Source organism: Neisseria elongata subsp. elongata (assembly GCF_900113545.1).
Classification (GTDB): Bacteria; Pseudomonadota; Gammaproteobacteria; order Burkholderiales; family Neisseriaceae; genus Neisseria; species Neisseria elongata.
Window position 1 is genome coordinate 1 of sequence record NZ_FOPS01000011.1, and the last position, 54,027, is coordinate 54,027.

64 protein-coding genes, 2 tRNA genes and 2 pseudogenes are annotated in these 54,027 nt (G+C 52.8%); 21 read left to right on the forward strand and 47 right to left on the reverse strand.

Annotated features, from left to right (window positions below):
* The 15 genes from BM261_RS09750 to BM261_RS09825 form a co-directional block, all read right to left on the reverse strand.
* On the reverse strand, positions 1-779 hold a 779-nt coding region (locus tag BM261_RS09750), incomplete at its 3' end, for a phage head morphogenesis protein (protein ID WP_074897921.1).
* 277 nt (positions 780-1,056) lie between these two features.
* Positions 1,057-2,559 (reverse strand): terminase large subunit domain-containing protein, encoded by a 1,503-nt coding sequence (locus tag BM261_RS09760; RefSeq protein WP_205277215.1) that lies wholly within the window; start codon positions 2,557-2,559, stop codon positions 1,057-1,059.
* A gap of 123 nt (positions 2,560-2,682) precedes the next feature.
* Positions 2,683-3,222, reverse strand: coding sequence for a DUF3486 family protein (locus BM261_RS09765; protein WP_074897805.1), 540 nt, complete (start codon positions 3,220-3,222; stop codon positions 2,683-2,685).
* 2 nt (positions 3,223-3,224) lie between these two features.
* Positions 3,225-3,542, reverse strand: coding sequence for a hypothetical protein (locus BM261_RS09770; RefSeq protein WP_049322364.1), 318 nt, complete (start codon positions 3,540-3,542; stop codon positions 3,225-3,227).
* Entirely contained in the window at positions 3,539-3,859 is a 321-nt protein-coding gene (locus tag BM261_RS09775) for a hypothetical protein (protein WP_013448349.1), read from the reverse strand. Before BM261_RS09775 ends, BM261_RS09770 begins: the two co-directional genes overlap by 4 nt.
* On the reverse strand, positions 3,859-4,068 hold the full coding sequence (locus tag BM261_RS09780; RefSeq protein ID WP_074897807.1) for a TraR/DksA family transcriptional regulator: 210 nt from the start codon (positions 4,066-4,068) through the stop codon (positions 3,859-3,861). The genes BM261_RS09775 and BM261_RS09780 overlap by 1 nt, the downstream gene beginning before the upstream one ends.
* Entirely contained in the window at positions 4,061-4,240 is a 180-nt protein-coding gene (locus BM261_RS09785; RefSeq protein ID WP_172459032.1) for a hypothetical protein, read from the reverse strand. The genes BM261_RS09780 and BM261_RS09785 overlap by 8 nt, the downstream gene beginning before the upstream one ends.
* Positions 4,241-4,259: 19 nt before the next feature.
* Positions 4,260-4,646 (reverse strand): hypothetical protein, encoded by a 387-nt coding sequence (locus BM261_RS09790; protein WP_074897809.1) that lies wholly within the window; start codon positions 4,644-4,646, stop codon positions 4,260-4,262.
* Positions 4,630-4,890: a hypothetical protein gene (locus BM261_RS09795; RefSeq protein WP_114910512.1), complete on the reverse strand. Its 261-nt coding sequence runs from the start codon at positions 4,888-4,890 to the stop codon at positions 4,630-4,632. Before BM261_RS09795 ends, BM261_RS09790 begins: the two co-directional genes overlap by 17 nt.
* A 78-nt stretch (positions 4,891-4,968) precedes the next feature.
* Positions 4,969-5,472: a glycoside hydrolase family 108 protein gene (locus tag BM261_RS09800; protein WP_074897813.1), complete on the reverse strand. Its 504-nt coding sequence runs from the start codon at positions 5,470-5,472 to the stop codon at positions 4,969-4,971.
* Between the two features lie 84 nt (positions 5,473-5,556).
* The gene (locus BM261_RS09805; protein ID WP_074897816.1) at positions 5,557-5,928 is read right to left on the reverse strand and encodes an ASCH domain-containing protein; all 372 of its coding nucleotides are present in this window, start codon (positions 5,926-5,928) and stop codon (positions 5,557-5,559) included.
* A complete protein-coding gene (locus BM261_RS09810) occupies positions 5,906-6,991 on the reverse strand; it encodes an N-acetyltransferase (RefSeq protein WP_074897818.1) in 1,086 nt (361 codons plus the stop codon). The genes BM261_RS09805 and BM261_RS09810 overlap by 23 nt, the downstream gene beginning before the upstream one ends.
* A 36-nt stretch (positions 6,992-7,027) precedes the next feature.
* Entirely contained in the window at positions 7,028-7,222 is a 195-nt protein-coding gene (locus BM261_RS09815; RefSeq protein WP_074897820.1) for a S24 family peptidase, read from the reverse strand.
* Positions 7,215-7,838 (reverse strand): hypothetical protein, encoded by a 624-nt coding sequence (locus BM261_RS09820; RefSeq protein WP_074897925.1) that lies wholly within the window; start codon positions 7,836-7,838, stop codon positions 7,215-7,217. The genes BM261_RS09815 and BM261_RS09820 overlap by 8 nt, the downstream gene beginning before the upstream one ends.
* Before the next feature lies 1 nt (position 7,839).
* Positions 7,840-8,208 carry a helix-turn-helix domain-containing protein gene (locus BM261_RS09825; protein WP_074897822.1) on the reverse strand — a complete coding sequence of 123 codons (369 nt, stop codon included), beginning with the start codon at positions 8,206-8,208 and terminating at the stop codon, positions 7,840-7,842.
* 117 nt (positions 8,209-8,325) lie between these two features.
* On the opposite strand from BM261_RS09825, the gene BM261_RS09830 reads away from it, so the two are divergent.
* The 6 genes from BM261_RS09830 (at position 8,326) to BM261_RS09860 (ending at position 12,142) form a co-directional block, all read left to right on the forward strand.
* Entirely contained in the window at positions 8,326-8,502 is a 177-nt protein-coding gene (locus BM261_RS09830; RefSeq protein WP_074897824.1) for a DNA-binding protein, read from the forward strand.
* Positions 8,503-8,513: 11 nt separating this feature from the next.
* The gene (locus tag BM261_RS09835; RefSeq protein WP_074897827.1) at positions 8,514-8,807 is read left to right on the forward strand and encodes a helix-turn-helix domain-containing protein; all 294 of its coding nucleotides are present in this window, start codon (positions 8,514-8,516) and stop codon (positions 8,805-8,807) included.
* A gap of 50 nt (positions 8,808-8,857) precedes the next feature.
* Complete coding sequence (locus BM261_RS09840) at positions 8,858-9,187, forward strand: hypothetical protein (protein ID WP_240317913.1); 330 nt, start codon at positions 8,858-8,860, stop codon at positions 9,185-9,187.
* 12 nt (positions 9,188-9,199) lie between these two features.
* Entirely contained in the window at positions 9,200-10,738 is a 1,539-nt protein-coding gene (locus tag BM261_RS12945) for a tail fiber protein (RefSeq protein ID WP_074897829.1), read from the forward strand.
* A 9-nt stretch (positions 10,739-10,747) separates the two neighbouring features.
* Positions 10,748-11,053, forward strand: a complete 306-nt coding sequence (locus tag BM261_RS09850) for a hypothetical protein (protein ID WP_074897831.1) — start codon at positions 10,748-10,750, stop codon at positions 11,051-11,053.
* 318 nt (positions 11,054-11,371) lie between these two features.
* Positions 11,372-12,142, forward strand: a complete 771-nt coding sequence (locus BM261_RS09860; RefSeq protein WP_074897834.1) for a DNA adenine methylase — start codon at positions 11,372-11,374, stop codon at positions 12,140-12,142.
* Positions 12,143-12,518: 376 nt separating this feature from the next.
* Here BM261_RS09860 and BM261_RS09870 read toward each other — a convergent pair whose 3' ends face one another.
* From BM261_RS09870 to BM261_RS09935, 14 genes are all read right to left on the reverse strand, one after another.
* A complete protein-coding gene (locus BM261_RS09870) occupies positions 12,519-13,580 on the reverse strand; it encodes a DNA polymerase beta superfamily protein (RefSeq protein WP_074897927.1) in 1,062 nt (353 codons plus the stop codon).
* A gap of 191 nt (positions 13,581-13,771) precedes the next feature.
* On the reverse strand, positions 13,772-14,218 hold the full coding sequence (locus BM261_RS09875; protein ID WP_143095773.1) for a hypothetical protein: 447 nt from the start codon (positions 14,216-14,218) through the stop codon (positions 13,772-13,774).
* A 47-nt stretch (positions 14,219-14,265) separates the two neighbouring features.
* Complete coding sequence (locus tag BM261_RS09880; protein WP_074897840.1) at positions 14,266-15,024, reverse strand: nucleotidyltransferase domain-containing protein; 759 nt, start codon at positions 15,022-15,024, stop codon at positions 14,266-14,268.
* 95 nt (positions 15,025-15,119) lie between these two features.
* Positions 15,120-16,412 (reverse strand): histidinol dehydrogenase, encoded by a 1,293-nt coding sequence (gene hisD, locus BM261_RS09885; protein WP_074897842.1) that lies wholly within the window; start codon positions 16,410-16,412, stop codon positions 15,120-15,122.
* Positions 16,413-16,545: 133 nt separating this feature from the next.
* Positions 16,546-16,992, reverse strand: a complete 447-nt coding sequence (locus BM261_RS09890; protein WP_040666383.1) for an ExbD/TolR family protein — start codon at positions 16,990-16,992, stop codon at positions 16,546-16,548.
* Positions 16,993-16,995: 3 nt separating this feature from the next.
* A complete protein-coding gene (locus BM261_RS09895) occupies positions 16,996-17,664 on the reverse strand; it encodes a MotA/TolQ/ExbB proton channel family protein (protein ID WP_041961353.1) in 669 nt (222 codons plus the stop codon).
* A gap of 83 nt (positions 17,665-17,747) precedes the next feature.
* Complete coding sequence (locus BM261_RS09900) at positions 17,748-18,662, reverse strand: energy transducer TonB (RefSeq protein WP_074897844.1); 915 nt, start codon at positions 18,660-18,662, stop codon at positions 17,748-17,750.
* 116 nt (positions 18,663-18,778) lie between these two features.
* Positions 18,779-19,204 carry a hypothetical protein gene (locus tag BM261_RS09905; RefSeq protein WP_143095774.1) on the reverse strand — a complete coding sequence of 142 codons (426 nt, stop codon included), beginning with the start codon at positions 19,202-19,204 and terminating at the stop codon, positions 18,779-18,781.
* Positions 19,174-20,391 (reverse strand): poly-beta-1,6-N-acetyl-D-glucosamine synthase, encoded by a 1,218-nt coding sequence (pgaC, locus tag BM261_RS09910; RefSeq protein ID WP_074897849.1) that lies wholly within the window; start codon positions 20,389-20,391, stop codon positions 19,174-19,176. The genes BM261_RS09905 and pgaC overlap by 31 nt, the downstream gene beginning before the upstream one ends.
* Positions 20,392-20,447: 56 nt before the next feature.
* Entirely contained in the window at positions 20,448-20,780 is a 333-nt protein-coding gene (locus tag BM261_RS09915; RefSeq protein ID WP_074897851.1) for a zinc ribbon domain-containing protein YjdM, read from the reverse strand.
* A 217-nt stretch (positions 20,781-20,997) separates the two neighbouring features.
* Entirely contained in the window at positions 20,998-23,058 is a 2,061-nt protein-coding gene (gene metG / locus BM261_RS09920) for a methionine--tRNA ligase (protein WP_074897853.1), read from the reverse strand.
* A 134-nt stretch (positions 23,059-23,192) separates the two neighbouring features.
* Complete coding sequence (locus tag BM261_RS09925) at positions 23,193-23,867, reverse strand: site-2 protease family protein (RefSeq protein ID WP_074897855.1); 675 nt, start codon at positions 23,865-23,867, stop codon at positions 23,193-23,195.
* A 58-nt stretch (positions 23,868-23,925) separates the two neighbouring features.
* Positions 23,926-24,642, reverse strand: coding sequence for a CPBP family intramembrane glutamic endopeptidase (locus BM261_RS09930; RefSeq protein WP_074897857.1), 717 nt, complete (start codon positions 24,640-24,642; stop codon positions 23,926-23,928).
* Positions 24,643-24,676: 34 nt separating this feature from the next.
* The gene (locus BM261_RS09935; protein WP_003774799.1) at positions 24,677-25,297 is read right to left on the reverse strand and encodes an L-threonylcarbamoyladenylate synthase; all 621 of its coding nucleotides are present in this window, start codon (positions 25,295-25,297) and stop codon (positions 24,677-24,679) included.
* Between the two features lie 103 nt (positions 25,298-25,400).
* Between BM261_RS09935 and BM261_RS09940 the strand changes: the two genes are divergently transcribed.
* From BM261_RS09940 to hfq, 4 genes are all read left to right on the forward strand, one after another.
* Positions 25,401-25,994, forward strand: coding sequence for a protein-tyrosine phosphatase family protein (locus BM261_RS09940; protein ID WP_074897859.1), 594 nt, complete (start codon positions 25,401-25,403; stop codon positions 25,992-25,994).
* A gap of 90 nt (positions 25,995-26,084) precedes the next feature.
* A tRNA-Lys gene (locus BM261_RS09945) sits at positions 26,085-26,160 on the forward strand.
* Between the two features lie 303 nt (positions 26,161-26,463).
* Positions 26,464-26,940 (forward strand): transcription elongation factor GreA, encoded by a 477-nt coding sequence (gene greA, locus BM261_RS09950; protein ID WP_003774804.1) that lies wholly within the window; start codon positions 26,464-26,466, stop codon positions 26,938-26,940.
* A 104-nt stretch (positions 26,941-27,044) separates the two neighbouring features.
* A complete protein-coding gene (hfq, locus tag BM261_RS09955) occupies positions 27,045-27,308 on the forward strand; it encodes an RNA chaperone Hfq (protein WP_003774806.1) in 264 nt (87 codons plus the stop codon).
* A gap of 103 nt (positions 27,309-27,411) precedes the next feature.
* Here the strand turns inward: hfq and BM261_RS13070 are convergent.
* A pseudogene (locus BM261_RS13070) lies at positions 27,412-27,594 on the reverse strand (hypothetical protein); the annotation flags it as partial.
* Positions 27,595-27,731: 137 nt separating this feature from the next.
* Between BM261_RS13070 and pyk the strand changes: the two are divergent.
* The 5 genes from pyk to cysS all read left to right on the forward strand — a co-directional run bounded on the left by pyk (position 27,732) and on the right by cysS (position 32,964).
* On the forward strand, positions 27,732-29,186 hold the full coding sequence (pyk, locus tag BM261_RS09960; RefSeq protein ID WP_074897861.1) for a pyruvate kinase: 1,455 nt from the start codon (positions 27,732-27,734) through the stop codon (positions 29,184-29,186).
* A gap of 271 nt (positions 29,187-29,457) precedes the next feature.
* Positions 29,458-30,612 carry a GTPase ObgE gene (obgE, locus tag BM261_RS09965; protein WP_074897863.1) on the forward strand — a complete coding sequence of 385 codons (1,155 nt, stop codon included), beginning with the start codon at positions 29,458-29,460 and terminating at the stop codon, positions 30,610-30,612.
* A gap of 79 nt (positions 30,613-30,691) precedes the next feature.
* Positions 30,692-30,880 (forward strand): hypothetical protein, encoded by a 189-nt coding sequence (locus BM261_RS09970; RefSeq protein ID WP_074897865.1) that lies wholly within the window; start codon positions 30,692-30,694, stop codon positions 30,878-30,880.
* Positions 30,861-31,475 (forward strand): zeta toxin family protein, encoded by a 615-nt coding sequence (locus BM261_RS09975; RefSeq protein ID WP_074897867.1) that lies wholly within the window; start codon positions 30,861-30,863, stop codon positions 31,473-31,475. Before BM261_RS09970 ends, BM261_RS09975 begins: the two co-directional genes overlap by 20 nt.
* Positions 31,476-31,542: 67 nt before the next feature.
* The gene (gene cysS / locus BM261_RS09980; protein WP_074897868.1) at positions 31,543-32,964 is read left to right on the forward strand and encodes a cysteine--tRNA ligase; all 1,422 of its coding nucleotides are present in this window, start codon (positions 31,543-31,545) and stop codon (positions 32,962-32,964) included.
* 70 nt (positions 32,965-33,034) lie between these two features.
* Here the strand turns inward: cysS and BM261_RS09985 are convergent, their stop codons facing one another.
* Together BM261_RS09985 and BM261_RS09990 are read right to left on the reverse strand one after the other, a co-directional pair.
* A complete protein-coding gene (locus tag BM261_RS09985) occupies positions 33,035-33,739 on the reverse strand; it encodes a DUF6796 family protein (RefSeq protein ID WP_074897929.1) in 705 nt (234 codons plus the stop codon).
* An 89-nt stretch (positions 33,740-33,828) separates the two neighbouring features.
* Entirely contained in the window at positions 33,829-34,539 is a 711-nt protein-coding gene (locus BM261_RS09990; protein ID WP_074897870.1) for a YwqG family protein, read from the reverse strand.
* Positions 34,540-34,821: 282 nt separating this feature from the next.
* Between BM261_RS09990 and BM261_RS12535 the strand changes: the two are divergent.
* Positions 34,822-34,932 (forward strand): annotated as a pseudogene (locus tag BM261_RS12535) (IS5/IS1182 family transposase); the annotation flags it as partial.
* A gap of 194 nt (positions 34,933-35,126) precedes the next feature.
* Here the strand turns inward: BM261_RS12535 and BM261_RS09995 are convergent.
* The 8 genes from BM261_RS09995 to BM261_RS10030 all read right to left on the reverse strand — a co-directional run bounded on the left by BM261_RS09995 (position 35,127) and on the right by BM261_RS10030 (position 41,914).
* A complete protein-coding gene (locus tag BM261_RS09995) occupies positions 35,127-35,954 on the reverse strand; it encodes a hypothetical protein (RefSeq protein WP_070452653.1) in 828 nt (275 codons plus the stop codon).
* A gap of 108 nt (positions 35,955-36,062) precedes the next feature.
* A complete protein-coding gene (locus tag BM261_RS10000; RefSeq protein ID WP_070452656.1) occupies positions 36,063-36,545 on the reverse strand; it encodes an Imm26 family immunity protein in 483 nt (160 codons plus the stop codon).
* Between the two features lie 74 nt (positions 36,546-36,619).
* Positions 36,620-36,988, reverse strand: a complete 369-nt coding sequence (locus BM261_RS10005) for a hypothetical protein (protein ID WP_070452659.1) — start codon at positions 36,986-36,988, stop codon at positions 36,620-36,622.
* Positions 36,989-37,041: 53 nt separating this feature from the next.
* Positions 37,042-38,157 (reverse strand): tRNA guanosine(34) transglycosylase Tgt, encoded by a 1,116-nt coding sequence (tgt, locus tag BM261_RS10010; protein ID WP_070452662.1) that lies wholly within the window; start codon positions 38,155-38,157, stop codon positions 37,042-37,044.
* 313 nt (positions 38,158-38,470) lie between these two features.
* Positions 38,471-40,105 (reverse strand): chaperonin GroEL, encoded by a 1,635-nt coding sequence (gene groL, locus BM261_RS10015; RefSeq protein WP_045074096.1) that lies wholly within the window; start codon positions 40,103-40,105, stop codon positions 38,471-38,473.
* 98 nt (positions 40,106-40,203) lie between these two features.
* Entirely contained in the window at positions 40,204-40,491 is a 288-nt protein-coding gene (gene groES / locus BM261_RS10020; protein ID WP_003774857.1) for a co-chaperone GroES, read from the reverse strand.
* A 195-nt stretch (positions 40,492-40,686) separates the two neighbouring features.
* Positions 40,687-41,271 carry a GTP cyclohydrolase II gene (gene ribA, locus BM261_RS10025; RefSeq protein WP_003774862.1) on the reverse strand — a complete coding sequence of 195 codons (585 nt, stop codon included), beginning with the start codon at positions 41,269-41,271 and terminating at the stop codon, positions 40,687-40,689.
* A complete protein-coding gene (locus BM261_RS10030) occupies positions 41,264-41,914 on the reverse strand; it encodes a GAF domain-containing protein (RefSeq protein WP_074897872.1) in 651 nt (216 codons plus the stop codon). Before BM261_RS10030 ends, ribA begins: the two co-directional genes overlap by 8 nt.
* Before the next feature lie 176 nt (positions 41,915-42,090).
* On the opposite strand from BM261_RS10030, the gene BM261_RS10035 reads away from it, so the two are divergent.
* The 4 genes from BM261_RS10035 to copM all read left to right on the forward strand — a co-directional run bounded on the left by BM261_RS10035 (position 42,091) and on the right by copM (position 44,775).
* A tRNA-Leu gene (locus tag BM261_RS10035) sits at positions 42,091-42,175 on the forward strand.
* A gap of 129 nt (positions 42,176-42,304) precedes the next feature.
* Entirely contained in the window at positions 42,305-42,883 is a 579-nt protein-coding gene (locus BM261_RS10040; protein WP_240317911.1) for a tyrosine-type recombinase/integrase, read from the forward strand.
* Positions 42,837-44,165, forward strand: a complete 1,329-nt coding sequence (locus BM261_RS10045; RefSeq protein WP_240317910.1) for a DUF927 domain-containing protein — start codon at positions 42,837-42,839, stop codon at positions 44,163-44,165. Before BM261_RS10040 ends, BM261_RS10045 begins: the two co-directional genes overlap by 47 nt.
* A gap of 229 nt (positions 44,166-44,394) precedes the next feature.
* Positions 44,395-44,775: a CopM family metallochaperone gene (copM, locus tag BM261_RS10050; RefSeq protein ID WP_074897875.1), complete on the forward strand. Its 381-nt coding sequence runs from the start codon at positions 44,395-44,397 to the stop codon at positions 44,773-44,775.
* A 963-nt stretch (positions 44,776-45,738) separates the two neighbouring features.
* On the opposite strand, the gene BM261_RS10055 is transcribed toward copM, so the two are convergent.
* Entirely contained in the window at positions 45,739-46,560 is an 822-nt protein-coding gene (locus tag BM261_RS10055) for an HpcH/HpaI aldolase/citrate lyase family protein (protein ID WP_074897877.1), read from the reverse strand.
* A 383-nt stretch (positions 46,561-46,943) separates the two neighbouring features.
* On the opposite strand from BM261_RS10055, the gene BM261_RS10060 reads away from it, so the two are divergent.
* The gene (locus tag BM261_RS10060; protein WP_074897879.1) at positions 46,944-47,333 is read left to right on the forward strand and encodes a RidA family protein; all 390 of its coding nucleotides are present in this window, start codon (positions 46,944-46,946) and stop codon (positions 47,331-47,333) included.
* Positions 47,334-47,429: 96 nt separating this feature from the next.
* Here the strand turns inward: BM261_RS10060 and mutM are convergent, their stop codons facing one another.
* The 6 genes from mutM to BM261_RS10085 all read right to left on the reverse strand — a co-directional run bounded on the left by mutM (position 47,430) and on the right by BM261_RS10085 (position 53,889).
* Positions 47,430-48,251, reverse strand: coding sequence for a bifunctional DNA-formamidopyrimidine glycosylase/DNA-(apurinic or apyrimidinic site) lyase (gene mutM, locus BM261_RS10065; RefSeq protein ID WP_074897881.1), 822 nt, complete (start codon positions 48,249-48,251; stop codon positions 47,430-47,432).
* Between the two features lie 73 nt (positions 48,252-48,324).
* On the reverse strand, positions 48,325-49,113 hold the full coding sequence (panB, locus tag BM261_RS10070) for a 3-methyl-2-oxobutanoate hydroxymethyltransferase (protein WP_074897884.1): 789 nt from the start codon (positions 49,111-49,113) through the stop codon (positions 48,325-48,327).
* A gap of 6 nt (positions 49,114-49,119) precedes the next feature.
* Complete coding sequence (locus tag BM261_RS10075; RefSeq protein WP_040666530.1) at positions 49,120-49,770, reverse strand: deoxynucleoside kinase; 651 nt, start codon at positions 49,768-49,770, stop codon at positions 49,120-49,122.
* A gap of 111 nt (positions 49,771-49,881) precedes the next feature.
* A complete protein-coding gene (gene folK / locus BM261_RS10080) occupies positions 49,882-50,379 on the reverse strand; it encodes a 2-amino-4-hydroxy-6-hydroxymethyldihydropteridine diphosphokinase (RefSeq protein ID WP_074897886.1) in 498 nt (165 codons plus the stop codon).
* A complete protein-coding gene (locus tag BM261_RS12700) occupies positions 50,376-50,525 on the reverse strand; it encodes a hypothetical protein (protein ID WP_162817031.1) in 150 nt (49 codons plus the stop codon). The genes folK and BM261_RS12700 overlap by 4 nt, the downstream gene beginning before the upstream one ends.
* A gap of 7 nt (positions 50,526-50,532) precedes the next feature.
* Complete coding sequence (locus tag BM261_RS10085; RefSeq protein ID WP_240317909.1) at positions 50,533-53,889, reverse strand: TonB-dependent receptor domain-containing protein; 3,357 nt, start codon at positions 53,887-53,889, stop codon at positions 50,533-50,535.
* Between the last annotated feature and the right edge of the window lie 138 nt (positions 53,890-54,027).

The window sequence follows — 54,027 nt, forward strand, 5'->3', positions numbered from 1 at the left end:
ATCCGGGCGATATCCGGATGGGTTGCCTGCGCCTTTTCCACGGCGATTTGCGCCATGCGGGACAGCATGGATTTGCCTTGGTTGGCATTGAAGCCTGCGTTTGGGGCGATGAATTTATTATTCACGCGGATGCCGGTGCGCCGGGCATAGCGTGCCTCTCCGGTATAAGGGTTCGCACCTATATCGACAGTGATGGACTCAAGAGTCGGTCTGGGTTGGACACGGCTTTCTCCCATACTGCGAGACAGGGGTTTGACACGGCAGCGACAGCGGTAGTCCAAAGGAGGGTACAAAGTATTCCACACGGGGTCATCGGCTGCATAGACGCGACCATGTAACATACGGTGGGTTTCGCGGGTGCGGCTGTCGTTGATGGCAACGTACTGCCAATAAGGGTGTGTGTCGATGGAATCCATCATTTCGGCGTAGCGACCTGCCATGTAGGCCGACTGCATATTGGTCAGATAGATGGTTTTCAGGCGGTGCGGACTGCCGAGCTGTACGCTTTGGGTTTCGCCTTCGGGATTTTTAACTTCCTGCCTGCCCCACCAGCCTTTACGTTGTAAGACGGGGGCGAGTTCGCGGTCGAACTCTTCCAGCGTCCGGCCTTGTTCGGCGGCATCGACGACGGCGGAATAGATGTCGGAGAGCACATCCATTTTGGCGGTTTTGGCCACCGTAAAGGCAGTGGCGTGCGCGTCGTCCAACATATCCTGCCAGTCCCAAGATACGGCAATGCCTTTTTGCTTGAGATAGGCGACGGCAGCTTCGGGTTTCATGCCGAAGCCGCCATTCGAGGCGGGCGACAGCGGCTTTTCGGCGGCGCACCAGCGAGCCGACCAACGGGTCGCGCATCAGCTCGCGGTAAACGGAAATTTGCCTGCCCATTTTGCGCAAAACGGGGTCGGGATTAGGCAGCCAGCCGTTAAAACCGCTGAAAAACTGGCGGGAAACGGCGAGATGGGCAGATAAATCCTGCGGCTTGAAGGTCATGATGCCTTGACTGGTTTTGAGTTTGAGGTGGGGTTTGGGCATGATATGTACTCTTTAAATACCTTAATAACCTTTGGTTAATGCGCTTTTTCGGCGGATTCGGCGGCTGGCTACGCGTATTGGTCCGGTATTCAGCTCGCGGCTGGCGTAATAGGCAAGGACAAAGGCAATCGCCGCGTCGCCGTGGCGTTTTTTGCCGTCTTGACCTTTAGTACGTACGTCGGGGATGCGCGGCACGCCTCTGACCAGCTCGAAGGCGCGCAGGTCAGTCAGGATGTCTTCGTCTTTGGGGATTGCGTCCAACGTGCCGTCTTCGAGGGCGGCTTTGAATGGCGCGGTATGGGTGCGGTACCAGTTTTCCGAGAGCATGACCGACTCGCATACCTCCGCACCAAATTCGTCGCGCATGGCTTCAGCGATTGACTGGCCGTTGCCGCGTGCATCCAATGCCGCTCCGCGCAGATTGGGTAAGCCGTGCAACAGGTGTGCCATGATTTGCTCTTGTTGGGCAAACGGCATATTGCCCAACTCCAACACGAACGGCGGCTTAAGGCTTAAATTAGTCTGCTGCAATAAAGGGACGATGACGGTACGGTCGCCGCTGCGGGCAAAGTCTTCGCCCACAAAGGAAACCCAGGTTTTATCTAAACCGTCGAGCAGCGGTTGCAGGGTGTCGGCTATCCAGTCCGCTACTTCGGCGGCGCGGCGCGGCTCGGGCAAGAGGCCGAACTCATCGCTTTGGTCGTATCTGATAACCGGCGTATAAGAACTCATACGGCTCTCAATCAAGGCTCGGTTGAGCCATTTGCCGCCGCCGTTTTTAGGGATGCAGTCCAACTCTTCGGATGCGTCGTCGCCGTAGAAATCACGAATCTCTTTGCACCATGCCTCCTCTCCCTCTTTCGTCCACTCTTTACCCAAACGCAGGCAGATGCGGCGGTAGAGGCCGTCTGAAACGGCCTCGTCGAAAGTAATGCGGTGGATGGAGTACGGCTTTTTGCCCGCACGAATGTCGGTAATCAGCTCGTTGAACGGATTGTCCACACCGTCATGGGTAGAGATGATGTGTACTTGCCCGCCCCACATCAGCAATGCCATTGCCGCTTTGAGCAGCTCGCCGAGCTGCTCATGGAACGCCGCCTCGTCAATGATGACGCGCCCCTGCTTACCGCGAAGGTTTGAGGGGCGGCTGGACAGGGCGGTAACACGCCAGCCGGAGGCAAAACGGATGACGAAGGCGAGGACGGATTTTTTGTCGTCACCCTCGACGAACACCTCCTCGGTCTCTTCGATTTCTCCCGCCGCCAAACCGTAGAATTTCGCCCAGTTGGCACAGTCGCGGATGAATTCGATGGCCATGTCTTTGTTATAGCCGATGTACCATGCGTCCATGCCTTTAGCGGATGCGGCCAGCAAGGCGGTATCGGCAGCTTCTCCCCAGCTCAAACCGATACGGCGTGATTTTTCGCACAGCTTGACCGGCGAAGTATCGGCGCACCAGCGCTGCTGATAAGGCAGCAGCGCCATCGGGGTGCGGTCTTCGATTTTATTTTCAGGCGACATCATCGATACCTAGAATTTGCTTTCTAATCATTCGGCATGTTGATTGGGAAATTTTGATATTCCTACTCAAAGGATGGCGTCTGCCACGACTGGGAGGAAGTTTGTTTTTAAGTCTGATACAGGTAATCATGACGCAATCCCCAAGATCTGTTTACGGATGGCTTCGGCCGCTTCGTCGGACAAACCACCTTTTCTAGCCTGTTTGGCTACATCATCGGCAGCAGCGGCCACTTTGGCTTTGACCTTGGCCTGATACTCTTTCAGGCGAGTGCTGGCTGATGTTAGAGTAGCGATATTTTTGGCCGCTTTCGCAACCATGCTAAACCTGTCTACAGCCGATAAGTCTTCCATTTCACCAATTTCCAACATGGCTTCAAATAATTCGGACTGCACCATTGCAACCAATGCTTCGGAGCGGGTATCACCTTCATCGGCTGCGCCTTCGGCAATCAGTCGCGCGGCTTCGGTGCTGGATTTGATGGCAGTAAAACGACGTTGCACTTTTTGGCCGTAGCGGTGGGCGGCTGAGCGGCTGATTTCATAGCCTTGGTCTTGCAGCCATTCGACAATGGCTTGGTAGTCTGAAAAACCGTTTTCTACCAGCTTCCGTTCAAATTCATGTCGGACGGCTTCGGGGAGTTTTTCAATGCTGCTGCGTTGCGCCATGCCTAGCTCCATACTTTCTCAGGCCGTGCAATACCGGCACGGCACTCCACCGTATATTCGGCAATATCGACACCTAAACTGGTCAAGTCGGCAAACCACAGGCCGTGCGGGGCTTTATTGAGGTCTACCATTTTGCGGTCAGCCAGATAATCAAGTTGTTGGCGTAGCTCCAGTGCGGTGGTTTGCGGGTAAATCGCGTTCATAATGTCCAACAGGAAGGTTTCGCTGGTAGTGTGCGGGCGGGCTTTATTAAGGGTGTTGATGATGTTCCAACGCATCCCTTCACGGCGTTGTTTGGCAATCAATTCTTGGCTAATCATTTCTTTACGCTTTCCATTTTGTATATTTCGGTGAGTTTCTCGGCGACGTTGTCGAGCTTGGCTTCGAGTACGACCTGATTGCGGATGTAGTCTTCCCGCAAAACATAGGTCAGGGGCAGGCCGGCGTTGAATTCCGCCAGTTTGTTTTCCATGATTTCGACTTTGCCTTGCAGGCGTTCCTGCTGTTTTTGGCGTTCGTCCTGCTGCTCGCGGAATTGCGCCAGCAGCATTTTGCCGAAGGTAAAACAGATGCCGAGGAAGGAGAGAAGAAATCCGACCAACTGCCAAAACTCGATGTGGATAAACGTTTTTTCCATTAGGGATAACCCCTCTCGTAATATTCTTGACACAACACACAGCGCGTACAGCCTTGGACGGCTTTTTGCCTGGCTTCAGGTATCGGGCTGCCGCAATCTTCACAGTGGCTCAGGCTGACGGAATGTTGAGGTTTGGTTTGATGTTTGGATAAAGCCTCGCTCAAAAAGACGGCTTCGTATTCGGCGGCTTGGTCGGCAAAATCAGTCATCTTTCAGACGGCCTTTCGAATACCACGCCTGCCAGCCGGAGATTTGCACTTCCAGCTTTTGGCAGTATTCGCCATAGCGGATAACGTGGTTTAAAAGTTGTTCGGGTGAGCCGCCGGTCGGACGCTCGGGGCGTTCGTATTTGACCAGCAGCCCGGAAGATACGGGCGGCAAAACAGCCGCCTCCACGGTTTTAATCGGTGTATCCGAAGGCGCGTTTGTAGAGGTGCAGGCTGTTAGGGCCGATACCGTTAAAGCTGCTGCCGTCTTTATCCACTGCTGCACGGGTTTGCTCCTGTAAGGTGTTGCGGGATTTCTCCAATTCGGCCTGTGCCTCGGCCAACTCTTTGCTTTGTCGTTGCGATAAGTCATACCAATGTTGCTTTTCAGCCGCCGCTGCAGCCAGCTTCACGCCGTATTCCTGCTCGGCAGCCAAACGTTGCGCCGTATGGGTCAGCTGCATCTGCGTCGTCTCCGCCGTGCAGGTATGTTTGGCACGGACGTAGCCTGCACCATATGTGCCGCCCAGTAATACGGCGGCGAGCAATGCGGCCGGCCATGCCTTAATCACCGTCCACATTTCCGCCTCCTTCGCGCCGCTCGATTTCCGCTACTTGCGGAATGACTGACAGGCCGCGCTTAATCAGGGCATAACCGCCGACCATTGCGCCGTATGCCCACCAAAGCCATTCGGGGGCATCGGCTGTCTGCATAAATTTGAAGGTCATCGTGCCGGCGGCAACATTGGCCCAGAGTTTGGTGTGGCTGATATTTCCCGTGGCCGGATTGGAGACCAAGCCGGAAAGCCATTTGAAGAATCTCATTTTTATTTCCGTCGTATGGGTCGGCCGGCTGAAAAACACCTTTTGGGTTAGGCAATCGTTTTTCAGACGGCCTGAAATTTAATCGGTATTGTCCGCTGCTGCGTGAATCAGGTTTTGCGCCACACGGCGTACCCAACCCTTGCCGAAAGACGTGAACGTGCCGAGCTTGGTATAGAAGACCAGACGCTCGGCGTTGAAACGGAGCAGGAGGTCATTTTCAGGAAGTGAATTGATGGCTTTGAGACTGATTTCGCCGATAACGCCGTCGTCCGGCACGCCTGCGGCGCGTTGCAGCATACGGGCGGCATTGCCGTAGCCGTGGTTGATGCAGGCATCGAAGAATTGGAAAGCGACCGCTTCGGGCATTTGGTCGGCGTGGTAACGCTCCCAAAATGCCTTGCGGTAAATACCGATGGCCTGCTCGCGCGTCATGGCGCGCATGGAGCCGTTAAAGCCGTTTGCCATTGCGGTACGCTTGGTGATGCCCCAGTTGGTTTCGCCGCCGGGGTCTTGAGGGTGGTTGACGTAACCGCCCTCGTGGGAGAGGACGCGTTCGATGAATTGGGTGAATTTGTCTGACATGGGAAAATCCCTGTATTGAGTTGGAAATCAATACAGGGATTGTAGGAAAGGCCGTCTGAGGGGGCTTTTAATGCGAGTTAAAACTTAAATGTAACAAAAGGATTGAGGTGCGATACCGTTTGGCAAAATATCTGCCAAATCTTTTTGTCGATTATATTTCTTTACTTTGCCTACTTTAATGGCATGTGCAATGTCTTTACCTTCAAAATAAGCTTCAAAGAAATCGGCACTGATGCCGGAAAACTCTGCCGTTCTTTCCCATAAATGGATAGGAGACTCTGATATTAATTCTGCAATTTCAAACTCACCAACTACTTTTCCTATAGGTAAAGTGGCATATATCACTACTTTTTTAACTGCTTTGTTTTTGGGTAAAACCCGACGAAATTCAAATTTTTTCTCGCCACTAAGAATTTTTTCGGCATACTCGGGTTTAATAGATAACAAAACTTTCATTGACTTGACCTAATCTCAAAATATGATATGCCTGCAGGTGGGTAAGTGGCATAAAACCAAAATATTCACCTTTACTTAAACCAACCTGCTCAAGTAAATCTTTTCTTATGATTCGCTTGGGTAAGGCAATATTATACGAGAATCTCAATATATGCGGATACTTTCTTACCTGCCAAAATCGTTGTAACTCTTCTTGAGAGAAAACGCTATAAGGGGCACAGTATTTCTCAAATTCAGCATAGCTATCAAACGAATTAATGTGTCGATATTCTTCAACGACACATACCGAACTTATCAAGGCACGATAATAAGCCCTTCCCGGTTCATCAGTAGTTCGGTAGATAAATAAGACATCTCCACGTTTTAATTTTTCAATTCCACCCATATTAGTTAAATACACTTTATGGATACTGTTTGTTGGCGAAACGTCTTGAATAATAGAAGTATCTTCGGTTCTTAGTATTGAATCCGGAAGTAATCGTGTGTGCCATTCAGGGTAGATTGACAGTAAATAAATCTGAGGTTGATAAGTAGTATCCCCCCTAAAATTCACAAGAGGATAGTTTTTATTGGTATTTTCCACACCGTTATATATCAGATTAAAGCGTCGAGTTAAAACCAGTTCCGTTCCATTGGCCGTTACCTTTTCCGCCTCTCTCCAAAAACCATATCGTTCAAATAATGCAATTAAAGAGGCATGTTCAGAAAAAACAGTAACATAAATATCATTGAACCTGTATGTAATCGCATAGTCGAAGATTTTTTTTATAAACCGCTCCCCAAGTTTAGTTCCGTGAGCATTGATTTTGAACGTCCCTACTTTCAACCAGCCACTACTGAAGTTGGTGGATAATACCGGAATACAATCATCAATAACTTGGGGTTCTGCTTTCAAATATAGAAAACCATCAATCAGACCACGGTCGCCATAAAACACATAAGCATATTCTCCTGCTTTTCTTCGAAACCAATCTGAAAATTCACAATAAGATGATTTCAAAGAATCGAAAAAAGGGTCGTCCAGATTTACATCAGCAAAACGTTTGTATTGTAAGTTTTCCATCTTTCTCTTCCTGTTTCTATTACAGCTATTCTGGTTTTAGTTCAGGTCTTTTGATACCTGCACTACCTGCCCGATGATTTGAATATCGGGGTGTTCCGCCAGTGCCAAGGGCATAGGCGGATAGGTTGCGTTGTCGGAAATCAAGAGCAGGCTGCCGTCAATTTGGCGTTGGATACGTTTGACCCATAACACATCGCTGCTGCAATTCCTATATAGATAGTAATTATTCATACTGTCTAAAATTCTCAATATCAAAACTTGGACACCAATCTATATTTTGTTTTACTGCCAATGCGGCAATTTGTTCATTCCAATTTCCTAAGTAGGTTTCTTTTTCAATCCTATGGTGACGGAAATTAATACAAGGCATCACAAATTTCTTTGCAGAGGATGTTTCTTTTTTCTTTCCGGCTAGATCAAGACTGATTTCAAAAGTTGGTCTTGATCCATGCCATAGAAAAATGTCGTCTGAAACAAAGCAACAGTGGCTTTTAGGGTTGGGACAAGACTGTGATTTTTGATAGCAGTCTAAAACCCCTAACAAATCATAAATACTGCCACTATGGATTCGGCCATTGATGTAAATCTGTTTGCCATTCCAATTTTCAATATAATTCAAAAATACCCCAGCCATCCCAGCCTGTTCTGCTGTTTTATCGAAAGCGCAGCAATAGATGGTTTCTTTTTCAATCTCAAGATTCTCAAATATTTTGGCACTTCTTGCCCAAAGTAATGCTGCTTGAAAATTTTTACTGTTGGATTTGACGAATGTTACAACCAGTAGATATTGCTTTGACAAGGCAAATGGATTGATATGTTCTTTTTGGCACAATTCGAATTGATCCATTTTATCCATTACTCACTTTACCAAGCGCAGTTTGGGCTTTTTTCTCTGCACCTTTTGCCACACTGAGAATGACAAATTTACCGTTATCGCTGGCTTGGCGGTAATACCCTAATAACTCTGACTCTTCCTTACTAATTTCAGAATTTTCAGACGGCCTAATTTCCTGTTCTGCAGCAAACAGACTGCTCACATCTATTCCCATATTCAAAAAAGAGAGCAATACGTCTCCACTAGGCATAAATACGCCACGTTCGTATTTACCCCATGTTTCACGCTCAATACCTGCTTTTTCAGCAGCTTGCGCTTGGGTTAACCCTAAAAACTTTCTTTTTTCTTTCAAACGATTACCAAAAAGAGATTTAGAAATCACAAAATAATCCTTGCAAAAGAGATTTTAAAATCTCATAATTCACGCATCAGTAATGCACTAATCAATTACTAGTGCATAAACAGTTCACTATTTTATCACAATGGGAAAGGGCTATCTATGGCTATAACTATTGAAAAATTAAAAGAAAATTTTGCTAAAAACGGCCAGACGCTGGCGCAGTGGGCAAGAGAGAACGGCTTTAAGCCACGCGATGTGTATCTGGTGGTCGGCGGACAGCGCAAAGGCAATTACGGCAAGGGGCATGAAATTGCCAAGAAGCTGGGACTGAAATAAGGAGGATGCGGATGGCGACGAGTAAAAAGGCGCAACGGTTGTTGCGGGTGTTTTTGGCGATGGATGCACATCCAATAGTCGGTATCAGCAATAAGGAGCTTTCAGACGGCCTGGGCATTCCACCCGCTTCGGCGAGCCGGGATTTGGAAGACCTGATGGCGGCCGGACTGGTGGTACGGCTGGACAACGGCAACTATGCCTACAGCGTGCGGACGCTGCAAATTGCGGAACGCTTCCGGCAGCAGCAGGAAAGGCTGACGGCGAAGCTGAAAGAGATACACGACCGCACCAGCAATGTCTGGTAATCCAAAATGGACGCCAGCGTCCATTTTGAAACGACAGAAAAGGAAAAAACATGGGAACAGAAATTTTAGGGCACACGGTTGATGTTTCGTCTGCCGAATTCGGAGAAGTCGAAATTACCGAAGGCTATGGCAACAAACGGCATAACGGCGAAATCGTCCGCAACGGCCGACATGCCTACGGCCACAGCGACCGCTGGGCGCACTACCGCATCACGATGCCTCATGCCATCACCAATGACCAGGCCGATCTGCTGCGGCACACCCTGAGTGCATTTGCACCGGCACGCTGCGTTTTAGCCGCACTCGATTACCAACATGCCGCCTTAAGGCACAACGGCCGCGCCTTGCGCGACGGCAAATTCAACAGAGGAACCGCATAAAGGAACTGACAGATGGCAAATTTAACCGAAACCAACCGCTGGGAAGCGGGCATCTACCAGTTGGAAACCTCCGACCCCGTGATGGGCGGCCCCAACGGCATCGACAACCGCGCACCGCGCGAACTGGCCAACCGTACCCTGTGGCTAAAAACCGAACTGGCCAAAGCCGTTGCCCAGATTGGCGCAAATAAAACCGAGGCGGCGCAGGCTTACGCCTTAAAAACCGGCCAAATCACCGCAGGTGCAGGCCTGACGGGCGGCGGCACGCTGGCGGCCAACCGCACCATCTCCCTGGGGCAGCCTGCCGACCTGACCGAAACCAGCGAGAGCGTGGCCGTCAGCGATACCCACAGCCACAAATTGCCCCGAGCCTCATCTACCGCGCGCGGCATAGTCAGAGTGGCCAATACGCTGACCGGCACGGCGACGGATGATGCCTTGTCGGCCGCGATGGGCAAAAAACTGGCCGATGAAAAGCTGGGCAACAGCGGCGACCAAACCATTACCGACGGCACATTGACCGTCGGTCGAGCGAACACGTGGAATAAAATTATCATGCCGTCCGGACGGGGTAATTGGATATTGGAAACCAATCCAACTGCCGCCGAAAACGTGGCTGACAGTATCCGTTTCAACTTCAAATTCGAGGAGCCTGGGAAAAAGATAAAAGCACTGCGCTTTCATGCCATTGGTACGGATGGTGAAACTGTAGCCTACCAAAGCTGGGTAATGGCAAAAGCAGCGGCAACAGCTGCAGTCAAGGCAGATGCCAAAAGGCTGACCGACGAAGACCTCAACAGCATCACTTTCCCCGGCATCTACGGGCAAAGACTAAACGTCAATGCCACAGCGGAGCGCAATTACCCTACGAAAAAGGCAGGCAGCCTGTTGAGTATGCCGTCTGCGTATAACAGTGATACCGACATCGCCTCGCATCAGATTTATATCCCGTTTGATGCCGATGAGATATGGCGGCGCGGCAAGGACTACAGCGGCAACTGGACAGCGTGGGCGAAAATCACCGTATCGCCCGCAGAGCTGACTGCTGCTGTCGAATCGTCCGTGCCATCAGGTGCGGTGATGCACTTTGCCATGCAGTCCGCACCCACAGGCTGGCTGAAGGCCGACGGTTCGGCAGTTTCGCGCACACAGTATCCCGCCCTGTTTGCGGCCATCGGCACGACGTTCGGCGTAGGCGACGGCCGCACCACCTTCAACCTGCCCGACCTGCGCGGTGAGTTTGTGCGCGGCTGGGACGACGGGCGCGCCATAGACCCGGGACGCGCATTTGGGTCGGCGCAAGGCGACGCCATCCGCAACATCACGGGTTCGATCGACACAGGCGGCAACGGCGGACATCAACTCTTTGACGAGGCTACCGCCACGGGCGCACTGGCTATCAGCCAGCGGCGGTGGAAGGCATGGACCAGCGATACCCAAGACGGCAGAAACAACCCGGCAGCATTTGACTTCGACGCCTCCCGCGTCGTCCCCACCGCCGCCGAAAACCGCCCGCGCAATATCGCGCTGTTGGCCTGCATTAAAATCTAAGGAGGCAGTATGGATAAATCAACAGGCCGTCTGAAGGAAGTGGCAGCCTACGCCAAATCCGTCGGCATTGCCGCCGACCAACTGGTTAACGCCGTCTTGGGCGGCCGGCCGTCTGAAACCCTGTCCGTCCGCGCCTACCGGCTGGGCGTGTTGGGCGGCGATACACGCTGGCGGCGCGTGGTTTGGATCATCAATAAGCTGTTTTGGTGGCAAAAAAACCATTGCCGGGGCGCATACGCCGCCGCCGTCAACCGATGCTTATACAAAAACAAAAGCCCTGCCGACGTATGGCAGGGCGGAATCAACAAACGATAAAACGGCTGCGCGGCGGTGTTGTCCTCACCGTGCTCCGCGCCAGCCTCAGCAGCGATAGCCTGCATCAGCCTTTTTTACCGTCCCCTGCAGGGGAGGCGGATTTTACCACCGCTGATACAAGGAGCTGCAAAAAATGAAACACCGTTGCAAAAACTGTAACAAACTATTGGCCATAGGCACAGGAAAATTCGAAATCAGATGCCCGCGCTGCAAAGCCGTAAATACCATCTGTTCTTTGACAACCCGCAACACCCCCAAACCAGATAACCATTCAGAGCACCGAGAGTGCCGTTTTACCTTCGATATTCAGGAGACAAAATGACACAAAAACCCCAACCCTTGGTGCCTTGGATGGGCGGCAAACGCAGACTGGCAAAACACCTTATCCCCATGTTCCCCGAGCACTCCTGCTATGTCGAGCTGTTCGCAGGAGGAGCAGCACTGTTTTTCTTACGGCCGCAACCAGCCAAGTGCGAAGTCCTCAACGACATCGACGGTCAACTCATTAACCTTTACCGCGTAGTACAACACCATTTCGACGAATTTGTCCGGCAGTTTGATTGGATATTGACCAGCCGAGAAGTTTTTGCCCGGCTGCAATCCGTTCCCCCGGAGAGCATGACCGACATCCAGCGAGCCGCCCGTTTCTTTTACTTGCAGCACACCGCCTTTGGCGGAAAGACTGTTCATCAACATTTTGGTACGACCACCACCTCAAAAGCATGGGATGCCTCTCAAATCAGAGCAAAGCTAACAGCGGCGCGAAACCGCCTAAGCGGGGTATTTATCGAGAATGAGCAGTGGGAGCGTTGTTTCAAGCGATACGACCGCGAGCACACCTTCTTCTACGCCGATCCACCGTATTGGCAGACTGCAGGCTACGACCGTGCTTTTGATTGGGCGCAGTATCAACTGCTGGCCAAAGTAATGAGTGAGAGTAAAGGAAAAATCATGTTGTCCATTAACGACCATCCGGACATCAGGAACTTGTTCAAAGACTTCCGCATTGCCCAGTTTGAACTGGCCTATTCCATCGGCAGGAGCAAAACCGGCAAGACAAGCGGCGAGCTGGCCATATGCAATTGGTAAATAAAAAAGCGACGGCAACGTCGCTTTTATAAAAAAGTGAAAAAAGATTGCAGATAGTGCAACAAAAAACAAAACGGATTTTCTCAAGAATCAGCGCAGTTTTTCGCAGGCCGCTTCAGATTTTAAAAGTTTTCAGTACCGTTAATATGGTTTGTTGGTTGGCAAATTGCTTACTATGATTTATCCGGTGATGATGAAATCCACTGATATTCAACGCGGCAAAACTACTCAAGCTATCCGTATATGCTATGTTGTTAGGCATAATTTCTTGCGATAACAGGAAATAGGTTTTCTTTTTAGCATTGTTCCTTATGATCAAATAAATCTTATCATCCTCTTTGATGGGTGCGTCTATTTTCAGATAACCTTTCGCCATCTAGCCATAAATGCTTTCCCTGACTGAAACCAAAGCTGCCAACGCCGAAGCGGCATTTACTGTTTCGGGCAGGTCGGCAGCCTCAAACGCCGTTTCCACTTCCGCCATCAGCCGTTCCGCTTTTTCCAGCAGTGCTTCGTAGGAGGATTCGCCGCGTTTGATGGCGAGCAGTTCGTCGCGGTTGGGGCGGCGCGGGCGGATTTCGCCGTGGCGGGCGATGTCTAGGGCGGTTTCGAGCAGGCGGAAGGTGTGCATCATGTTTTTGGCGTCGTAGCCCTGTCCGTGTGCCTGCGTGCCTCGGTAGCGCGCTTCGTTGCGCTCTGCCAGCCATTGCTGGTAAGACGCGTATTCGCGGCAGTAGCTGCTGTATCCGTCTTGGTTGAAGGAGAGGTAGGCAAGTGGGGTTTCGCCTTCGGGAACGGAGCTGAGGGAGAGGTTGGTGGCTTCGGGTTTGAGCGCGATGCCGTGGTAGCCGCGCGTGCCGTCGGGGTCGTAAAACAGGGCGTAGAGTTCGCGGGCGTGGGCGATTTTGACCAAACCGACGCGCCGCTGCTCCATTCCGCGTTGCGAAAGCCAGTGTCGCAGCGGCACGGTTTGCGCGCCTTCTACGATGTGGCAGAAATCAAGTACGCTTTTCTTTTCAGACGACATCGGATTGCTGATTTTCTTGTTCAGCCCGCGTGCTTTTTTGATTTGTCCGTAGGCGTATCCCGCGAAACTTTGGCGGCAGGCTTTGGACACAAACCATTCGGTTTTGAACGCGTCCATCAGCGGCGAACGGTAGCGCACGCAGTCGGGCGGCGAGGCGAGCAGTTCCAGCGTGTTCGGGTTGCTTTGCAGCAAAAGCTCGATAAACCGCCCCAGTTCGTAATACACGATGTCGTTGGTTTCGTTGCTGATTTGCGGGATGTATTCCATGCCGTAAAACATCGATTTGGGCAGGTAAAACACGCCTTTGATGTCGGTATCGGATTCGGGCGTCGCCAAACCGTAGGCGCGGCTGCCGGAAACGGCTTCGAGCAGAAGCAGGTTTTGTGTGTGCAAATCTTCGATGGTAAGCATTTTCAGACGACCTTTTGTGAGGTGGTTGGGCATTGAAAAGCATCCTGCACTTTCAGGCTGCTTTTGGTGCATGTCGGATTTGGTAATCCGACTTGCTGTTTTTCAGACGGCCGGAAAAAGGGAAATGGCTGCCTGAAAACGTGCCGGCCATACCTGCCCGCTGCCCCTGCCTAAATGGTTTCGGCAATTATTCAATAGGTATCGGGTAGGTCGGGCAAACCTAACGCCATATTCAAATTGACGAATGCGCCGCGTTCTTTGCAGGTCATGATGTGTGTTGTATCTGCATTTTTGGCGTATAAGATGTATTCGGGTTTACCGATAGCGCTGATTTTGCTGGCTATATAGGACGCATCGCCGTTGCGCAGATGGATTTCGATGACTTCGCCGCGTTGGTTGTTGTCCCAAAGTGGTGTCGAATAGACTTGGTAAACTCGGTTTGTCGGCTGCTCGAACGCCAATTCGGGGCGGGCAAGGCTTTTGCCGAAGCGATAGCGGATTTTGTCGCCGTGCTGTTGGATGCGGACTTGTTTGCCGTTGCCGAATCGGCAATAAAACAAGGTGTCTTGGTTAGTGGGGGCGGCGAAGGCGGTGCCGGACAGGAATAATGCGGAAATTAGTAATATTTTGATGTTCATGGTTTTTTTCAAAACAAAAAAGGGAGAAATTGCAGGCTGCTTTTGTTTTACGGATAAACCGCCGCCAAAGTTTCGCGGAACAATTCATTCAGCGGCGCGCTGTCGGCGGTTTGGGCGGCGGGGGCGGATAATTCGGAAACTTCGTTATATAAATCAACGGTCAGGCATTGCAATTCGGGCGATAGTGTATGCAGGTAACTTTCATCCTGTTCTGCCTTGATTGCCACTAAATCGGTGATTTGGGTGGCGCAGTCCGTTTGCCATTCGCTCATCAGCTCAACCAGCGTCATTGGTGGGATGCCGCCTTGTTTCACTGCCCACCGTGCTGCGAGCAGCGGACGCAGGATGTAAAACCATTTTTTCAGTTTGACAGGGTGCGCCAAATCCATGTTTCTCAAAGCGTTGCCCGCGACGCCGCGGTAATGGTGCAGCAGCGCGGCGGCTTGGACGTATTGCGGCGCAAGCGCGTCCAGACGACCTATGAAATCATCGTCCTGCTTATAAACAATCGGCGAACGCAGCCATTCGAGCAGCGTGGCATTGCTTTTCCGCAGCAAACGCAACGCCTTGCGGATGTCCCAGCCGCCCACGTCAAACCATTGGTTTTCGATAAATTCAAACGTGTCTTTCGCTTCGTCGATTTGCAGATAATATGGCTGCGGACGGATATAAATGGCGCGCACGTCGTAATCGCTGTCGGGCGAGGCAAAGCCCCATGCGCGGCTGCCGCTCTCTACCGCCAGCAGGAAATGCAGCGGCTCGGTATGGGCGATGTGGGTGAGTTTTTCTTGAATCGTTTGTTTCATGGTGTTTCTTTTAATAGAGGTCGTCTGAAAATCCTAAAAAACAGGTTTTCAGACGACCTTTGCTTTTTGATGGATGGCGGGCGGGTTCGACCGCATCAGTCTTTCAATCTGAATTCCGCAGCGCGCGCGTGGGCGGTCAGGCTTTCGCCGTGTGCCAACACGCTGGCGATTTTACCCAGTTTCTGCGCGCCTTGTTCGGAGACTTGGATCAGGCTGGAGCGTTTTTGGAAGTCGTAAGTGCCCAGCGGCGAGGAGAAGCGGGCGGTGCGGCTGGTGGGCAGGACGTGGTTGGGGCCGGCGCAGTAGTCGCCGAGGCTTTCGCTGGTGTAGCGTCCCATGAAAATCGCGCCGGCGTGGCGGATTTTTTTCGCCCATTCCTGCGGGTTTTCTACCGACAATTCCAAGTGTTCGGGGGAAATGTAGTTGGCGATTTCGCAGGCTTCGTCCAAGTCTTTGGCGAGTATCATTGCGCCCCTGTTGCCGAGCGAGGCTTCGATGATGTCGCGGCGGGGCATGGTTTCGATGAGGCGGTTCATGGCGGCTTGGACTTCGTCGAGGTAGGGTTGCGACGTGCCGATGAGGATGGCTTGGGCGATTTCGTCGTGTTCGGCTTGGCTGAACAAATCCATCGCCACCCAGTCGGCGGGCGTGGTGCCGTCGGCGATGACGAGGATTTCAGACGGTCCCGCCACCATGTCGATGCCGACGACGCCGAACACGCGGCGTTTGGCGGCGGCGACGAAGGCGTTGCCCGGGCCGGTGATTTTATCGACCTGCGGTACGGACTCGGTGCCGTAGGCGAGGGCGGCAACCGCCTGTGCGCCGCCGACGGTGAAGACTTTGGTGACGCCCGCGACGAAGGCGGCAGCAAGTACGATGTCGTTGCGTTCGCCTTTGGGCGTGGGGACGACCATGATGATTTCTTTCACGCCTGCGACATGGGCGGGCATGGCGTTCATGATGACGGAACTCGGATACGCCGCTTTGCCGCCGGGAACGTAAATGCCGACGCGGTCAAGCGGTGTAATCTGTTGCCCCAACAGCGTGCCGTCTTCGTCTTCATACGTCCACGATTCCATTTTTTGGCGTTGGTGGTAGCTTTCGACCCGTGCGGCGGCGGTTTTCAAGGCGGTTTGAATTTCGGGCTGCAAACGCTCGAACGCTGCCTGCAAATCGTCTTGTGTCAGAATCAGGTCGGTTATGGTTTGGGCGGACGTGCCGTCGAAGCGGTTGGTGTATTCGATGAGCGCCACATCGCCGCGTTTTTGCACGTCGGCGCAGATGTCGGCGACGATGCGGTCGATTTCGGGATTCTGCGCGGTCTCAAAAGCCAGCAGGGCTTTGAGTTCGGCTTGGAAAGAGGGGGATTGGGTGGTCAGTTTTTTCATGGCGTCAGTGGCGTGGTTGATGGGGTTGCGGACTGATTTTACGCTTTTGTGCGAAGACGGTTAAGGGAATATGTGCAGAAAATGAATGAGGCCGTCTGAAAAATGGTTTTCAGACGGCCTGAGGTTAGGCGGTTTATTGTCCGCCGTTGGTATTTTTGACTTCGGTGTTGAAGCCGATTTTTTTGATTTTGGCTTCCTTGGCAATGTCGATGGCTTGGATGACGGTGCCGTAATCAACGTCTTTGGAGGCATCCACAGCCAGGATTACATCCGGGTTTTTGGTGACGGCGGCGGAAAATGCTGCCGCCAGCTGCTCTTTCGGTGTAGGGGTCGTACCCCGGTCGATGAAGTATTGCCCCTTGTCGTCCACAGACAGCCACATCGGTTCTTTCGGTTTCTGCTCTTCTTCGCCCTTCACGGTTTCTGCGGCGGTCGGCAGGCTGATTTGGATGGAGTGGGTCAGTACGGGCATGGTAATCATGAATACGATCAGTAAAACCAGCATCACATCTACCAGCGGTGTTACGTTGATGTCACTTACGGGCGAGTCTTCGCCGCCGTCGTGCATGGAGAAGGACATGGTTTACTCCTTGTCTTTTTTGTTCAATATTTGAACGTGCAGGTCGTGGCCGAAAGCATGCAAATCTTGTTGCAGGGTTTTGTTGCCGCGCACTAAGAAATTGTAGCTCAAAACGGCGGGAATGGCGGCGAACAGGCCGAATGCCGTGGCAACCAGTGCTTCGCCGATCGGGCCGGCAACGGCGGCGATGCTGACCTGGCCGCTTTGTCCGATATTGACTAAGGCGTGATAGATGCCCCATACCGTGCCGAACAGGCCGATAAACGGCGCACTGGAACCGATGGAGGCCAGTGCGGTCAGGCCGCCTTCGAAGCCGCGCATAATCTGTCCTTGGTTGTGATGGATCTGATGCAGCAGATATTGGCTGAAGGGTACGCCGGAAGCCAAATCGGTATCTTGGTTTCGATGGAAGAATTCGTCTGCTTTGACTGCGTCCAATAACATATTGCTCATTGGTGCATCTTCGTTTTCGCGGGCAATGCGGATGGCATCTTCCCAAGATTTCGCGCCCCAAATCCGGTCTTTGACACGGGCGTTGGCTTTTTTGGCCCTGCGGAGTTTGATGGTGCGGACAATCATCACCGTCCAAGTGGCCAGGCTCATGATGACGAGGATGAGGAAGGCGGCGATGAGGACGGGGTCGCCTTGTTTGAAAACGTGTAATAAATCCATGTTTGCTGCTTTCTTTCGTTTATGGTTGATTAAAAATTTCTGTTTTAGGCCGTTTCAGACGGCCTGAACGGTATGTTGCACTTTTAAGGAAGCTTGAAAGTGATTCTTGCACCCTTGAAGCGCACCCATTTGCCGCCTGTATTGTAATGACCGGCGCGGGCACCTTTCTGTGCCGCCCTGTCGAGGCGGGAATAGCCGCTGCTTTTGGTTACTTTGACTTCGGTTACCTGTCCGCTCGGATCAACAAGCAAATCCATGACTACCGTGCCTTCTTCCCCGTCGTCGATAGATTGGAGCGGGTAGGCAGGTACGCCGAGGTTGCCGCCGGCTTTTACAATGGCATTGCCTGCGCTGCTTCCTGCACCGCCGCCGTCTCCATGACCGCCACCGCTACCGGAACCGCTGCCCGGGCCTGTACCCGTGCCTTCTCCCGAACCTTTGCCGCCGCCTGATCCGCCGCCGCTGCCCGTGCTGCCGGGTTTGCCGTGTGCTTTGGGATCTGTTCCCTTGCCTTCACCAGTACCTGTTCCCCCGGGGGCGGTGTATGCCGGCTGTTTTGGAGGAGGCGGCGCGGTTTGGGCCGGAGGAAGCGGTTTGGGTTCCGGCTTAGGTTCCGGTTTTGGCTCGGGTTTCGGTTCTTCTTTGGCTATGCGGATATCGGCTTTTTCCGTTTGGGTAATTACGGGTTTGATTTTTGGTTTTTCCGCTTCTTTGACTACGGGTTTGGGCTTGATTTTTTCCGGCTTGGGCGGCTCGACCGGTTTGGGCGGTTCGGGCTGTGCCTGCTGCTGTTTCAGCTCGGGCGCAGGAGCGGCTTCGGGTTCGCCGCCTCCGCCGCCACCGGGCAGACCAAGCCCGCCCAAATCGACAAATTCCATGTCTTGGATTGTCGGTGGTAAGGAAAGGGGATTTAAAAACATCAGCAGTGCAAATAATGCAACGTGCATCAGGGTAACAAATCCCAATATGGAAAAGGTAAGTAGGCGATCGTTTTTCATAGGGGCGGTATACTAATAAAAATTATTCCTGATTTCAAGCAGTTTTTTTATGATTTACCCCTGTTTATGCCGTTTATTTGTTAATTAGGCTTTTGGGTGTTGAAAAATAGGTGTTTTCAGACGGCCTTGACGGTGTTTTGTTTGTTGTTTTTGCGTTGGCGGCGCATGCGTTTGCGCATCGCGCTGCCGGTAATGAGCGACCATGACAGCAGGAGGTTGAATTGCAGCAGGATGATGAGCAGGACGGTTTTGGCCAGTTGGGGCAGGGTTTGCCCGTCAAGAACGGGGCGGGAGAAGATTTGGCGGTAGTCGCGGAAGATGAAGTAAATCATGGCCAGCCACATCAGCCAGGTCAGCGTGGTCAGGACGAAATGGCGGATGAGGATGCGGCGGCTGCGGTAGCGGGGGCGTGTGATGATCATTAGTTGCCCCAAATCGCGTGATCGGCGGCTGGTCATGCGGCTGGTTCTCGGGTGGTCGGTTTCGGCAGTTTGATTTTTCAGACGGCCTGTTATTGTAATCCCCTGTCGGGGCTGATCCATGTGGCTGCACGGTTTTTATCACGGAAAACGGCGCGGGGGAAACCCTGCAGCAGGGTGAGTCCGTTCAGCAGCCAGAAGGCATAGGGGTACCAGATGCAGTGGAAAAAGTAGAGGTACAGCCCGGTTTCGTAGCGGCTGTCGATTATCATGCTGACGGAAAATTGCAGCAGGAACAGGCAGAAAGTAATGACGGTCGGCACTTCTACGGTGAGCGGATTGAATGAGCCGTCATTGATGCCCTGCCACAGTCCGAAGGGTACCATAATGAGCAGGGCAAAGGCCCAAAACAGGGTAATGAGGTATTCCAGATACAACGGCCACAGGCGGAGGTTTTGCATTCTGAGCATCTGACGGAAATATTTGAGGACGGTTTCCGCACCGCCCTGCGCCCAGCGCAGCCGTTGCCGGTAGAGGCCGAGCAGGGTTTCGGGCATCAATACCCAGCAAAGGGCGCGGGGTTCGTAGCCGACGCTGTAACCTGCGGTTTGCGCTTTCCAGGTGATGTCTATGTCTTCGGTAATCATGTTTTCACTCCAGCCGCCCAACTCCAGCAGGATGTCGCGGTGCAGGCAGAGGATGACGCCGGAGAGTGTGAACAACATGCCGGAGATACTTTGGGAGCGTTTGATCAGACCGATGATCGAGCTGAATTCGGCCACTTGCAGTTTGCCGAGCAGGGTGCTGCGGTTGCGTACGCGCGGATTGCCGGTCAGCCCGCCGAGATTGGGGTCCGTTTCCATACTTTGTACGAAGTATGACAATGCGCCGTAGTCGAGGACGGAATCGCCGTCAATGCAGACGATATATTTTCCTTGGGCATGGCGCAGGCCGTGGTTGAGTGCCGAAGCTTTGCCGCCGTTGGCCTGATGAAGGACGCGGATGCGGTCGTGCTGTTGCGCCCAACTGCGGATGAGCGGTAGTGTGTCGTCCGTGCTGCCGTCGTCGATAAAAATCAGTTCGTAATCCGGATAGTCGAGATTGAGCAGGTGCGGGATGGAGGTTTGCAGGTTGCGGGCTTCGTTGAAGCAGGGGATGAGGACGCTGACGGGTGGAGTGTTTGTGCATGTGTCGTCGGCATCGCGGTTTTCCCAGATCAGGAAATACAGCAGTGCGGAGATGGTCCAATAAGCAGCCATGATGCCGGGGTAAAGCAGCACGAAGAGGCCGAAATAGTCATACCATTGCATAGGTCGGATGGGCGAAACGTGTTTTCAGACGGCCGTCAGGCCGTCTGAAAATGGTTTTAGGCTTTTTTGACGAATTCGGATTTCAGATTCATTGCGCTGCCGTCGATTTTGCAGCCGATGTTGTGGTCGCCCTCCTGCAGGCGTATGCCTTTGACTTTGGTGCCTTGTTTGATGACCATCGAACTGCCTTTGACTTTCAGGTCTTTAATCAGTACCACTGTGTCGCCGTCTTGCAAAACCGCGCCATTGGCATCTTTGACATTCAAGCCTTCATCGGCGGCCGGTGTTTCGGTTTCGTTCCATTCGTGGGCGCATTCGGGGCAGACATATTGTCCGCCGTCTTCGTAGGTGTATTCCGACTGGCATTGCGGGCAGGGGGGTAATGACATGGTTTGTTTCCTGATTGTTTTTTGATAAATGAAGACGGGATTATACAGGTGGTTTGCCGGAAAGGCCGAATGGCCGGCCTTTGGTTTTTTCGGGGTAGCTAGAGGCCGTCTGAAAATATGAATGAAGGTGTAATTATCCGGTATGCCATAGTTTGATAAGATGTAAAAAAGCCATCTGAACATCGGTTATAGATGTTTCAGACGGCTTTTTTCAGTTTTAGCCCACTTTATCCCCGGGCTGTGCGCCCGCATCGACATCCAAGAGCTTCAGTTTGCCCTCGGCGGTGGCGGCGGAGAGGATCATGCCTTCGGATACGCCGAATTTTGCCATTTTGCGCGGGGCGAAGTTGGCGACGGCGATGACCATGCGGCCGTTCAACTCGGCGGGGTTGGGATAAGACGCGGCGATGCCGGAGAAGATGATGCGTTTTTCAAAACCGAAATCAAGGTCGAATTTTAAGAGTTTGGTGCTGCCTTCGACGGCTTCGCAGTTCAATACTTTGGCGACGCGCATGTCGATTTTCATGAAATCGTCGAAGCTCGCTTGTTCGGCGACTTTTTCGTATTTGCTGTCTTCAACAGGCGCGGCTGCGGCGGCAATGCTTTGTTTGTTGGCTTCGATTAAATCGTCCACTTGTTTTTGCTCCACTCGTTGCATTAAATGTTCGTATTTGTTGATGGCGTGTTCGCCTAGGGTTTCGCGCGTGTTCGCCCAAGTAATCGCGTCCAGATTGAGGAAACGCGCTGCGTTGGCGGCAGTTTGCGGCAACACGGGGGCGAGGTAGGCGGTCAGCATGGTGAAGGCGTTGATGAGTTCGCTGCATACTTCGTGCAGGCGTTCGTCTTGACCTTCTTGTTTGGCGAGTTCCCACGGCTTGTTGGCATCGACGTATTCGTTCACGGCGTCTGCCAATGCCATGATGTCGCGCAGGGCGCGGGCGTATTCGCGGTTTTCGTATTGCTCGGCGATGGTCTCACTTTCGGCGGCGAGTTTTGCCAGCAATGCGCTGCCTGAAACGTCTTTCAGACGACCTTCAAAGCGTTTGGCGATGAAGCCTGACGCGCGGGCGGCGATGTTGACGTATTTGCCGACGAGGTCGCTGTTGACGCGCGAGATAAAGTCTTGCAGGTTCAAATCGATGTCTTCGATTTTGCTGTTGAGTTTGGCGGCGATGTAGTAGCGCATCCACTCGGGGTTCAGGCCTTGTTCCAGATAGGATTTGGCGGTGATGAAGGTGCCGCGCGATTTGGACATTTTTTGTCCGTCCACGGTCAAAAAGCCGTGTGCGTACACGCCGGTCGGGGCGCGGTGGCCGGAGAAATGCAGCATAGCGGGCCAGAACAGGGCGTGGAAATAGAGGATGTCTTTGCCGATGAAGTGGTACATCTCGGTTTGGCTGTCGGCTTTGAAGTATTCGTCAAAATCGACGCCGATGCGGTCGCACAGGTTTTTAAACGAGGCCATGTAACCGACGGGTGCGTCCAGCCAGACGTAGAAGTATTTGCCCGGCGCGTCGGGGATTTCGAAACCGAAATACGGCGCGTCGCGGGAGATGTCCCAGTCGGACAGGGTGGTTTCTTCGCCTTCGCCCAGCCATTCTTTCATTTTGTTGAGGGCTTCGGGTTGCAGATAGGGCTTGCCGTCGTGTGGGTTGTTGCCGGAAGTCCATGCTTTGAGGAAGTCGGAGCATTCGCCGAGTTTGAAGAAGAAGTGTTCGGATTCGCGCAATTCGGGTTTGGCACCGGAAACGGCGGAATACGGATTAATCAGTTCGGTCGGGGAATAGGTCGTGCCGCAGACTTCGCAGTTGTCGCCGTATTGGTCTTGGGCGTGGCATTTGGGGCATTCGCCTTTGACGAAGCGGTCGGGCAGGAACATTTGTTTTTCGGGGTCGAAAAGCTGCTCGATGACGCGGCTCTCAATCTTGCCGTTGGCTTTCAGCGCGCGGTAAATTTGTTCGGAAAACTGTTTGTTTTCAGGGGAATGGGTGCTGTAATAATTGTCGTAGCCGATGAAAAAACCGGTGAAGTCGGCGAGATGCTCTTCGCGCACTTTGGCAATCATGTCTTCGGGCGCGATGCCTTGTTTTTGCGCGGCAAGCATTACAGGCGTGCCGTGGGTGTCGTCGGCACAGCAGTAGTGGCACTCGTGGCCGCGCAGTTTTTGGAAGCGTACCCAAACGTCGGTTTGGATGTGTTCGACCATGTGGCCGAGGTGGATGCTGCCGTTGGCATAGGGCAGGGCGGAGGTAACGAGGATTTTGCGTGGTTTGGTCATGTCGGTTATCGGTTAAATCATGTGAAAATAAGGGGGTATTATGCCACAAAGAGCGGCGGGTCAAGTGAGGCCGTCTGAAAACGTTTTTCCGGCCGGAGTATGTTTTCAGACGGCCTGATTGGTATGGTGAGGCATCAGTGGAGCACGATGGCTACCAGGCTGCCGACGGTCATGTAAACGACGGCGGCGGCTTTTTCCAGCAGGGAGATGACGGGTTCCATAATCGGATACAGAAGCCTGGTCATCAGCAGGAAGAAAATGATCCAGGTGCCGTAGGGTTCGATTTTTTGGTATTGCACCGACCATTTCGCAGGCAGGAAGCTGTCGATAAAGCGGCCGCCGTCCAAAGGAAGGATGGGCAGCATGTTGAGGGTGAACAGTACGATGTTGATGGAGATGCCGTATTGGGTCATGCCGTAGAGGGGTTCTTGGAAGGATTCGGGGACGACGAGGCCGAACAGGCCCAACAGCAATGCCCAGCCGAAGGCCATGGCAAGGTTGGCCAAGGGGCCGGCAACTGCGATGGTGCGCCAAGCGATTCTGGTGTTGCGGAGGTTGCGGCTGATGACGGGGACGGGTTTGGCCCAGCCGAACAGGAAGGGGGACTGCATCAGCAGCAGGGCCGCAGGGACGAGGATGGTGCCGATCAAGTCGATATGCGCCAAGGGGTTGAGCGTCAGCCTGCCCAGTTTTTCCGCCGTATTGTCGCCCCAATAGCGGGCGGCGTAGGCGTGGGCGGCTTCGTGAAGGGTAATGGCCAGCAGCAGGGGGGCGACGGCCAGGAGGAAGGTGGCTAAATCAAATTGCATGTAAGGTTCTTTCGGTTTGGGAGGGCACGGTAAGGCCGTCTGAAAATATTTCGTTATCCTAATTCAAATTTAATCCGTAATAAATGGATGAAATCGCCACCGCGTTGTTGGCCATATGGACGGCGATGCTCCAACGGATGTCGCGCAGGTGGAGGTATACGGTGCATAAAACCGCCCCCATTGCGCCGTATATCGCCAATGCCGGCCAGTCGTAAAACGAGTGCATAAAACCGAAAATCAGCGCGGAAAGGGCTGCGGCGGTAAAGCGTCCGGCGAAGGTTTGCAACGTGTCGCCGAAAATATTGAGCAGGATACCGCGAAACAACCACTCCTCCGCCAATGGCGCGACCAATACCACATCGGCCAAAACCAGTATGGAGGGCAGGCTGCGCACCCATTCGATAATCGCCCGTTGGTTTTCCAATTCCTGCGGCGGGATGCCGAACATCCATTCCAAAACCGGATGGCCGTAAGTGCCGATTAAGAATAAAAGGCCGAGGTAGGTTGCCGACCAAACGACCTTCTTCCGCATGGGGATAAGGTTGCGGTTGGCGAAGTAGGTATGGGTATGCCTGCCGGAGCGGTAGCTCCAATACAGCGGCAGCAGTATGATGCAGGCGGCTGCGGCGAAAACGGGCGGTTGATAGAGGGCTGAGTTCGGGCTGATGCTCCCGGCCTGCTTGTTTGTGATGGAAAAGGACGCAATCAGCATCGGCAGCAGGTTTATCCAAAACAAATAGCAGACGAATAAGACGGATTGGTTTGTTTTGTTCATTAGTTTTGTTTGCCGTTCGTGCTTTCAGACGGCCTCAAAGGCCGAAAACGGCTTTGTCGCCCCTGCCTTCGCGCACCAATACCGTGCCGTCGGTCATGTCCACCACCGTGGTCGGTTCCATGCCGCACCAGCCGCCGTCTATCACCAAGTCCACCGAATGCTCCAAACGGTCGCGGATTTCGTAAGGGTCGGACAACGGCTCGCCGTCTTCCGGCAGCATCAGCGTGCAGCTTAACAACGGTTCGCCCAATTCGTTCAGCAGCGCGAGGGCGATTTTATTGTCGGGGACGCGCAGGCCTATGGTTTTACGCTTCGGATGTAACGTGCGGTTCGGCACCTCTTTGGTTGCCTGAAGGATAAAGGTGTAGCTGCCGGGGGTGGCGGCTTTCAATTGGCGGAACTGGCTGTTGTCCACTTTGGCGTAAGTGCCCAGTTCGCCCAAATCGGCGCACATCAACGTCAGATGGTGCTTCAAATCGATTTGGCGGATACGCAAAATCCGCTCCATCGCTTCCTTATCGCCCAAACGGCAGCCGAGCGCGTAGCAGGAATCGGTCGGGTAGGCAATTACGCCGCCGTTGCGGACGATTTCCGCCGCCTGTTTGATTAACCGTTCCTGCGGATTGTCGGGATGGATGGCGAAAAACTGTGCCATAGGGAACTCCTTGTTAAAGCCTGTGGCCGCAAATACGACGTCCTGCTAGCCGAAAAAAGTGTGAAATGATACTCTAGCGGCCGTTACAACAAAAGGAAAAAATATGCGTCAATTCGCCGTCTTAATTTTGGCTGCGGCACTGTCGGCCAATGTTTGCGCCGAAAATGCGGCAGACATGCCGATGAAGTGGGCAACGCCGGTCAAACAGGATGCCAATCTCTACCGTTTGGACGACAAACTCTACCGTAGCGAACAGCTTACCCGCTCCGATGCGGCCGCAGTACAGAGTTTGGGTATCAAAAGCGTCATCAACCTGCGTTTTTTCGACCGCGACGATAACGAAACCGCCTTGTCGGGAAGCGGCATCGCCCTGTTTAACAAACCGCTGCTGACTTGGCGCATCAAGCCGAAACACATCGCCGAAACCCTGTATCTGATTGAGCAACGGCAAAAACAAGGCCCTGTTTTAATTCATTGCTACCACGGTGCGGACCGTACCGGCCTGATTTCGGGCATGTACCGCGTCATTTATCAAAACTGGCCGATTGAAGAAGCCAAACGGGAAATGCAGCAGGGGCCTTACGGCTATCACAGCATTTGGCGCAACATCGCCAATATGTTTACGGAAGAAAAAGTAGCCAAGGTGAGGGAGGAATTGGCACGCATCCGCCAACGGGAAGAAAACCGAAGCCGGTAGATAAAGGGATGGAAATATTTTTCAGACGGCCTTTAAAAAAAAGCTTGACGCATTTCTAAAACCCCATTATTATGCGCGCTTCCCTTTTACGGGTCGTTAGCTCAGTCGGTAGAGCAGCGGACTTTTAATCCGTTGGTCGAGCGTTCGAATCGCTCACGACCCACCAAATCAAATATAAAGAGCCAAGTTTGAAATAACTTGGCTCTTTATATTTGATTTGAAGGAAGGTGATGCAGGCAATGCGGTTTGACGAGAAACGGGGAGTGTTGTGATTGGCATGCCGTTTCCGCTTTTCCGTCAGTCTGTGTCAGGCATTGCAGAATATATTGTTTTTGGTACAATGCCGTCTGAAATGAATCCCGCAAGCCGCCGTCCGACCGCGCGGCTTGCCTTTTTATTGTTTCACCGATGGCCGTGCCTCCCGCTTGAATATAGGTTGGGAAACCATCGCTTCCAGGAATAGAAAGATATGAAAAAAATCCCTTTGACCATTCGGGGTGCCGAACTGCTGAAAAACGAACTCCAACAGCTTAAAAGCGTGGCGCGTCCCGAGGTAATCGCAGCCATAGCGGAAGCCCGCTCACATGGCGACTTGTCTGAAAATGCCGAATACGAGGCAGCCAAAGAAAAACAAGGATTCATCGAAGGCCGAATCGCCGAAATCGAGCATAAATTGTCTCACGCCCATATCATCAATCCTGCCGAAATCCATGCCGAAGGCAAGGTGGTGTTCGGCGCGACCCTGATGCTGGAAGACCTCGACAGCGGCGACCATGTGCGTTACCAAATCGTTGGAGAGGACGAGGCCGACATTAAAGCAGGCAAGATTTCTGTTGTTTCCCCGATTGCCCGCGCCTTAATCGGCAAGGAAGAGGGGGATGTCGCCGAAGTTCAGGCGCCTGGTGGCGTCCGCGAATACGAAATTGTCGAAGTGCAGTACGTCTGACCTTGTTTTTTACCTGCAACAGGTAGTCAAGGCAGCTGATAACCGTTACAATCGCCCACTGCTTATTTCTAATAACCAAAACCATCTGAAAATGGAGTTTTAATATGACAGCAAAAGGACAAATGCTGCAAGATCCTTTCTTGAATGCCCTTCGTAAAGAACATGTGCCGGTTTCCATCTACCTTGTAAACGGCATCAAGTTGCAGGGGCAGGTCGAATCGTTCGACCAATACGTCGTGCTGTTGCGTAACACATCAGTTACCCAAATGGTCTACAAACACGCTATTTCCACCATCGTTCCCGCCCGCGCGGTCAGCCTGCAACACGAAGCAAAAGCAGCGGAAGCAGAAGCGCCTGCAGCGGAATAAACGGTTTGCTTGAACAGGCCGTCTGAAAGTTTGAACTGCTCTTTGTCGGGCTGGATAGAATATTCAGTTTGATCGGGGCAGTTTAAATTTTCAGACGGCCTTCAAACCGTCTATGCAAAATCAAAATTGAATCAATCAAATTCAAATCGGCACAGGCGGCAAAGCGATGGCTGAAACAGTATAGTGGATTAACTTTAAACCAGTACGGCGTTGCCTCGCCTTGCCGTACTATCTGTACTGTCTGCGGCTTCGTCGCCTTGTCCTGATTTAAATTTAATCCACTATACAAGCCGTATGGCAAACCAAACTGCGCCATATTGATTTAAAGTAGTCCTCGAGACAGATAAATCGATTTTTCATCCAAGCAAGGCAGGGCCGTATTCCATTTGCCGTTAAACATCGAACCGTTTTCAGGAACAACCAATGAATATCCGTGATACCGAACGCATCCGCCACAACACCAAAATCATTGCCACACTGGGGCCGGGCAGCAATAACGTCGAACTTTTGCGCGACATGATTATTGCCGGCGGGTTAAATGTCATCCGCTTCAACTTCAGTCACGGCGATGCCGAATTCCACCGCACCAATGCCGAAATCGTGCGTGAGGCGGCACGGCAGGCGCGTCAGGAAGTTGCCATTATGGCTGATTTGCAGGGGCCGAAAATCCGCATCGGTAAAATTGCGGGCGGCGGTATCAACGTCAAAGCGGGCGAAACCCTGCTGCTGGATGCCGCGTGGAGCGGAGAGGGCGGACGCGAGCGCATCGGCCTCGACTACCGCGAGCTGCCGGATGACGTCAAATCCGGCGACGTGCTGCTGTTGGACGACGGCCTGCTTACCCTGACCGTTACCGAAGTGAACGGCAGCGAAATCCGCACCGTCGCACAAAACGACCATTTCCTGAAAAGCAACAAAGGCATCAACAAACAGGGCGGCGGCCTGAGTGCCGGTTCGTTTACCGAAAAAGATTTCCGCGACCTCAAAACCGCCGTTGCCATCGGCTGCGACTATCTGGCCGTCAGCTTCGTTAAAAATGCGGAAGACATGAAAATCGCCCGCGACCTTTTGCAGGCCGAATGCCAAGACCGCCCTCGTCCCGGACTGGTGGCCAAAATCGAACGCATCGAAGCGGTGCATAATCTCGACAGCATCATTGAAACTTCAGACGGCATCATGGTGGCGCGCGGCGATTTGGCAGTGGAAGTCGGCAATGCGGCCGTTCCCGCACTGCAAAAACGCATGATCAAACGCGCACGCGAATTGCGCCGTTTCAGCATTACCGCCACCCAAATGATGGAATCGATGATTACCAACCCCGTGCCGACACGAGCCGAGGTCAGCGATGTGGCCAACGCCGTACTCGACGGCACCGATGCCGTCATGTGTTCGGCAGAAACCGCCGTCGGAGCCTATCCTTTTGAAACCGTAAAGCAAATGGCCGCCATCTGCGCCGCCGCCGAAAAAGAACAGGATTCCTTGATTGGCACCATAGATGATTTCGACGACAGCCGCCGCATAGACCACGCCATTGCGGGCGGTGCCGTCCATGTTGCCCGTGAAGTGGATGCCAAAGCCATCGTCGCCCTGACCGAAAGCGGTACGACCGCATTCCAAATCAGCCGCTACGGCATCCAAATCCCGATTTACGCCCTTACGCCCAGCACCTCCGCCCAACGCCGCATGGCCATGTATCGCGGCGTGCGCCCGCTGCACCTGGAAACCAGTACCGACCACGATACCGCCCTGGAGCAAGTGGAAAACGAATTGATTAGGCTCGGCGTATTGAAAAGCGGCGACCAATACATCATCACCAGCGGCCGCCGTATGCGCGAAAGCGGCAGCACCAACACCTTGCAGGTCATACAGGCAGAGTAGGGAGCAGACAGGGATAGGCCGTCTGAAAGCAAATAAACGTCGGCATGACCGTGCGCCTGACGGAAACGTGGTTTTCAGACGGCCTCATATACAATTTCCTGCTTGGGCAAATCTGCGGTACCGTTCAAATAGACGTGATTGGCAGAGCCGCCCATCGGAAAAGATTTTTTCAGACGGCCTCCATATATCCCTTATAATACCGCCGATTAACCATTTACCCTTTTCAGACGGCCTCCAAAAGGCCGTCTGAAAACATACGGATAAAACAAACATGAAATTCATCGACGAAGCAAAAATCGAAGTCGCCGCAGGCAAAGGCGGTAATGGCGCAACCAGTTTCCGCCGCGAAAAATTCGTACCGCGCGGCGGTCCCGATGGCGGCGACGGCGGAAAAGGCGGCAGTGTCTGGGCAGAAGCCGACGAAAACACCAATACCCTCGTCGAATACCGCTTCGTCAAACGCTACCAAGCCAAAAACGGCGAAAAAGGCCACGGCTCCGACCGCTACGGCGCAGGTGCGGACGACATCGTCCTCAAAATGCCCGTCGGCACCCTCATCCGCGATCTCGACACCGACGAAATCGTCGCCGACCTTACACATCATGGCCAGCGCGTCTGCCTTGCCAAAGGCGGCAAAGGCGGTCTGGGCAACATCCACTTCAAATCTTCCGTCAACCGCGCGCCCAAACAATCCACGCCCGGCGAAGAAGGCGAAACCCGTTCCCTGCAACTCGAACTCAAAGTCCTCGCCGATGTCGGCTTATTAGGCATGCCCAACGCCGGTAAATCCACCCTGATTACCGCCGTATCCGCCGCACGTCCCAAAATCGCCAACTACCCCTTCACTACCCTGCATCCGAACTTAGGCGTCGTACGCATCGACGAAAACCACAGCTTCGTCATGGCCGACATCCCCGGTCTGATCGAAGGTGCTGCAGAAGGCGCAGGCCTCGGCCATCGCTTCCTCAAACACTTATCACGCACCGGCCTGTTGCTGCACGTCGTCGATTTAGCTCCCTTCGACGAAACCGTCAACCCAGCCGAAGAAGCTCTCGCCATCATCAACGAATTGCGCAAATACGACGAAGAACTTTACGGCAAACCGCGCTGGCTCGTGCTGAACAAACTCGACATGCTCGACGAAGAAGAAGCCCAAGCACGCACCGCTGCTTTCCTCGAAGCCATCGGCTGGGATTACCCCAAACCTGACGACCGCTTCCAATTCGACATGGAAACCCCGCGCCTCTTCCAAATTAGCGCACTGACCCACCAAGGTACGCAGGAATTGGTACACCAAATCAACCAATACCTGACCGAGAAAAAACGCATTGAAACCGAGAAAGCCGAAGCGGAGCAGGCAGCCGCAAATGTTGAGATTGCCGAGCAACAGCCTAAAACAGATACTGGCGTGTTTAAGCCGGAGTAAGGAAATAAAAAGTTTTCAGACGACCTGTTTAATGTAATATAGGGCTGTCCGAATACAGGAACAAAAAGCAAGGAAGACCATGATTTCTGATAAAAAACGTGTCGAATTGGCGAAAAAGCAAGCTATGCTTAAAATTTTGTATCAGGCATGGTTAGCAGAAAAACGGAAATACGCCGTAATCACAGTAGTCGATAATGAAGGCAATCTGATCGAATATCATCCTTCCGGTAACCAAAGAACAGTAGGCCATGTCAAACAACCGGCCTAAAGCGATTTTTTACTGTGGTGCTAACGGTTCGGGCAAATCTACCCTGCGCCAATTCAATCAAGACTGTGTCTCGTTAGTGATTGATTCCGACCATATCGCAGCAGAAATTAACCCTGAAATGCCCCGCTTAGCCGATATGGAAGCGGGAAGAACTGCATTGCGCTTATTCCGTCAAGCGTTGGATAATCGAATTTCTTTTTCCATGGAATCGACCTTATCCGGCAAATCCGCCCTTACACGCATTCAAACGGCCAGCAATGCCGGATTCTACGTCATACTCAACTATATCGGTCTTGCGACGCCCGAATTAAATATCCGCCGTATGCAGGAGCGCGTCGCAAGCGGCGGACACTGGATAGACCCTGAGTTAATCCTCAAACGCTACCATGTGAGCCTGCAAAACCTTTATACCGCATTACCGTTTGCCGATGAAAGTTTTATTTTTGATAACTCATCCGTCTATCCTCAACTGCAAATATGGATAAATCAACATCAATATTTGAAAAACAAACATTTAGCCGACTGGGTAAAGCCAATCGAGCAAACCATACTTTCAAATGGATTAATTTTTGATTCTTTCTTGGCTTATGAATAAATAAAGAATCCTTCTGCATAAAAAATCCAAATAATTTATCCTTATTTAAACAAAAATTGAAAATCCCATGACCACCATCTACAACACCCTTACCCGACAAAAAGAACCCTTCACCCCCATCGACCCTAAAAACGTGCGTATGTACGTTTGCGGCATGACCGTTTACGACTATTGCCACTTGGGTCACGCCCGCGTGATGGTTGTATTCGACATGATTGCCCGCTGGCTGCGTGAGTGCGGCTATCCGCTCACTTATGTGCGCAACATCACTGACATCGACGACAAAATCATTGCCCGCGCTGCTGAAAACGGTGAGACCATCGGCGAACTGACTGCGCGTTTCATCCAAGCCATGCACGAGGATGCCGATGCTTTGGGCGTTTTGCGTCCCGACATCGAGCCGAAGGCGACGGAAAACATTCCGCAAATGATTGCCATGATTGAAACCCTGATTCAAAACGGCAAAGCCTATCCTGCCGCAAACGGCGACGTTTACTACGCCGTGCGCGAGTTTTCGGCTTACGGACAATTATCGGGCAAATCGCTGGACGACCTGCGCGCAGGCGAGCGTGTGGAAGTGGACGGTTTCAAACGTGATCCGCTTGATTTTGTGTTGTGGAAAGCGGCGAAAGCAGGCGAGCCGGCATGGGAAAGCCCGTGGGGCAATGGCCGTCCGGGTTGGCACATCGAATGCTCTGCCATGAGTGAAAACCTGTTCGGCGATACTTTCGACATTCATGGCGGCGGCGCGGATTTGCAGTTCCCGCACCATGAAAACGAAATTGCCCAAAGCGTCGGCGCGACAGGACATACCTGCGGCCATGACCACGCGCAAACCCACCACGGGCAAAGCATCGCGAGCCACGTCAAATACTGGCTGCACAACGGCTTCATCCGCGTGGACGGCGAAAAAATGTCCAAATCGTTGGGCAACTTCTTCACTATCCGCGAAGTGTTGAAACAATATGACCCCGAAGTCGTGCGCTTCTTCATCCTGCGCGCCCACTACCGCAGCCCACTGAACTACTCCGACGCGCATCTGGACGATGCCAAAGGCGCACTGACCCGCCTGTACACTACATTGAAAAACACCCCAGCCGCCGCGTTCGAATTGTCCGAAAACGCCAACGACTACACCCGCCGCTTCTACGCCGCCATGAACGACGATTTCGGTACGGTCGAAGCCGTTGCCGTGTTATTCGAACTGGCTGGCGAAGTGAACAAAGCCAATGATGCACACCTCGCCGGCTGCCTGAAAGCCTTGGGCGGCATCATCGGCCTGCTGCAACGCGATCCGACCGAGTTCCTGCAAGGCGGTGCGATTTCAGACGGCCTCTCCAACGAGGAAATCGACGATTTAATCGCCCGACGCAAACAGGCACGCGCGGATAAAAACTGGGCAGAGTCCGACCGCATCCGCGACCTTCTGAATGAACACAAAATCATTCTGGAAGACAACGCCGGCGGCACGACTTGGCGGCGCGGCTAACGTGTATTGATTGTATTGATATGGAAAAGGCCGTCTGAAAAATGGGTTTCAGACGGCCTTTTTAACAACCTCAGTTTGTTTGCCTGTTGCCTTGATTATATGCAGAATAGGCATAAAAGAGTAATTGTGCCAAATTGAAAGTCGCACCGCCGATGGCAGCTGCAACCGTTGATTGGGGAAACAGTGCACATGATAGGGCGATGATGGTGCCTGTAAACAAAGGGTTGATGCACCATGCGGCGCGGGGGAGGCGGGTTTGTCCGCGCAGGGTTTGCACCAGAAAAAGCAGCCAGCCGAAAGCCAGCAGGCCGACCGCTGTTGTCCAATGTACATCCAGCATGGTGTAGAAACGGTGGAATTGCTCCAGCAGCAGCGGATGTGCTTCAGGCGGGGCGGCGAGTATGGTTTGCGCGCTGATGCCCAGATAGTAAAAACCCGCATGTCCGAGCGGCGAGAGTGCGTAGCTCGCAGCCAGCAGGGCAAAGCAAATTTTGGCGGTTCGTCCCGAGTGTATCAGGTTGTATACGCCGAAGGCGGCAGCCAGATAGAAAACGATGCTGAATGTGGCGGGAATCACGCCCCAAAACAGCCGTTGCGGCGAACCGGACAGCATCAGGACAGCCATGTCCGCCTGGCTGCCCAAGTGTGCGGCCAGCGTATGCGAGAATAGGGGATACCGCTGTGGTTCTTGCACGAATCCGACCAGCAGTATATCGCCGGCGGTCCAACAAAGCGCGGCAGCAAGGCCGCAGTACAGCAGGGTTCGGGTGTGCATGAATGTCTCCATATGATAACGGCGGGCGGTTTGTTTTTCAGACGGCCTTTGTGTCTGAGGCCGTCTGAAAATGTGGTTGGCCGGATGTTTTAATGGCAATCAAACATAAAGGCCGTGCGGCTGAAATCGCGTTTGGCTAAGTCTTCCGGTGTGATGAAGAAATTAGCCACGCCGGAATCTCCCCACATCAGTTTGCCCGTATAGCGGTCGTTTTCGTTGATGTCGCTGTCCAGTTGCAGCAGCAGGATGTATTTCTGCCAGTCGGAATAGGCGGCAGGGTCGTCAAAATCGGTGTCTTCGTGATATTCCCAAAACGGGTCGCCCTGGATGAAAATGGGGCAACCGCCGATTTTATGCCCTTCGAGTGTTTTGAAATCGGCGTCTTCCTCTTCTTCACTAGCCGTTTGGAAAATCAGCGGAAACTCACCGGAAAACGGCAGACAGTCGGAATCGGCGGCCTGGTAAGCGGAAAAATCGGTTTGAAGTTCGCTCTCGGGAAGCAATTCGGGGTAATACACAATGCGCCAGCCGGCTTGTGCCGACTGGTTTTCGAAATCCCAGCCCATGTTGTAGCTCAGTCCGTCGATGAACACTTGCAAGATGCCGTGTTCGGGGAAGCCGGGCAGGTGCGGTACTTCGGAAAAGTTGATTTGCGCCGCTAAGGTGAGCGGGTGCTTTTTCTCGGTGTGGTGCGGGTATCCCGCATTTTTGGGCAGGTAGGGCGTGCCGCCGATTTTGCTTTGATAGGGCGTAGTGGCGGCGGTTTCACCGAGCGTGAAGCGGACGACGGGGCGGGGCATGACGGTTCTCCTGATGACGGGAAAGGGTTTTGCTGGAAAGGAGGGGCAGGGGCTATCAAGATAGGATGCGTGGTTTGTGCAAACCGTTTTTCAGACGGCCTCATCTATTGTGGAGGCCGTCTGAAAGTTTCAATTGCTTCATCTACTGTTTGCTTTCCAAATATTTTATTTTACGGCTTGTTTTCTGGCACGTGTGCAACTGTGTTTATTGCCAAAATGGTCCAAAATAAATTGTGTTTCCGCGTGAAGGCCTGAAATTTTCCTGCCATACGCGACATTTAAAAATATAGTGGATTAACTTTAAATCAGGACAAGGCGACGAAGCCGCAGACAGTACAAATAGTACGGCAAGGCGAGGCAACGCCGTACTGGTTTAAAGTTAATCCACTATATTTCTGCCCAGTTCCCGTCTTGCCGATATCGGGCATATTTTCCGGCGATATGGCGGCCGGCTTGGTCTGTTTTTGGGTATTTTTTCAGTCGGAGGCATCAAGATATATTGTTGCAGTTGATGATGCAACAAATCTTTGTAATTCAAACTATTGTTTCTATTTTTGTGGTTTTGCGAAGCTCGGCAAAGTAATGGTTCAACTGTGAAATTGCTCGTTCCAGAAACGCATCGGATACGCCCATTCGTTGGACATGAAATGCTTGCTGTACCGTTCTTGGCAGTCGGGCAGATAGAGGTTTTGTATATCGTGCCCCGGTATGTGCAGCAGGCGGGAGAAGGAAAGGGCGGTTAGTACGTCTTGACGGAAATATTTGTTGCCTTTGCAGTAAGGCGCAATGAGTTTGATCAGATCGCTCAAAGTCGGCTTTTCGGTGTGTGCTGCGCGGACTTTGCCGATAAACTCCCCTACCCAGTCTGTCGGCTCGAAATCGGTTTGCGTGTAGGGCATGGGCAGCACGAGGCAAACATAGGGGTCAACCGCGTGATAAGCGGAAAAAACTTTATAGAACAGCTTTCTGGCTATGTACTCGGCCGTAAGCGGCTTATCCCAGACTTTTAGCAGTCGTTCGGCAGTGGCGTTGCGGTGATAATGGTAAGTGCGGAATTCCTGCACCACGGCAAAATCACCGCGCTTGGTAGCGGTGGCAAAACGGTGCAGCAACGCAGTTTCATCGGTATGGCTCAGAGTGTGCAGCACGGCTTCGGCAGCTTCGTTAGGCGAAATAGGTGTTTCAGGTAGCCTGAAAACGGATAGAACCTTCTCATAAGCAGACTGCAAAGCATCGTCTGTTTCAAGCTCCACCCAGCCCATTGCTTCCCGCCCCTTTTTGTCGTAGTTCCAATGCAGGCTGAGTAATGTGTGCAGCCATTCCGCATCCAAACGCATGGCTTTGGCCATGTTGGAAATGGTGCGCTTTGCGCCCGTGCTTTGGTTGATTTGGGTGATGCTGAGTGTTTTGGCCATGTTTTTGCTTTCGACGTAAGGTGCTTGTTGTTTTGCTTCTAAATAGTTCTGAGATCGTTTGAAATTCCCGCGACACCGTACGAGAATAGAGGTAACACTCTCAGCTTATTAAGATATTTTTCTAGTGTACAGTTGGACGGCATCGTATCCGCCCATTGCCAAAAAATCTGCAATATCATACACAGAAGCAATATATTGCCTGTTCCAATTGCCGTGTTCTACGAGACTAATTAGGCGGACACTATGCTGGGGCGGCATACAGTCGGGATAACGGTATAGAGTATTGGCGATAACAAAATAAAAAATCCGCTTTGCGGCATCATCCAATGGACGGTGCCCGATAATCGGCCATGTGCCGTCTTTGAGCAGGTGGTTGCCGGTGAAAAGCACGGGCTGGCGCATTTTTTCCGCCCAATTCATCGGCAGCAGATACGGGAGGTTTTCAGGTATTGTTTGGTCTTGCCGGATAGCTAAAACCCCCATCATTAGCCTGCTGTAATGAGAGAAAACCACTTGCGCAATACCGAAACTCCCGTCTGACAAAGGAACGGCGAAAATATCTCCCGATTGGATTTTTAAGGATTTCGGCATAGGATTCCCTTATTTACTGATCTGCTTGCAACTCATTTTTCAGACGGCCTCAAAGGTAGAAAGGCCGTCTGAAATCAACGAATCAACACTAAATCTCCATCTACAAATCCCGCTGCGATGTGTGGTACGCGAAAAACGGCGAGGTCTGGCAATTCAACTGTCAGTTTCCGCACGATGTTAACGATTGTTTCCAGCACAATTTCCCAGTTTTGACCAGACAGCACAGATAAGTCTGGTGCAGCAGTTGCAGGATGAAAATCATCGTCATCCGGGCAGGCCCAATCGTCATTGCTCTCGTTAAAATGGGTTGAGCCGACTAGGGTGATTTCGTAAGGTTCCGACAGTTCGAATGACCAGGCCGCAATATTCTGCGGGATATTCTCCCGACTGACGGCTGTCAGCCAGTTTTTAAAGTTGGTTTCAAGTTGGGTTTCTGCATTCATGTTTTCTGCCTTTGTCGGGATAACCGCCTTTGCCGACTTGTATGGGAAGTGTTTTAATCTGCACCTTTTGCCCTATTTTCGTGGAACTGCGCCTGCCAGTCGGCGAATTGGCCCTGTTCGATGGTTTCGCGCATTTCGGCCATGATGGTTTGATAGAAATGCAGGTTGTGGATGGTGTTCAACTGCGCGCCCAAAATTTCGCCGGCGCGGTGCAGGTGGTGCAGGTAGGCGCGGCTGAAGTTTTGGCAGGCGTAGCAGGTGCAGGATTCGTCGAGCGGGCGGGTGTCGTGTTTGTGCTTGGCGTTTTTGATTTTGATGTCGCCGAAACGGGTGAACAGCCAGCCGTTGCGGGCGTTGCGGGTGGGCATGACGCAGTCGAACATGTCCACGCCGTGCGCCACGCCGTACACCAAGTCTTCCGGCGTGCCGACGCCCATCAGGTAATGCGGTTTGTGTTCGGGCAATATGGGGCCGACGGCGCGCAGCATGCGGTACATTTCGGGCTTGGGTTCGCCCACCGATAAGCCGCCGATGGCGAGGCCGGGGAAGTCGAGCTGTTCCAGCCCGCGCAGGGACTGTTCGCGCAGGTCTTCGTACATCGCGCCCTGCACGATGCCGAACAGGGCGTTGGGGTTGTTCAAATCTTCAAAGGCTTTTTTGCTGCGTTCCGCCCAGCGCAGACTCATTTGCAGCGATTTTTCGGCCTGATCGCGCGTGGCTTCGCCGGGGGTGCATTCGTCGAGCTGCATGGCGATGTCGGAGTTGAGCACGGTTTGGATTTTCATCGAGATTTCGGGCGAGAGGAAGAGTTTGTCGCCGTTAATCGGGCTTTTGAAGGTGCAGCCTTCTTCGGTGAGTTTGCGCATGTCGGATAGCGAAAACACTTGGAAACCGCCGGAGTCGGTCAAAATCGGTTTGTTCCAGCCGATAAAGTCGTGCAGGCCGCCGAATTGTTCGATGACTTCGAGGCCGGGGCGAAGCCATAAATGGTAGGTGTTGCCGAGGATGATTTGGGCGCTGATGTCGTGCAGGTTTTGCGGAGTCATGGCTTTGACCGAGCCGTAGGTGCCAACGGGCATGAATACGGGGGTTTCGATGCTGCCGTGGTTGAGTTCCAATGTACCGCGGCGGGCGTGGCCGTCTTTGTTGTGTAAGGTGAATTTAAGCATGATGGTTTTGTTTTTTATGCAGACTGTCTGTCAGGAAGGGCGGATTATAGAGGATTTTGCTTTTTCAGACGGCCTTTTGTCCCGTTTTGGGTAGAATCAGGGAAAGGCCGTCTGAAAACTTTGATGGTCAGGTTGGGCTATAGGTCAATTGCCGGCAATGCGGGATGATGCCGTGGCAAAAGTTAAGTTTATCGGCATTTAGTCGGCTTACGATTTCTCCATGCCGATACCGGCTAATTGGTTGAGGAAAAGATGAAAAAACCGCACGGTTTTTACCGTGCGGTGTTTGTTTATCTGAAGGTTTCAGACGGCCTTACATCATGCCGCCCATACCACCCATGCCGCCCATGTCAGGCATAGCCGGTTTTTCTTCAGGGATTTCGGCAATCATGCAATCGGTGGTCAGCATCAGGCCGGCGATAGACGCGGCGTGTTGCAGCGCGGAACGGGTTACTTTGGCAGGGTCGAGTACGCCCATTTCGATCATGTCGCCGTATTCGCCGGAACCTGCGTTGTAACCATAATTGCCTTTGCCTTCCAACACTTTGTTCACAACTACGCTAGGCTCGCCGCCTGCGTTGGCAACGATTTGGCGCAGCGGAGACTCAATGGCGCGCAAGACGATTTGTACGCCTGCGTCTTGGTCGGCATTGCCGGTGTGCAGGTTTTCCAAAGCGGCACGGGCGCGCAACAGGGCTACGCCGCCGCCGGCAACCACGCCTTCTTCAACGGCTGCGCGGGTAGCGTGCAGCGCGTCTTCCACGCGGTCTTTTTTCTCTTTCATTTCGACTTCGGTAGCGGCACCGACTTTGATCACTGCCACGCCGCCTGCCAGTTTGGCAACGCGCTCTTGCAGTTTTTCTTTGTCGTAATCGCTGGTTGCGGTTTCGATTTGTTGGCGGATTTCGGCAACACGCGCTTCGATTTGGGCTGCGTCGCCAAAGCCGTCGATGATGGTGGTGTTTTCTTTACCAATTTCGATGCGTTTGGCTTGACCCAAGTCTTCCAGAGTGGCTTTTTCCAAAGACAGGCCGACTTCTTCGGCAATCACGGTACCGCCGGTCAGGATGGCGATATCTTGCAACATGGCTTTGCGGCGGTCGCCGAAGCCCGGGGCTTTAACGGCAACGGTTTTCAGGATGCCGCGGATGTTGTTCACCACCAAAGTCGCCAAGGCTTCGCCTTCTACGTCTTCAGCGATGATCAAGAGCGGACGGCTGGCTTTTGCCACTTGTTCCAAAACAGGCAGCAGGTCGCGGATGTTGCTGATTTTTTTGTCGAACAACAATACAAAAGGATTGTCCAGCGCAGCGATTTGTTTTTCCGCGTCATTGATGAAGTAAGGGGACAGGTAGCCGCGGTCGAACTGCATACCTTCGACGACATCCAATTCGTTTTCCAAAGATTTGCCGTCTTCAACGGTAATCACGCCTTCTTTGCCGACTTTTTCCATCGCTTCGGCAATAATCGCGCCGACTTGTTCGTCGGAGTTGGCGGAAATCGAGCCGACTTGGGCGATTTCTTTAGAAGTGTCGCAAGGTTTGGCAATGTTTTTCAGCTCTTCAACCAAAGCGGCAACGGCTTTGTCGATACCGCGTTTCAGGTCGGTCGGGTTCATGCCGGCGGTCACGTATTTCATGCCTTCGGCAACGATAGCTTGCGCCAGTACGGTGGCGGTAGTCGTACCGTCGCCCGCTACGTCGTTGGTTTTGGACGCGACTTCTTTCACCATTTGCGCGCCCATGTTTTCGAATTTGTCTTTCAATTCGATTTCTTTAGCGACGGTAACGCCGTCTTTGGTGATGTGCGGGCCGCCGAATGCGCGGTCAACCACTACGTTGCGGCCTTTAGGGCCCAAGGTTACGCGGACGGCGTTTGCCAGAGTGTTCACGCCGCTGACCATTTTTTGGCGGACTTCGTTACCGAACTGTACGTCTTTTGCTGCCATGTTTTGATTCTCCAAAATTGTTTGATACTGTCTGAGGCCGTCTGAAAGCGTTGTATGCCTTTTTCAGACGGCCTGTCGTCTGAATATGCGGATGTTTATTATTCCACAATGCCGAAGATGTCTTCTTCGCGCATCACCAACAGCTCTTCGCCGTCGGCTTTTACGGTTTGGCCGCTGTACTTGCCGAAGATGATTTTGTCGCCGACTTTGACATCCAGCGGACGGCGGTTGCCGTCTTTACCGATTTTGCCTGCGCCCACGGCGATTACTTCGCCCATATCGGGTTTTTCAGCGGCTGCGCCCGGCAAGACGATGCCTGATGCGGTTTTCTCTTCAGCTTCCAAGCGTTTGACGACGACGCGGTCGTGTAAAGGACGGATGGTCATGTGTGTACTCCAAAATGAAAACAAACAAGCCCTTGCGGGCAATCCAAAGGCCGGACGCATCATACATCCGACTCAACGACGGGCAAAATAGGGTTGCCGCAGGCAAATTCAAGCCCGTATCGGTAAAAAAATGTGCCGCCTGTTTTCAGACGGCCTCCCAATCATATTTTTATTTAACGCGCAAAATCTGCAACATCAGAACATATGCCCCAGTTTTTCCGCTTTGGTGTGCAGATAATGTTCGTTTTCCGCATTCTCGCCCACATGCAGGGGCACGCGTTCGGCAACCTCTATACCCGCCGAGCGCAGCGTTTCCACTTTGTCGGGATTATTGGTCAGCAGCCGGACGCTCCGTATGCCCAAATGGGCGAAAATCTGCTGTGCCAAACCGAAATCGCGGGCATCGACCGGCAAACCCAAAGCCAAATTGGCCTCCACCGTATCCAAGCCCTGATCTTGCAGGCGGTAGGCACGGATTTTATTGATCAAACCAATGCCGCGTCCCTCCTGCCGCAGGTAGGCAATCGCCCCGCGGCCTTCACGCTGCACCGCCTGCATCGCAGCCTGAAGCTGCGGGCCGCAGTCGCACTTGCGCGAAAACAGTGCATCTCCGGTCAGACATTCGGAATGCACCCGTGCCAGTACCGGAAGGCCGTCTGAAACATCGCCCATCGTCAATGCTACATGTTCCTGTCCGTTTTCATCCTCAAAACCGTGCAGGGTAAAAACGCCCCATTCGGTCGGCAGGCGGCAGGCGGCGACAAAATTCAATTTACTCATCCTCTTCCCCCGCACCCAGCAAGGCGGTCAACGGTGCCGCCAAAGCCAAAGCCAATGCTACCCACAATGCTTGTGCCGTTTCATCGAAGCCGTTTTTTTGCGCCGCTTCCACCTGAATCACTCCCAAAACACGGCCGTTTTCCAAACAGACGGGCAGCGACATCTGACTGCCGTTCCGCGCATGATGTTCGCCCGAAATTTCACCGGACTCCAGCCAACGCGCAGTATCTTCAACCAAATTCAACCAGCCCCGGTTAGCCGTCCGGCTCGGCAGATAAGCCGCTTCTGCCTCTTCGTCCAACTTCAATAAGGCTTCAATCGGCTGCCCCTGCTGCGACAGCCGCAGCAAGCCCGCCTGCTCGGGCAGCAGTACATACACTGCCGCCGATTGCGCCGCCGATTGCTCCCAGGTGGAATCCAAAGCCATAAAAATCTGTTTTAAAATCTGCTCCGTCGTTTCATCGCATGTAAAATAGTCGGCCGCACAGGCCTCGTTTCCATTGCCCCACAATACAGACCTATCTATCTCGGCCTGCCCCATATTCATCACTGTTTCCGCCGCCAAACGGGCCACGGCTACATCACCTGCTGCCAGCTTCAAACCCTGCGTTTGCAGATAATCGCGCACCAATACTTCAGACATATTCAAAATTCTTTCGATAAAAACAGGCCGTCTGAAACCGTTTCAGACGGCCGAAAACACTAGCCGACAATATAGCCCGTTTCGGCAAATTTTCAAGCCAAACAGTAAACGGATACAATCTGATTTGCAAATCGGCTCATTTTCCGTATAATCGCGCCTTCTCTTACAACGACAACGCGGACGTGGCGAAATTGGTAGACGCACCAGATTTAGGTTCTGGCGCCGAGAGGTGTGAGAGTTCGAGTCTCTCCGTCCGCACCACCCAACCCCTTTTAGGGGCTTTTTTTTCGTCTAATCAAATCTAACACAGTAATCAAGATTCAATACTGGCAAGGCTTTCAGGCCAATATACCCCTTGCCAAGTGTCTAAATACCCCCAATGCCATTTAATTGAGTAAAGCACAAAATGTGGGTATGATTCAGGGGATCAGCCAAAACCACTGTAAAGCATACCCACAAATGCCACTAAACGACCGCCAAATCAAAGCCGCCAAACCGGCTGACACTGGAAAGAAAATCAAGTTATTTGATGGAAATAGCCTGTATCTTGAAGTTACACCAGCGGGCGGAAAAATATTCCGCATGAGATACCGTATAGATGGCAAAGAGAAAGACTTCACTATCGGGAAATATCCGACCGTTTCACTGGTAGAAGCCCGCCAAGCCGCCGAAAACGCCCGCCGCATGATTGCACAAGGGCAAGACCCCAACAAAGCCAAGCAAGAAGCCAAAGCAGCCCGACAAGCCGCCTTGTTAAATACTTTTGAGCATTTAGCCAAGCAATGGTACGAGGACAATTTGCCCCGCTGGAAAGAACACCACGCCGAGCGGATCATGCGTTATTTGAAAAATGACGTTTTCCCAGTCATTGGAGAAATCCCCGTTAATGAAATCAAGGTAACCCACATCAAAAACTTGCTTGATGACATTATGGCTAGGGGCGTTGGCTTTGGTAGTCCGAGCCTGTAACCAGCCCGCCCACGCCGACACGGAGCAACTAGAGCAAGAAACGCCCGCGATATGGGAAGACGGTTACACAGAAAAAGGCAGCCTCAAGGAATGGCAGGAACAGGCCGCGCGATACGCAGAGAACAATAGCCGCCTATGCCTTGCTTTAGGTTTAAGCATGGCCGCGCCATTCTTGGCACTTTTGAACGAAGAGGGAGGCGGTTTCCATTTAGCGGGCGATTCCTCAAAAGGCAAAACAACCGCCGCGCGGCTTGCCTTGAGCGTATGGGGCGACCCTGAAACCACTAAAGGAAATTGGGATACTACCCCGCTTGGCTTGCAGAATTTAGCTTTAGCCCGCAATGATGGCTTGCTGGTGTTAGATGAAATCGGGCAATCAGCCGACCCGCGAAAAATCCCGCAAATGGTTTACAGCGTTATCAACGGCGTGTCAAAAACACAGGGCGCAAAAGATGGCGGCAACCGCCGGCAGAAAACATGGCGCAATCTGATACTTTCGACCGGCGAAATAAACCCAGAGAGCCTGATAGGAGACCGCGCCCAATGGAAAGCGGGTAATCATGTTAGGTTACCTGACATACAGGCAGAGGCAAGATTTGGCATATACGACACGTTGCACGGCTTCGCAGATGGCGCGAAACTGTCGGAGCATATCAACCAAGCCACAGCCAAGCAGCGAGGAACAGCAGGCCGCGCCCTTATCCGCCAAATCCTCAAAGACGGAAAAGAAGCCGCCGCCCAAGCCGTAGAAGCCAGCCGCGCCCGATTCCTTGAGACCTTGCCACCAATGGAAGGACAGGCGCGAAGAATTGCCCGCCGCTTCGCCCTCTTGGCCGCCGTCTTGGAATATGCCGCCCCTATTACCGGCATAAGACAAGGAGCAGGAGAGGCAGGAGTAAGGCAGTGTTTCAATGAATGGCTTGAAGAAAACGGCACAGGAAACCGCGAAGACCGCCGAATCATTGAACAAGTGATCGCCTTTATGGACGTTAACGCACTGTCAATGCGCTTTTCAGACTGGAACGCCCAAACCGTGAACCAAAATCACGCAGGTTATCGGAAACAGGAGGGAAGCATAGATGAGTATTGGATAGTCCCCGTAACCTTTGAAAATGAAGTCTGTAAGGGATATAGCTCGCGCAAAGCGTGTGAAGTCCTACATAATCACGAATGGTTAAAAAAAGCCGACAACGGCAGATGGCAACACCAGCGCAAACGCAGCGGCGTTGCAAGCCGATTCTATGTTTTGATGGGAGAAGCCCCGCCCGACTTTGACGAATAACCAAGAGCAAGCCCGCTATTACCGACAATGGCGGGCTTTTTTACGTCCAAACATTCAGGCAGACCAACCAAGAAAGCATAAAATCAACAGGAAGCCCCTAAATTTCAAAAATTAGGACTGTTTGCCCCTTTCCTTATACCAACCCTTGTGTATCGAAATAAATGTTGACTTTAACCTTAGGTCAAAGTTTATGATTCGTGTTCCTTTAGTTATCACATAGGCGAAAAACATGAAAAAACTTATGACTTTTATCACACTTAGCGCTATTGCAATTTCAAATTATGCCCAAGCTAATGAGCAACCGCATCAAGCACACATGAATATGCAAATGTCGACAGGTTCTGCAATGCAACAAGAATTAATGCAAGGTATGGATCAAATGAATCAAGACATGATGGCAGCTGCACAATATAAAGATCCTGATGTTGCTTTTGCAGCAGGTATGTTGCCGCACCATATTGGTGCAGTAAAAATGGCGGAAGTTGAATTAAAATACGGAAAGGATCCTGAAATGCGTAAGCTTGCTGAGGATATTATTAACGCACAACAAGCGGAAATTGAACAAATGCAAAAATGGCTTAAAGCACACAACAAAAAAAGTAAGCCGTAGCCTGCATCCTCGCTAACCGCGTTCTTTAAAACCAAGGTGTAGCAACTGTATTTTTCACCCCGTCTGGCAAAAATACAGTTGCTACCCAATCAATGAAACACGCTTACAGCGCAATTTTAGCCTATTTACGCCATATCTACCCAAAAGGCAGGCAGTGAATAAATAATTTCGACACCAATACGCGCGCGCGTAATAACGCAGTCCCTAGATTTTTGCAAGTCCGTAAAAAGAAAGCAAAACGCGGCGGGTAACCACTTAACCGGCACTGGTAACCAATGACAAGGACATAACTGGTTACCGCATTATCGTTGATTTATAAAGGTTTTTAGGGGCTGGTAACCAGGTAACCAGAGTAACCAGTGCATTTTGTATATATATATAGCGGTTTAAATTTGAGAGAGAAGCCGCCGGCCTGATCACTCAAATAACAACACGCCCCAAAAAAAGTTATAATGACCGGCCTAGACTGCTAAATTATTTTTTGACCTTTGCAAAATGTGGGAATATTTGTGGGTATATTTAGATTGCTTTATTATTTTTATAATATAAAACAATGAATTATGCCTTTAGTTTGTGTCCCTCCGTCCCACACTGTAAAAATTAACCGCTTTCGAGCGGTTATTTTTTTGTCTAATGCCGTCCAATGCCATAAACCAAATCCAATAACCACGGGGCTTTCAGGCCGATTGCCATCCTGCTTGCCCCTTCCTAATTGTCTAATTCCACCCATTGCCGTGCAATTGAGTAAAGCAAAAAAGTGGGGGTATATTTGGGGTATCTGATAACCTGCATTGGCTTTAATATAAAGCCGAGTATTTTTAGTATTTGGAAATGGCTTTATAGTGAAAATTTAATCAATTTTCTATGTCAGTCCCATGATTTTTGTTTTATCCGTTGGCAAGATTCTCATCAATCCGGTTGTTAAAAGGCCGTCTGTTCAGACGGCCTTTTGCTATATGCGGGTTATGTCCTGCCCAGTAGTTTTTTTGCCCGTTCGATAACCGGGATGTCGACCATTTGACCGTCTATTTGGAATACCGGTGAGCTGTTTTGTTCGTATTCGATTAAAACTTTTTCGGCAAATTCGAGTGTTTCTGCCGAGGGGCGCAACATCAGTTTGGTAACGGCCACTTGTTTGGGATGGATGCAGAGCATGCCGCCGAAGCCCATGTCGCGCCAGAAGGCGGTAAATGAGCGCAGGCCTTCGTTGTCGGAAAAATCGGGGAATACGGTTTCAATCGGCGGGTGCAGACTGTTGAGGTGGCTGTGGAGGAGGAGGTCGGTGCGCAGTCGGTTGAAAAATACGTCCGCCGCCGCCGTTCCGGTTTGGATGCCTAGGTTGTTGGACAGGTCGAGGCAGCCGTAGGAGAGGGCGTGCAGGCCGTGGGCGAAGGCCAGTTGGGGCAGGTTGAGTATGCCCAAAGCCGTTTCGAGGACGGCGATGACGGGTTTGCCGCTGCTTTGGTAGAGTGAGGTGATGTCGGCCGGGCGTTCGGCTTTCGGCAGGATGATGCCTTTTACCGCCGGCAGGTTTTGCAGGGCGGCGAGGTCGTCGGCGAAATGGGTGCTGTTTGCGGAGTTGATGCGGAGCCAAATCGGGCGGGCGTTTGCAGTGGCGCAGTAGTCGGCGATGTTGGTTCTGGCTTGTGCTTTGTTGGCAGGCGAGACGGAGTCTTCCCAATCGGCAATGACTTCGTCGGCACCGATGCCGAAGGCTTTGGGGATGCGGTCGGGCTGGGTGGCTGGGACGAAGAGGAAGATTTTCGGTATGGGCTGATCCAACATGTTTTTTCCTTTTTCAGACGGCCTGTTTGCTGTTAATCGAACCAGTTTGGATTATACCGTTTTCATTATGCATTCACATTTTTGCTTTGCCTGTATTTTCAGACGGCCGGTGCCGCGTCTGGAATGTGAGGTGGGACGGCGGGTGTGTGCTTTGACATTTGAAGGTGTGTTTTCATATGCAGGGGAGGAGGCCGTCTGAAAGGGATCGGTTTCCGGAGGGAGGGCGGTTTGGGATGATTTGAACCGTTCTTTGACTGCAGCGTTTTGAGGGTACTGTTGCGGTCTGCACGGTTCGGGCGGATTTTCAGACGGCCTCAGGGTGCTTTTAGCGGTGATGGTTAAAAAATGTGATTATAATTGCCTTTTTTCGAAAGGAGTTTTTTATGAGTAAAACGATTATTCACAGTGATCAGGCACCTTCGGCGATTGGTGCGTACAGTCAGGCCGTCAGGGCGGGGGATACTGTGTATTTGAGCGGTCAGATTCCGCTCGACCCTGCAACGATGGAAGTGGTTGGCGGCGGTGATTTCCGTGCCGAGGCGCATCAGGTTTTTAAAAATCTGCGTGCTGTGGCGGAGGCTGCCGGTGGTTCGCTGGACGATGTGGTCAAGTTGAATGCTTATCTGACGGATTTGGACAATTTTGCCGTGTTCAATGAAGTGATGGCCGAATATTTCTCTCAGCCGTTCCCCGCGCGTGCGGCGGTTGGTGTGGCCGCTTTGCCGAAGGGCGTTCAGGTGGAAGCCGAGGCGGTTTTGGTATTGAATGCCTGACGGCTGGCCGATGGAGGCCGTATCGGCCTATGCTTGAAACAAAACACACAGCCTTTTTTGCGGCTGTGTGTTTTGTTTTGCGGCTAGTCAATGGGCTTAGTGCTGGCAGTTCGGACAGTAGAATGTGCCGCGTTGGCCGATGACGGTCTTTTCGATGCTGCCGCCGCATTGCAGGCAGGATTGGCCTTGGCGGCCGTAGACTTTGTATTCTTGTTGGAAGTAGCCGCTTTTGCCTTCGCTGTCGACGAAGTCGCGCAGGGTGCTGCCGCCTTTTTCGATGGCGCGGCGCAGGGTTTCGCGGATGTGGTGTACCAGTGCCGCCGCTTCTTTGCGGCTGATTTGCATGGCGGGGCGGTTTGGGGCAATGCCGGCGGCGAACAGGCTTTCGTTGGCGTAGATGTTGCCTACGCCGACGACGGTTTTGTTGTCCATCAATACGCTTTTTATCGGGCTGCGGCGTTTTTTCAGGGCGTTGTGGAGGTAGTCGGCGGTAAAGCCGTTGCCCAGCGGTTCGGGTGCGAGGTTTTGCAGCAGGGGGTGGGTTTCTTCCGGGCCGGGATACCATGAGACGATGCCGAAACGGCGCGGGTCGTGGTAGCGCAGTAAGGTGCCGTCTGAAAATTCTATTTCGACATGGTCGTGTTTTCCTGCGTCGGGGGCGTTGCCGGAGGTAAATATGCGCAGGCTGCCGGACATGCCGAGGTGGATGAGCAGGATGCCTTGGGGAAGATGGACGAGCAGGTATTTGGCGCGCCGCGTGCAGCGCAGGACGGTTTCGCCGTTTAGGATATTGTCCAAATCGGGCGGGACGGGGTGGCGCAGTTTTGCTTGGCGGACGGTGGTGCGGACGATTGTTTTGCCGGTGATGTGGGGCGCGATGCCGCGCAGGGTAGTTTCGACTTCGGGCAGTTCGGGCATGATGTTTGCGTGGTTGGTGTGTTTTTATGTTTTCAGACGGCCTCTTGATGGGGATGAGGCCGTCTGAAAGTGTTTAGAGGAAGCTGTGTTCGGCTGCGGGGAAGGTTTTGTTTTTGACTGCTTCCACATAGGCTTTGACGGCGGATTGGATGTCGGGCTGACCTGCCATGAAGTTTTTGACGAATTTGGCGGTTTTGCCGGGGAAGATGCCGAGCATGTCGTGCATGACCAAAACCTGTCCGTCGCAATCGACGCCCGCGCCTATGCCGATGGTGGGGCATGAGACGGTTTGTGTTACCTGTTTGCCCAATTCGGCAGGCACGCATTCCATCAGGACGATGGCGGCTCCGGCTTTTTCGTGGGCAACGGCGTCGTTGAGCAGGGCTTGGGCTTTGTCGCCTTTGCCTTGGACTTTGTAGCCGCCGAAGGCATGGACGGACTGGGGGGTGAGGCCGATGTGGGCGCAGACGGGGATGCCGCGCAGTTTCAGGAATTCGGTGGTTTCGGCCATCCAGACGCCGCCTTCGAGTTTGACCATATGCGCGCCGGCGGCCATCAGTTCGGCGGCGGCGGCGAAGGCCTGTTCTTTGCTTTGCTGGTAGGCGCCGAAGGGCAGGTCGGCCACAATCATGGTGTTTTTGCTGCCGCGTGCGACGGCGGCGGTGTGGTAGCACATGTCGTTCAGGCTGACGGGCAGGGTGGAATCGCGTCCTTGGACGGTCATGCCCAAGGAGTCGCCCACCAGAAGTACGTCCACGCCCGCTTCGTCCATCAGGGCGGCAAAGCTGGCTTCATAGGCGGTGAGCATGGCGATTTTTTCGCCTTCGGCCTTCATTTTATTCAGTGTGTTTACGGTAATCATGTTGTTTTAATTGTCTTTCAGGTTGAGGTAGTGGCGGTTGCCCTGCATGTGGCTGATGGTGCGCAGCAGCAGCTCGAAATGGTCGTCGTTGTCTGTGAAGTCCATGTCGTCGTTGTTGGCAATCAGCAGCGGGGCGTTATCGTAAAGGTGGAAGAAGCGGCGGTATTCTTCGTGGATTTGGTTCAGGTAGCCCGACGGGAATAGGTTCAGCGCGCCGACGCCGTTGCGGGAAACCAAGCGTCTTTGTGCCGCTTCGTTGCCGGTTTGCAGGTAGATGACGAGGTCGGGCAAGGGCATGTCGGGCATGACTTTGTGTTTGATTTCCCAAAACAGGTTTTGTTCGTTTGCCTGTTGGTTGTCATCTAAGACGACGGGGACGAAGATTTGGTCTTTTTCCAGCAGGAAGTCGGCCACCACGCGGCCGTTGCGCGTTTCTTCGGCGTTGATGATGTCGATGGCTTTCGCGCGGCGCATCAGGAAATGCAGTTCTGTCGCCAGGCCGTGGTTGGCGGCGTTTTGGTAGAACAGGTCGAGAAACGGGTTGGTTTCGGGGCTTTCCGTCAGGTAGAGGGCGTTGAAATATTCGGCCAGCCTGCGGGCAAGGGCGGATTTGCCGCTGCCGATCGAGCCTTCGACGACGATGTATTGGTAGTCCATATGTTTTCCCGGTATCTGTGGTTGGCCGGATGCGGCGCGTTTTGGGGATGGCGCGATTATACGTTTTTGCCGCTTGGCGACCAAGCCGTTTGTTCGGTGGGATTTTTGTTTTCAGACAGCCTCTGTAAGCGGTGTGATGCCGTCCGTTCCCAAGGTTTCTGCCAGATCGCGCGCGCTGCCGTGCCCGGGCAGCGGGTAGTCGGGTGCGATGTCGGCCAGCGGGCGCATGACGAAGGCGCGCAGGTGGGCGCGGGGGTGGGGCAGGGTGAGGGCGGGGTCGTCTTTTGTTTGGCCGCCGTAGTCGATGATGTCTAAGTCTAAGGTGCGCGGGGCGTTGCGGAAGCTGCGTTCGCGCCCGGCATCTTGTTCGACGGTGTGCAGTAAGGAGAGCAGGGCGTATGCGTGCAGTGTGGTTTCGATTAGGGCGGCGGCATTGACGAAGTCGGGTTGGTCGGTATAGCCGACGGGCGCGGTACGGTAGAGCGGCGACAGGCGGAGCGAGGCGATGCCGGGGTGTCGGGACAGGCGTTCGGCGGCGAGGCGTATGGTGTCGGTGCTTTCGCCGAGGTTGCTGCCGAAGGCGATAACGGCGGTAACGGGGGTAGTCATGAGGTTTCTCTGGACGGCAACGGGCAGGGGTTGTCCGATGGGCTATGGTTGGTATGGAAAGGCAGGATTTTGTCGTTTGGCGCGGGGTTTGTAAAGGAGGCCGTCTGAAAGTGTGTTTTCAGACGGCCTCCGTGTGTTTCGGGCATTGCGCGGTTACCATTTGCCCGTCAGGCCGATGCGCAGGGTACGGCCCGGGGCGGGCATATAGGAACGGCTCATGGGGTCGAGGTAATAGCGGTCGGTTAGGTTGCTGCCCGTCAGCTCTGCGCTGAAATGTTTGTTGAATTTGTAGCGCACATAGGCATCCACGACAGTAACGGGCTGCCAGTTGGCGTTGCTGTTGTCGCTGTTGAAAGCTTTGCTGTTTGCGCCGTCACGTTGCAGGTAGTAGTCGCGCCAGCGGGCTGACGGCTGTTGTTTGTCTTCAACGCGGCTGTGGAAGGTCAGGCGCGAACCGATTTCGAGTTTTTCGTTTAGGAACCTGCCGCCGAGGTTGGCAACGACTGACCAGCGCGGCTGGATGCGGTTGATCAGCCAGCCGCCAGTGAGACCGCCGTTTTGACAGTAAGGTACGGGGAAAGTGCGTCCTTTTTGGACAAACATTTCCACATCATATTGCTGTTCGATGGCGCGGTGGTCGCAGACTTCGTTTTTCATGTTGCGCACCACGCCCAAGTCGCCAAAAACACGGCCGTTGTCGAAGCGGGTTTGCAGCTCTAAGCCGCTGATGACTTGTTTGTCGTAATTGCTGATTTGCCAGGTGGTATAGTTGCGGTCGATGACGTTGCGGGTTTTGTTGTGGAAGTAGGTCAGACGAACGTCCGCATAGCGCATTTTGGGCAGCAGGCGGGTGAAGTCGTGGCTGAGGGAAATTTCCCAATTCTTGGCATGTTCGGGTTTGAGCGGGTAGCGGGTGCGGTCGAAGGGGATGCTGAACAGCTTGGCGATGCTGTGGTTGCCGAAACCGAATGTGCCTTCATACATGCTGGGGAAGCGTTTGAATTCGGTGTAACGGGCAAACAGGCGGGTGTGGTCGCCGAGTTTGACGGTGGCGGAGAACATGGGGGCGAAGGCGTGGCCGCTTTTTTTCCATGAGTTGCGCAGTTCTTCTTCGGTCAGGTGCCGGTATTCGGCAACGGGGCTTTTTGCACCGATTAGTGTGCCGCCTTGGTATTTGTTTTCGACTTCTCCGGTGGCTTGATTGATGCCTTTTTCGGCAAATTGTTTCAGACGGCCGTCTGAAACGGGGTTTTCGCCGTTTTTCCAATAAATGCAGTTTCCTGCCGCAGGGTCTGTCGTGCAGTCGGTAAGCGGCATATAGCCTTGTTCTATATTGGCGGGCAGTGTGGTTGAATTGTTGTATTCTTCGCTTAAATCGGTCAGCTCTTGTGGCCACGGGATGAAATCAGGGTAGCCGCTTTTCCGCCTTTCCGTTTCTTCGGGCATATTTTCCAACGCCCAGGCGTAATCGGGTACGGGCAGGGTGTTTATCCATGCCCAAAATTTTTGGTCGTATGCGTCCCATGCCGCTTGCGTACGCACCACTTCGGGGCTTTCTTCATAGGCTTTCAATGCGGCTTCGTATCTGGCTTTCAAATCCATGCGGGCGCGGTATTCTTCTGGAGTGGCCAGTCTGCTGCCGATGGCGGCGACATTGCGGCTGTTTTCAGACAATACGTTAAATTCGCCTTCTGCTTCCAAGCGGTCGCGATGTTTGGACAGATAATCACGGACGAAGGTATCGGTCATGCGGTAGTCGGTATAGCGGCCGCCGGCGTTCAGGGTCAGCCACGGCGTCGGTTCGTATTTGAAGTTGAAGCCGACATTCCATTCATTGCGTTTTCCTTGGCGCGGCATGGTCATGGCGAAGTTCGAGTTTAAGGTGGTTTCGGGGTCGTCCCACACCAGCTTGCGGTATTTGTCGTGCGGCAGGGCGAGTATCCAGCTGGTGTCGCTGCTGCCTTTGAGTTTTTCGCGTTGGTAATCGCCCGTCAGGGTCAGTTCGAGGGTGTCGGCCAGCTTCATGCGGTTGGACAAATTGATGCCCAAGCGGTTGTTTTTGGCGCGGTAGGCGGCAGCGTTGAAGACGGTAAAACGGTTGTTGGTGTTGGGCGGCAGTTTGTCCCATTCCGGCTCTTTGCCTTTGTAATACCAGTCTTCGGCGTATTTGTCGTTGAATGCTTTGTCGAGGAATAGGGTCGATGCAGGATAGCCGCCCGTGGAGTTGGTTTGCGAATCGTTGAACGTGCCCCAAATCCCCGCCTTCAAATCTACCCAGCGGCTGTTCTCGGGGTTCCAAGAATAATCCAGATTGACGGCGGTCTGTTTTACCCATGCCTGCGGCCATTCCGCCATCAGCGTGCCTTTGGTGAGCTTACTCATATCGGTTTGGGCGGAGCCGTCGGATTTGAGCTTGCTGCCGCCGATATTGCCGAACAGGATGCTGTACGGCATGATTTCGCCGAAACGGGTGTTGGTATGGCGTATGCCGAGCTGTATTTTTTGGTTGTCGTGCAGTTTAAGCGTGCCTTTGGCCAGCCACGAGCGCATATTCAGGGATGTGTTGGCCACTTCGCCGGACGGATGGTAATACATACCGACATTGGCGGTATATTGCTGAATATCCCTAACTTTTTTGGTAAATTCTTCTTCGGTTATGGAGCTGGCGTCGGAGATGTAGCCGTAGCGTTCCGCGCCCTTGCTGCCGGCAAAGTAATTGCCCTTGTCGCGCCATGCGTAGGCAATCAAGCCGTCAAACACTTCGCCGCGCATACCGGCTGAAATGCGGAAGGCGTTGTCTTTAAATAATTTTCCTCGCCCGCCGAAACGTTGTTCCTGGCGGTCGCTGTCGTCGAACATAATCGCCCATTCCATGCGGTCGAAAGAATAGGGTTTGGGATAACGGCGGTAGTCCGTACCCCAAGTTTCGGCGTGGGCGTATTCCCGCTGCTTGATGGTATTGTTGCCGGTTTCCATCTTGACTTCCATGCCGAATTTTTGATCTTTCGGCACGACGTCGTCGATTTCCAGCGTTTTCATGCTGACCGAACCGCCTATGCCGGTGCGGATGTCGCGGTTTGCCGATGCGCCTTTTTCCACATACACGCTGCTGATAAGGTTCGGGTCGATGTAGTTGCGGTTGGATATGCCTTCAAATCCTCTCCAAACGCTGATTGCCTGTTCCGTGCCGTCTACCGTTACCGGCACTTTTCCTTCACCTTGGATGCCGCGTATGTTGGGATCGAGCGCGCCGCTGTTACGTGCGTCACCGCTGAACACGCCCGCCATGCCGCCGATTAAATCGGCCACGCTGCTGCCGCGGTAGGTTTCGATTTCCTGTTTTCCTTTGTACAGGTTGCTGATGTCGCGGGTGTAGACTTGACTGTGGCCGCTTCTGTCGCGGTCGCGGATGCCGATGACCTGAACATCTGCCAATTTCCCTTCTTCTGTCGTTGTGCCGTCCCCTTCTGCCCATGCGGCAGGGGTTATGCCGCCTAAGATGCTAATCATGAGAAATAATGGTTTCAGACGGCATGAAGCAGGTATTTTATGAAAACTCATCTCTTGGATTCTCCTGTTTTTCTGATTGATTTGGCAGGGCAGGCTGCTTGAAAAAAAGAGAATATTAATATCAAATCTAAATAAATG

Excerpts from the sequence above, each read along its gene's own strand:
- BM261_RS09975 (WP_074897867.1), top strand. The coding sequence starts at position 30,861 with ATGTCAAACAACCGGCCTAAAGCGATTTTTTACTGTGGTGCTAACGGT.
- BM261_RS09760 (WP_205277215.1), bottom strand. The coding sequence starts at position 2,559 with ATGATGTCGCCTGAAAATAAAATCGAAGACCGCACCCCGATGGCGCTG.
- mutM (WP_074897881.1), bottom strand. The coding sequence starts at position 48,251 with ATGCCCGAACTGCCCGAAGTCGAAACTACCCTGCGCGGCATCGCGCCC.
- greA (WP_003774804.1), top strand. The coding sequence starts at position 26,464 with ATGAAAAAAATCCCTTTGACCATTCGGGGTGCCGAACTGCTGAAAAAC.
- groL (WP_045074096.1), bottom strand. The coding sequence starts at position 40,105 with ATGGCAGCAAAAGACGTACAGTTCGGTAACGAAGTCCGCCAAAAAATG.
- BM261_RS09985 (WP_074897929.1), bottom strand. The coding sequence starts at position 33,739 with ATGCACACCCGAACCCTGCTGTACTGCGGCCTTGCTGCCGCGCTTTGT.
- metG (WP_074897853.1), bottom strand. The coding sequence starts at position 23,058 with ATGACCAAACCACGCAAAATCCTCGTTACCTCCGCCCTGCCCTATGCC.
- BM261_RS09850 (WP_074897831.1), top strand. The coding sequence starts at position 10,748 with ATGGATAAATCAACAGGCCGTCTGAAGGAAGTGGCAGCCTACGCCAAA.
- panB (WP_074897884.1), bottom strand. The coding sequence starts at position 49,113 with ATGATTACCGTAAACACACTGAATAAAATGAAGGCCGAAGGCGAAAAA.
- BM261_RS09930 (WP_074897857.1), bottom strand. The coding sequence starts at position 24,642 with ATGAACAAAACAAACCAATCCGTCTTATTCGTCTGCTATTTGTTTTGG.
- BM261_RS09765 (WP_074897805.1), bottom strand. The coding sequence starts at position 3,222 with ATGGCGCAACGCAGCAGCATTGAAAAACTCCCCGAAGCCGTCCGACAT.
- BM261_RS10000 (WP_070452656.1), bottom strand. The coding sequence starts at position 36,545 with ATGCCGAAATCCTTAAAAATCCAATCGGGAGATATTTTCGCCGTTCCT.
- BM261_RS09990 (WP_074897870.1), bottom strand. The coding sequence starts at position 34,539 with ATGCCCCGCCCCGTCGTCCGCTTCACGCTCGGTGAAACCGCCGCCACT.
- BM261_RS09880 (WP_074897840.1), bottom strand. The coding sequence starts at position 15,024 with ATGAAACAAACGATTCAAGAAAAACTCACCCACATCGCCCATACCGAG.
- BM261_RS09805 (WP_074897816.1), bottom strand. The coding sequence starts at position 5,928 with ATGAAAGTTTTGTTATCTATTAAACCCGAGTATGCCGAAAAAATTCTT.
- BM261_RS10075 (WP_040666530.1), bottom strand. The coding sequence starts at position 49,770 with ATGGACTACCAATACATCGTCGTCGAAGGCTCGATCGGCAGCGGCAAA.
- obgE (WP_074897863.1), top strand. The coding sequence starts at position 29,458 with ATGAAATTCATCGACGAAGCAAAAATCGAAGTCGCCGCAGGCAAAGGC.
- BM261_RS09780 (WP_074897807.1), bottom strand. The coding sequence starts at position 4,068 with ATGACTGATTTTGCCGACCAAGCCGCCGAATACGAAGCCGTCTTTTTG.
- BM261_RS10055 (WP_074897877.1), bottom strand. The coding sequence starts at position 46,560 with ATGTTGGATCAGCCCATACCGAAAATCTTCCTCTTCGTCCCAGCCACC.
- BM261_RS09890 (WP_040666383.1), bottom strand. The coding sequence starts at position 16,992 with ATGTCCTTCTCCATGCACGACGGCGGCGAAGACTCGCCCGTAAGTGAC.
- BM261_RS09795 (WP_114910512.1), bottom strand. The coding sequence starts at position 4,890 with ATGAGATTCTTCAAATGGCTTTCCGGCTTGGTCTCCAATCCGGCCACG.
- BM261_RS09830 (WP_074897824.1), top strand. The coding sequence starts at position 8,326 with ATGGCTATAACTATTGAAAAATTAAAAGAAAATTTTGCTAAAAACGGC.
- BM261_RS10085 (WP_240317909.1), bottom strand. The coding sequence starts at position 53,889 with ATGATTAGCATCTTAGGCGGCATAACCCCTGCCGCATGGGCAGAAGGG.
- BM261_RS09860 (WP_074897834.1), top strand. The coding sequence starts at position 11,372 with ATGACACAAAAACCCCAACCCTTGGTGCCTTGGATGGGCGGCAAACGC.
- BM261_RS12700 (WP_162817031.1), bottom strand. The coding sequence starts at position 50,525 with ATGCCCGAAACACACGGAGGCCGTCTGAAAACACACTTTCAGACGGCC.
- BM261_RS09770 (WP_049322364.1), bottom strand. The coding sequence starts at position 3,542 with ATGATTAGCCAAGAATTGATTGCCAAACAACGCCGTGAAGGGATGCGT.
- copM (WP_074897875.1), top strand. The coding sequence starts at position 44,395 with ATGAAAAAACTTATGACTTTTATCACACTTAGCGCTATTGCAATTTCA.
- pyk (WP_074897861.1), top strand. The coding sequence starts at position 27,732 with ATGAATATCCGTGATACCGAACGCATCCGCCACAACACCAAAATCATT.
- BM261_RS10005 (WP_070452659.1), bottom strand. The coding sequence starts at position 36,988 with ATGAATGCAGAAACCCAACTTGAAACCAACTTTAAAAACTGGCTGACA.
- BM261_RS09925 (WP_074897855.1), bottom strand. The coding sequence starts at position 23,867 with ATGCAATTTGATTTAGCCACCTTCCTCCTGGCCGTCGCCCCCCTGCTG.
- BM261_RS09870 (WP_074897927.1), bottom strand. The coding sequence starts at position 13,580 with ATGCTTACCATCGAAGATTTGCACACACAAAACCTGCTTCTGCTCGAA.
- BM261_RS09935 (WP_003774799.1), bottom strand. The coding sequence starts at position 25,297 with ATGGCACAGTTTTTCGCCATCCATCCCGACAATCCGCAGGAACGGTTA.
- BM261_RS09900 (WP_074897844.1), bottom strand. The coding sequence starts at position 18,662 with ATGAAAAACGATCGCCTACTTACCTTTTCCATATTGGGATTTGTTACC.
- BM261_RS10060 (WP_074897879.1), top strand. The coding sequence starts at position 46,944 with ATGAGTAAAACGATTATTCACAGTGATCAGGCACCTTCGGCGATTGGT.
- BM261_RS10045 (WP_240317910.1), top strand. The coding sequence starts at position 42,837 with ATGACATTATGGCTAGGGGCGTTGGCTTTGGTAGTCCGAGCCTGTAAC.
- BM261_RS09815 (WP_074897820.1), bottom strand. The coding sequence starts at position 7,222 with ATGAATAATTACTATCTATATAGGAATTGCAGCAGCGATGTGTTATGG.
- folK (WP_074897886.1), bottom strand. The coding sequence starts at position 50,379 with ATGACTACCCCCGTTACCGCCGTTATCGCCTTCGGCAGCAACCTCGGC.
- BM261_RS09940 (WP_074897859.1), top strand. The coding sequence starts at position 25,401 with ATGCGTCAATTCGCCGTCTTAATTTTGGCTGCGGCACTGTCGGCCAAT.
- tgt (WP_070452662.1), bottom strand. The coding sequence starts at position 38,157 with ATGCTTAAATTCACCTTACACAACAAAGACGGCCACGCCCGCCGCGGT.
- BM261_RS12945 (WP_074897829.1), top strand. The coding sequence starts at position 9,200 with ATGGCAAATTTAACCGAAACCAACCGCTGGGAAGCGGGCATCTACCAG.
- BM261_RS09835 (WP_074897827.1), top strand. The coding sequence starts at position 8,514 with ATGGCGACGAGTAAAAAGGCGCAACGGTTGTTGCGGGTGTTTTTGGCG.
- BM261_RS09800 (WP_074897813.1), bottom strand. The coding sequence starts at position 5,472 with ATGTCAGACAAATTCACCCAATTCATCGAACGCGTCCTCTCCCACGAG.
- hisD (WP_074897842.1), bottom strand. The coding sequence starts at position 16,412 with ATGAAAAAACTGACCACCCAATCCCCCTCTTTCCAAGCCGAACTCAAA.
- BM261_RS09820 (WP_074897925.1), bottom strand. The coding sequence starts at position 7,838 with ATGGATCAATTCGAATTGTGCCAAAAAGAACATATCAATCCATTTGCC.
- BM261_RS09905 (WP_143095774.1), bottom strand. The coding sequence starts at position 19,204 with ATGGATCAGCCCCGACAGGGGATTACAATAACAGGCCGTCTGAAAAAT.
- cysS (WP_074897868.1), top strand. The coding sequence starts at position 31,543 with ATGACCACCATCTACAACACCCTTACCCGACAAAAAGAACCCTTCACC.
- BM261_RS09810 (WP_074897818.1), bottom strand. The coding sequence starts at position 6,991 with ATGGAAAACTTACAATACAAACGTTTTGCTGATGTAAATCTGGACGAC.
- hfq (WP_003774806.1), top strand. The coding sequence starts at position 27,045 with ATGACAGCAAAAGGACAAATGCTGCAAGATCCTTTCTTGAATGCCCTT.
- BM261_RS09970 (WP_074897865.1), top strand. The coding sequence starts at position 30,692 with ATGATTTCTGATAAAAAACGTGTCGAATTGGCGAAAAAGCAAGCTATG.
- BM261_RS09775 (WP_013448349.1), bottom strand. The coding sequence starts at position 3,859 with ATGGAAAAAACGTTTATCCACATCGAGTTTTGGCAGTTGGTCGGATTT.
- BM261_RS09915 (WP_074897851.1), bottom strand. The coding sequence starts at position 20,780 with ATGTCATTACCCCCCTGCCCGCAATGCCAGTCGGAATACACCTACGAA.
- BM261_RS09995 (WP_070452653.1), bottom strand. The coding sequence starts at position 35,954 with ATGGCCAAAACACTCAGCATCACCCAAATCAACCAAAGCACGGGCGCA.
- groES (WP_003774857.1), bottom strand. The coding sequence starts at position 40,491 with ATGACCATCCGTCCTTTACACGACCGCGTCGTCGTCAAACGCTTGGAA.
- BM261_RS09875 (WP_143095773.1), bottom strand. The coding sequence starts at position 14,218 with ATGAACATCAAAATATTACTAATTTCCGCATTATTCCTGTCCGGCACC.
- BM261_RS09840 (WP_240317913.1), top strand. The coding sequence starts at position 8,858 with ATGGGAACAGAAATTTTAGGGCACACGGTTGATGTTTCGTCTGCCGAA.
- BM261_RS09895 (WP_041961353.1), bottom strand. The coding sequence starts at position 17,664 with ATGGATTTATTACACGTTTTCAAACAAGGCGACCCCGTCCTCATCGCC.
- BM261_RS10030 (WP_074897872.1), bottom strand. The coding sequence starts at position 41,914 with ATGTCTGAAGTATTGGTGCGCGATTATCTGCAAACGCAGGGTTTGAAG.
- pgaC (WP_074897849.1), bottom strand. The coding sequence starts at position 20,391 with ATGCAATGGTATGACTATTTCGGCCTCTTCGTGCTGCTTTACCCCGGC.
- BM261_RS09790 (WP_074897809.1), bottom strand. The coding sequence starts at position 4,646 with ATGTGGACGGTGATTAAGGCATGGCCGGCCGCATTGCTCGCCGCCGTA.
- ribA (WP_003774862.1), bottom strand. The coding sequence starts at position 41,271 with ATGAGTAAATTGAATTTTGTCGCCGCCTGCCGCCTGCCGACCGAATGG.